The organism is Limisphaera sp. 4302-co, from assembly GCF_049537155.1.
Taxonomy (GTDB): domain Bacteria; phylum Verrucomicrobiota; class Verrucomicrobiia; order Limisphaerales; family Limisphaeraceae; genus Limisphaera.
In genome coordinates this window covers 1-57671 of record NZ_JBMVQZ010000003.1, presented here as the reverse complement: position 1 = coordinate 57671, position 57671 = coordinate 1, and the positions used below count along the sequence as shown (strand labels likewise).

At 66.1% G+C, this 57671-nt stretch carries 43 protein-coding genes and 1 tRNA gene; 30 read left to right on the top strand and 14 right to left on the bottom strand.

The genetic code is table 11. The features are described from left to right. Positions 1–148 precede the first annotated feature (148 nt). Both ACPDIX_RS04090 and ACPDIX_RS04085 read left to right on the top strand, forming a co-directional pair. Positions 149–892, top strand: coding sequence for a YggS family pyridoxal phosphate-dependent enzyme (locus ACPDIX_RS04090; RefSeq protein WP_423430509.1), 744 nt, complete (start codon positions 149–151; stop codon positions 890–892). Positions 893–987: 95 nt separating this feature from the next. Further along, positions 988–1332: a hypothetical protein gene (locus ACPDIX_RS04085; RefSeq protein WP_423430508.1), complete on the top strand. Its 345-nt coding sequence runs from the start codon at positions 988–990 to the stop codon at positions 1330–1332. 86 nt (positions 1333–1418) lie between these two features. Here ACPDIX_RS04085 and ACPDIX_RS04080 read toward each other — a convergent pair whose 3' ends face one another. Beyond that, positions 1419–3563 (bottom strand): TonB-dependent receptor family protein, encoded by a 2145-nt coding sequence (locus tag ACPDIX_RS04080; protein WP_423430507.1) that lies wholly within the window; start codon positions 3561–3563, stop codon positions 1419–1421. Positions 3564–3734: 171 nt separating this feature from the next. On the opposite strand from ACPDIX_RS04080, the gene ACPDIX_RS04075 reads away from it, so the two are divergent. Beyond that, positions 3735–5819, top strand: coding sequence for a right-handed parallel beta-helix repeat-containing protein (locus tag ACPDIX_RS04075; protein ID WP_423430506.1), 2085 nt, complete (start codon positions 3735–3737; stop codon positions 5817–5819). Between the two features lie 67 nt (positions 5820–5886). Here the strand turns inward: ACPDIX_RS04075 and ACPDIX_RS04070 are convergent, their stop codons facing one another. Beyond that, positions 5887–6960 (bottom strand): hypothetical protein, encoded by a 1074-nt coding sequence (locus tag ACPDIX_RS04070; protein WP_423430505.1) that lies wholly within the window; start codon positions 6958–6960, stop codon positions 5887–5889. A gap of 8 nt (positions 6961–6968) precedes the next feature. Beyond that, positions 6969–8057, bottom strand: a complete 1089-nt coding sequence (locus tag ACPDIX_RS04065; RefSeq protein ID WP_423430504.1) for a two-component system sensor histidine kinase NtrB — start codon at positions 8055–8057, stop codon at positions 6969–6971. 373 nt (positions 8058–8430) lie between these two features. Between ACPDIX_RS04065 and fmt the strand changes: the two genes are divergently transcribed. Together fmt and ACPDIX_RS04055 are read left to right on the top strand one after the other, a co-directional pair. After that, positions 8431–9468 (top strand): methionyl-tRNA formyltransferase, encoded by a 1038-nt coding sequence (gene fmt, locus ACPDIX_RS04060; RefSeq protein ID WP_423430503.1) that lies wholly within the window; start codon positions 8431–8433, stop codon positions 9466–9468. A gap of 146 nt (positions 9469–9614) precedes the next feature. Beyond that, positions 9615–11030: a S8 family peptidase gene (locus ACPDIX_RS04055; protein ID WP_423430502.1), complete on the top strand. Its 1416-nt coding sequence runs from the start codon at positions 9615–9617 to the stop codon at positions 11028–11030. 53 nt (positions 11031–11083) lie between these two features. Here ACPDIX_RS04055 and ACPDIX_RS04050 read toward each other — a convergent pair whose 3' ends face one another. Further along, positions 11084–11992, bottom strand: coding sequence for a type II secretion system protein (locus ACPDIX_RS04050; RefSeq protein WP_423430501.1), 909 nt, complete (start codon positions 11990–11992; stop codon positions 11084–11086). A 425-nt stretch (positions 11993–12417) separates the two neighbouring features. On the opposite strand from ACPDIX_RS04050, the gene ACPDIX_RS04045 reads away from it, so the two are divergent. From ACPDIX_RS04045 to ACPDIX_RS03960, 18 genes are all read left to right on the top strand, one after another. Beyond that, positions 12418–13671 (top strand): glycoside hydrolase family 5 protein, encoded by a 1254-nt coding sequence (locus ACPDIX_RS04045; RefSeq protein WP_423430500.1) that lies wholly within the window; start codon positions 12418–12420, stop codon positions 13669–13671. Between the two features lie 87 nt (positions 13672–13758). Further along, a complete protein-coding gene (locus ACPDIX_RS04040) occupies positions 13759–14730 on the top strand; it encodes an ABC transporter permease (protein ID WP_423430499.1) in 972 nt (323 codons plus the stop codon). Positions 14731–14839: 109 nt separating this feature from the next. Next, entirely contained in the window at positions 14840–16729 is a 1890-nt protein-coding gene (locus ACPDIX_RS04035; protein ID WP_423430498.1) for an SPFH domain-containing protein, read from the top strand. 13 nt (positions 16730–16742) lie between these two features. After that, positions 16743–17648 (top strand): protease modulator HflC, encoded by a 906-nt coding sequence (gene hflC / locus ACPDIX_RS04030; protein ID WP_423430497.1) that lies wholly within the window; start codon positions 16743–16745, stop codon positions 17646–17648. A gap of 5 nt (positions 17649–17653) precedes the next feature. Then, on the top strand, positions 17654–18781 hold the full coding sequence (gene hflK, locus ACPDIX_RS04025; protein ID WP_423430496.1) for a protease modulator HflK: 1128 nt from the start codon (positions 17654–17656) through the stop codon (positions 18779–18781). A gap of 34 nt (positions 18782–18815) precedes the next feature. Continuing rightward, entirely contained in the window at positions 18816–20861 is a 2046-nt protein-coding gene (locus ACPDIX_RS04020; protein ID WP_423430495.1) for a heavy metal translocating P-type ATPase, read from the top strand. Positions 20862–20922: 61 nt separating this feature from the next. Beyond that, positions 20923–22488: an IMP dehydrogenase gene (gene guaB, locus ACPDIX_RS04015; protein WP_423430494.1), complete on the top strand. Its 1566-nt coding sequence runs from the start codon at positions 20923–20925 to the stop codon at positions 22486–22488. 135 nt (positions 22489–22623) lie between these two features. Then, complete coding sequence (locus ACPDIX_RS04010; protein ID WP_423430493.1) at positions 22624–23358, top strand: glycine zipper family protein; 735 nt, start codon at positions 22624–22626, stop codon at positions 23356–23358. A 33-nt stretch (positions 23359–23391) separates the two neighbouring features. Further along, on the top strand, positions 23392–24015 hold the full coding sequence (locus ACPDIX_RS04005; RefSeq protein WP_423430492.1) for a penicillin-binding protein activator LpoB: 624 nt from the start codon (positions 23392–23394) through the stop codon (positions 24013–24015). Positions 24016–24071: 56 nt separating this feature from the next. Continuing rightward, positions 24072–25349: a hypothetical protein gene (locus ACPDIX_RS04000; RefSeq protein ID WP_423430491.1), complete on the top strand. Its 1278-nt coding sequence runs from the start codon at positions 24072–24074 to the stop codon at positions 25347–25349. Beyond that, positions 25346–25762, top strand: a complete 417-nt coding sequence (locus ACPDIX_RS03995) for a YcfL family protein (protein ID WP_423430490.1) — start codon at positions 25346–25348, stop codon at positions 25760–25762. The genes ACPDIX_RS04000 and ACPDIX_RS03995 overlap by 4 nt, the downstream gene beginning before the upstream one ends. 204 nt (positions 25763–25966) lie before the next feature. Next, complete coding sequence (locus ACPDIX_RS03990) at positions 25967–26737, top strand: Nif3-like dinuclear metal center hexameric protein (protein ID WP_423430489.1); 771 nt, start codon at positions 25967–25969, stop codon at positions 26735–26737. A gap of 49 nt (positions 26738–26786) precedes the next feature. Further along, positions 26787–27755: a glycosyltransferase family A protein gene (locus ACPDIX_RS03985; RefSeq protein ID WP_423430488.1), complete on the top strand. Its 969-nt coding sequence runs from the start codon at positions 26787–26789 to the stop codon at positions 27753–27755. Positions 27756–27761: 6 nt separating this feature from the next. Then, on the top strand, positions 27762–28853 hold the full coding sequence (locus ACPDIX_RS03980; RefSeq protein ID WP_423430487.1) for a class I SAM-dependent methyltransferase: 1092 nt from the start codon (positions 27762–27764) through the stop codon (positions 28851–28853). 203 nt (positions 28854–29056) lie between these two features. After that, on the top strand, positions 29057–29260 hold the full coding sequence (locus tag ACPDIX_RS03975; RefSeq protein ID WP_423430486.1) for a hypothetical protein: 204 nt from the start codon (positions 29057–29059) through the stop codon (positions 29258–29260). A gap of 309 nt (positions 29261–29569) precedes the next feature. Continuing rightward, positions 29570–29935, top strand: coding sequence for a divalent-cation tolerance protein CutA (cutA, locus tag ACPDIX_RS03970; protein ID WP_423430485.1), 366 nt, complete (start codon positions 29570–29572; stop codon positions 29933–29935). Between the two features lie 380 nt (positions 29936–30315). Next, positions 30316–31995 (top strand): putative transporter, encoded by a 1680-nt coding sequence (locus ACPDIX_RS03965; RefSeq protein ID WP_423430484.1) that lies wholly within the window; start codon positions 30316–30318, stop codon positions 31993–31995. Positions 31996–32056: 61 nt separating this feature from the next. Continuing rightward, entirely contained in the window at positions 32057–33058 is a 1002-nt protein-coding gene (locus ACPDIX_RS03960) for a sodium:calcium symporter (protein ID WP_423430483.1), read from the top strand. A gap of 111 nt (positions 33059–33169) precedes the next feature. Here ACPDIX_RS03960 and ACPDIX_RS03955 read toward each other — a convergent pair whose 3' ends face one another. Further along, entirely contained in the window at positions 33170–33940 is a 771-nt protein-coding gene (locus ACPDIX_RS03955; protein WP_423430482.1) for an enoyl-ACP reductase FabI, read from the bottom strand. Between the two features lie 336 nt (positions 33941–34276). On the opposite strand from ACPDIX_RS03955, the gene ACPDIX_RS03950 reads away from it, so the two are divergent. From ACPDIX_RS03950 to ACPDIX_RS03940, 3 genes are all read left to right on the top strand, one after another. Then, positions 34277–35116 (top strand): type II secretion system protein, encoded by an 840-nt coding sequence (locus tag ACPDIX_RS03950; RefSeq protein WP_423430481.1) that lies wholly within the window; start codon positions 34277–34279, stop codon positions 35114–35116. A gap of 137 nt (positions 35117–35253) precedes the next feature. Further along, positions 35254–37338: an immunoglobulin domain-containing protein gene (locus ACPDIX_RS03945; protein ID WP_423430480.1), complete on the top strand. Its 2085-nt coding sequence runs from the start codon at positions 35254–35256 to the stop codon at positions 37336–37338. 492 nt (positions 37339–37830) lie between these two features. Beyond that, positions 37831–39192, top strand: a complete 1362-nt coding sequence (locus ACPDIX_RS03940; RefSeq protein ID WP_423430479.1) for a sodium-dependent transporter — start codon at positions 37831–37833, stop codon at positions 39190–39192. A gap of 33 nt (positions 39193–39225) precedes the next feature. Here ACPDIX_RS03940 and dnaE read toward each other — a convergent pair whose 3' ends face one another. The 3 genes from dnaE to ACPDIX_RS03925 form a co-directional block, all read right to left on the bottom strand. Continuing rightward, a complete protein-coding gene (gene dnaE / locus ACPDIX_RS03935) occupies positions 39226–43899 on the bottom strand; it encodes a DNA polymerase III subunit alpha (protein ID WP_423430478.1) in 4674 nt (1557 codons plus the stop codon). Positions 43900–44024: 125 nt separating this feature from the next. Further along, positions 44025–44657 (bottom strand): transcriptional repressor LexA, encoded by a 633-nt coding sequence (gene lexA / locus ACPDIX_RS03930; RefSeq protein WP_423430477.1) that lies wholly within the window; start codon positions 44655–44657, stop codon positions 44025–44027. A 109-nt stretch (positions 44658–44766) separates the two neighbouring features. Next, positions 44767–45267: a hypothetical protein gene (locus tag ACPDIX_RS03925; RefSeq protein ID WP_423430476.1), complete on the bottom strand. Its 501-nt coding sequence runs from the start codon at positions 45265–45267 to the stop codon at positions 44767–44769. A 248-nt stretch (positions 45268–45515) separates the two neighbouring features. On the opposite strand from ACPDIX_RS03925, the gene ACPDIX_RS03920 reads away from it, so the two are divergent. Continuing rightward, entirely contained in the window at positions 45516–46478 is a 963-nt protein-coding gene (locus tag ACPDIX_RS03920) for a ketose-bisphosphate aldolase (protein WP_423430475.1), read from the top strand. Positions 46479–46679: 201 nt separating this feature from the next. Here ACPDIX_RS03920 and ACPDIX_RS03915 read toward each other — a convergent pair whose 3' ends face one another. Next, entirely contained in the window at positions 46680–47975 is a 1296-nt protein-coding gene (locus ACPDIX_RS03915) for an alginate export family protein (protein WP_423430474.1), read from the bottom strand. A gap of 229 nt (positions 47976–48204) precedes the next feature. Here ACPDIX_RS03915 and ACPDIX_RS03910 point away from each other — a divergent pair, with 229 nt between their 5' ends. Beyond that, on the top strand, positions 48205–49191 hold the full coding sequence (locus ACPDIX_RS03910; RefSeq protein WP_423430473.1) for a LysR family transcriptional regulator: 987 nt from the start codon (positions 48205–48207) through the stop codon (positions 49189–49191). A 363-nt stretch (positions 49192–49554) separates the two neighbouring features. Here the strand turns inward: ACPDIX_RS03910 and ACPDIX_RS03905 are convergent, their stop codons facing one another. Both ACPDIX_RS03905 and ACPDIX_RS03900 read right to left on the bottom strand, forming a co-directional pair. Beyond that, positions 49555–50028, bottom strand: a complete 474-nt coding sequence (locus ACPDIX_RS03905; protein WP_423430472.1) for a hypothetical protein — start codon at positions 50026–50028, stop codon at positions 49555–49557. 375 nt (positions 50029–50403) lie between these two features. Then, positions 50404–50480: transfer RNA gene (locus tag ACPDIX_RS03900), tRNA-Arg, on the bottom strand. A gap of 258 nt (positions 50481–50738) precedes the next feature. Between ACPDIX_RS03900 and ACPDIX_RS03895 the strand changes: the two genes are divergently transcribed. Then, positions 50739–51734 carry a malate dehydrogenase gene (locus ACPDIX_RS03895; protein WP_423430471.1) on the top strand — a complete coding sequence of 332 codons (996 nt, stop codon included), beginning with the start codon at positions 50739–50741 and terminating at the stop codon, positions 51732–51734. Positions 51735–52184: 450 nt separating this feature from the next. On the opposite strand, the gene ACPDIX_RS03890 is transcribed toward ACPDIX_RS03895, so the two are convergent. Genes ACPDIX_RS03890 through rseP form a run of 3 tightly spaced genes read right to left on the bottom strand, consistent with a single transcriptional unit; the run spans position 52185 to position 55899 of the window. Further along, the gene (locus ACPDIX_RS03890; RefSeq protein ID WP_423430470.1) at positions 52185–52673 is read right to left on the bottom strand and encodes a BON domain-containing protein; all 489 of its coding nucleotides are present in this window, start codon (positions 52671–52673) and stop codon (positions 52185–52187) included. Then, positions 52649–54475 carry a (E)-4-hydroxy-3-methylbut-2-enyl-diphosphate synthase gene (gene ispG, locus ACPDIX_RS03885; RefSeq protein WP_423430469.1) on the bottom strand — a complete coding sequence of 609 codons (1827 nt, stop codon included), beginning with the start codon at positions 54473–54475 and terminating at the stop codon, positions 52649–52651. Before ispG ends, ACPDIX_RS03890 begins: the two co-directional genes overlap by 25 nt. Beyond that, positions 54472–55899, bottom strand: coding sequence for an RIP metalloprotease RseP (rseP, locus tag ACPDIX_RS03880; protein ID WP_423430468.1), 1428 nt, complete (start codon positions 55897–55899; stop codon positions 54472–54474). The genes ispG and rseP overlap by 4 nt, the downstream gene beginning before the upstream one ends. Positions 55900–56432: 533 nt before the next feature. On the opposite strand from rseP, the gene ACPDIX_RS03875 reads away from it, so the two are divergent. Beyond that, positions 56433–57671: 3-keto-disaccharide hydrolase (locus ACPDIX_RS03875; RefSeq protein ID WP_423430467.1), on the top strand; the 1239-nt coding region annotated here is incomplete at its 3' end.

Here is a 57671-nt window from a genome sequence, read left to right as displayed (position 1 = left end):
CGCGGCCCGGACGGTTTCATATGGGCCGGTGGCAACGTAACACCCGGTCCGGCGGGGCGTCAACGATGCCCGGCAGCGCCCGGCCGGGCCGGCGGCGCGCGAGCCTGCGCGCTTTGCGCAGCGGGTGCCGGGCGATAGGATCGGTGCCATGGACTGGGCCGAGCGCATCGGTGCGAATCTGGCAGAGGTGCAATCGCGAATCCGCAGGGCGTGCGAGCGGGCGGGACGGGATCCGGCGGAGGTGCTCATCGTGGCGGTGACCAAGACGCATCCGCCCGCGGCGGTGGAAGCCGCGCTGGCGTGTGGACTGCGGGTGTTCGGTGAGAACCGCGTGCAGGAGGCGCGGGCGAAGATCCCGCTCTGTCCGGGATCAGCCCGCTGGCATCTGATCGGTCACCTGCAGACCAACAAGGTGCGGGAGGCGGTGGGGTTGTTTGAAATGATTCAGAGTGTGGACAGTTTGAAGGTGGCCACGGAGATCCAGCGTCGGGCCGAGCAGGCGGGTCGGCGGGTGCCGGTCCTGCTGGAGGTGAACGTGGCGGGGGAATCGAGCAAGTTCGGTTACGCACCGGAGCGGTTGTTGGAGGAACTGGAGGCGCTGAACGGCCTGTCGCGGTTGGAGCTGCAGGGGCTGATGACGGTGCCGCCGTGGTCGCCGGATCCGGAACGCGTGCGGCCGTATTTCCGGCGGTTGCGGGAGTTGAAGGAGGCGTGTGAACAGCGGCTGGGGGTGTCGTTGCCGCATCTGAGCATGGGCATGAGCGGGGATTTCGAGGTGGCGGTGGAGGAGGGTGCGACGATGGTGCGGCTGGGGACGGTGTTGTTCGGGCCGCGCACGCCGGCGGTGCGTGCCGGGGGCGGGGAGGAGGGTGCGGGAGGGACGGGCGATTGAAACGTCCCGTCGCAGGCGCGGCCGGTGGTGGGGATCGGGGCGGGACCCGCGGGCCGGCCGCTTGAGTTTCGGCCGGTCGCGTTTAATCTGGCATTGTGACGGTGGATGATTTCAAACCGGAGATGGAAGAGGCGGTCCGTGCGTACGACCGATTTGTGGTTTGCTTGGAACGCCCCACGCCGGATTTCGAGCGGGCCCTGCGTTCGTTGGTTTCGCGGGCGATTCAGGCGTATCAGAACCGGGGTCCGGGGATGCGCCACGGCATTGCCTTGGACAAGCACGTGACGGTGATCCTGAGTGTGTCGGACACGGATCGCCCGCTGTGCGGGATTTACTTTAATTTGCACTCGCCCTACCACGGCAAACCGTTACCGAAGACTGTGAAGGAGATCCGCCCGGGTGCGGCCGAGGGCGGCGGTGCGGGCGAGGGAGAACCATGAGGGCCGCGGGGCGCTGGGAGCGCCCGCCGCGGCCCCGGTTCCGGGGTATGGCGAACCTGCCGGAAGGGTGCGGCGTTTCAAGACCTTCAGAACCACCGTACACGCAAGCCGATGTAGAAGTTCCGCCCCGGCATGGGCTCGATCCCGTCGCTGCGAACCCGGGAGAAGTACTCCCGATCGAACACGTTCTGGATCCCGGCCAGCAGACGGACCTGGTCCCGGTAAACCGCGGCTTCGGCGGTTAGATCCCAGACGGCAAAGTCCGGTATGCGATCCAGGCCCACGCTTCCCGGCTGGTTGCTGTCCTGCCAGTACATGGCGTCCACGTACGTCCCGACAAGGGCGATCTTGAGACGATCGTTCCATCGCCCGATCAGGCCGGTTTTCAGGATGAAGTCCGGTGCGTAGGCCGGCGTGCGTCCGTCGTTGCGCCCGCCGGTAAACTCGGCGTGCAGGAGGGCGAAGCTGCCGAACCAGGTCCAGCTCCCCCAGGCAGGATCCACCGGAGCGGCCGTCAGGGATTCGACGAACGAAACCGGCTGGAACTCGAGACTCGTTTCCCACCCGTAGTGGCGCGCCTGTCCGGAGTTGGAGCGTTCGAAGTTGCCCCCGCCCAGATCACGGTTTTCGATCACCCCGTCGTAGTCGGTCCAGAACACGCTGGTGTCGTAGGCCAGCCAGTTGCGAAGGTTGCCCCGGAGACCCGTTTCGAGCGTGAGGGTGCGGCCTTCTTCGAGGTCCGCCGGAGCCTGCTGGGTGTTGCTGGTGGGATTGACCAGGTCGTCATAGCGGGGTGGACGATATCCTTGGGAAACGTTGGCGTACCAGCGATGGGACTCGTGCACGTCCCAGGTGATGCCCAGGCCGAAGAGGGGCACGGCCCGACGGAACGTTTCATCCATCAGGGGCCGGGTGACCTCCTGGTTGAAGTTCTCCTCGACGGACGTTTCGAGCAGCTCGAGGCGGAAGGCCGGGATCAGGCCCCACCGTCCCCACTGGAAACAATTCTCCGCGAAAAGGGCGCCGTATAGCGAGTGACGGTCCAGATCGAACCGGGGTTCCCCGTGCAGGCTGGTGCCCAGCCCTGGTGCACGTTCGCGGCTGCGCGGGCTGCTGGCGGCGTACAACACGAGGCCGCCCGTGAACTGATGTTCGCCTCCGCCGGCGAGCCAGTCGTGGCGCATGCGCGTGTCCAGGCCGGCGAAATCGAAGATCTGCTGATCCAGGTTCATGAAGGTGCCGGAACCGTTCTGGCGGCGGCTGAGGCGGTCCTGATGGCCGGCCCAGGTCTTGACCGTCAGGCGCGTTTGGTTTGCCAGGGACCCTTCAAGGGTCAGGCTCGGGACGTAGCGCTCGACGAAGAGGCGGTCCAGAGGTTTGACCGTCTGCTCGCGGTCGGCCCGGTATTCTGCCAGGCTCAACCGGCCCGGTTCACCTGCTTCGGAGGAATACCCGTAGAAGTCCAGGCGCAGGTTCCACCCGGCGTTCAGCGGGACCACGATCTTCGCCTGGCCCTGGAAGACGGAATAATCCGAGTTGGCGTCGCGGAAGCCATCGCTTTGGCGATGGTGGAAACCGGCCAGATAGCCCACGTCCGAAAGTGTGCCGGACAATCGCGTGTAGGTTGAATAGAGTCCCCGGGAACCGGCCAGGTGTCGCGTGTCGAGTTCGAAGGAAGTTGCGGCGGCGGGGTCGGCCGTGACGTAGTTCAAAACCGGGCCCGGCTGGGGACCGTAAAGCAGGGCGGACCCACCGCGAATCAGTTCCACGCGTTGGACGCTCTCGAGGGGAGGCGTGTAGTAGGCGGTGCTGTAGCCCAGCCAGTCCGAGGAGATCGGCACGCCGTCCTGAAGGGTGAGGAGGTACTCGGATTCGTGCGGATCTCCGATGCCCCGGTAGTTCAGGTTCACATGGCCTGGCGTGGCCATCTCGGAGACCAGCAATCCGGGCAGGAGGGAGAAGGCTTCCCGATAGTTGTTGTTGGCCACCGGCGGGAGGACGTCCAGAACCGCCACGGAGGTTTTCTTGCCCTGGTAAACGTGGGTGTCCCGTACATCAGGCAGGGCACCCTCGGCCGGGACGATGCCGCGGACGATGACCGGTGGCAGCGTGCCGGGAATGGCTTGTTCCTGCGCGGTTGCCGGATACAGGCCGGTCCATCCGGCGAGTACCGCCAAGGCAAGAGCGCCAGACGAGTTGGGTTCGGTCCGCTTCACAATCGCGTGTGTCATGCCAGCCAGTATAGGGATGCGCCGGGCGGGCGCTTGCGGTGGGTTGCGATTTTTTGTCGGTCGGTTGCAGTGTCGGGCGATTGCCCGGTTCGGCTTGCACCGGCGTGGCGGGGCGGGCAGGGTGCGGTGGCGCGGGGGCAACCCCGGTCGAGGCCGGACAGCAGTGGGAGAATGAAATCGATTTGCATGGTGGGACTGGTGGCGGGATGCGTGAGCTGGGCGACGGCTGCCCCGCTGGTCCTGCACGTGTCACCGGCGGGCGACGATCAGCATCCGGGCACGGCGGCGCAGCCCCTGCGGACGTTGGAAGGTGCGCGAGCGGCGGTGCGGGAGTTGAAACGTACCGGCGGGCTGCCGGCGGATGGCGTGGAGGTGCGGATTCACGCGGGGGAATACGCGGTTGGCGAACCGGTGGTTCTGACACGGGAAGACTCGGGCGAGCCGGGCCGGCCGGTGGTCTATCGGGCGGCCGGTCCGGGTGAGGCACGGCTGTTCGGCGGGGTGCGTCTTCGGTCGTTTCGTCCCGTGGAGGAGTCGCCGGTGCGGGAGCGGCTGCCGGAGGTGGCGCGGGCGCATGTCCTTGAATGCGACCTGCGGGCGGTGGGGGTGACCCATTTACCGCCGCTGGAGCTGGGCGGATTCGGCAGCGGCCGTGGCTTTCGGACCCATCCGGTGATGGAACTCTTCTTTGACGGCCGGCCGCTGCCGATGGCGGGTTGGCCGAATCGAGGTTTTGCGCGGACGGGCGCCGTTGCGGAGCCGCGGACGCTGCAGGCGTGGGATGGCCGGCCCGGCTCTCCTGAGGGTCGGTTTCGGTTTGCTGACGATCGGCTGCTGCGCTGGTTGGGGGAACCGGAGCTGTGGTTGTACGGCTACTGGTTTTGGGATTGGGCGGATTCCTACGAGAAGGTGGAGCGCGTGGATCCGGAGCTGCGGGAGATTCATCTGGCGCGGCCGTGGCACCGGTACGGGTTTCGCCAAGGGCAGCGGTTTCGGGTCGTGCACGCCCTGAGCGAGCTGGACGAGCCGGGGGAATGGTGGATGGACCGCCGGCGCGGGTGCGTGGTGTTCTGGCCACCGTCGGATCCGCACACTGCGGTGGTGGAGTTGTCCTGTGCGGCGGGGCCGTTTCTGGAATTGCGGGAGGTGTCGCATGTTCGTTTCGAGGGGCTGCGGTTCGAGTGTGGTGCCGGGGACGGCGTGGTGGTGATCGGGGGCGAAGACGTGCGATTCGAGGGGTGCCGGTGGCGCAATCTGGGTGGCATGGGCCTGGAGATCCGCGGGGGGCGCGGGCACGCGGTGGTATCGTGTGATTTTGAGCAGCTGGGCCGGGCCGGTGTGTGGTTGTCGGGCGGGGACAGGCGACGCCTGGAGCCCGGGGCGCATCGGGTGGAGAACTGCCGGTTTGCTCATCTCTCGCGGGTGGATCACACGTATACCCCGGGGATCTGGGTGGACGGCGTGGGGCACCACATCCGGCACAATCTCTTTCACGACCTGGCCAGCAGCGCGATTCGGGTGGAAGGCAACGATCATGTGGTGGAGTACAACGAGGCCTTCCGGGTGGTACTGGAGTCGGATGATCAGGGGGCGGCGGACATGTGGGGCGACCCCACCTATCGCGGGAACGTGTTCCGGTTCAATTACTGGCATGATCTCGGTCCGGGCGAGGACCCGGCGAATCGCGGCCACCGGATGAGGGCGGCCATCCGGTTGGACGATGCGATCAGCGGTGTCCTGGTCTACGGGAACGTGTTCCAACGTTGCGGCCCGCAGGATACGCACTTCGGCGGCGTGCAGATCCACGGGGGGAAGGACAACCGGATCGAGGGCAATCTTTTCGTGGACACGCCCGTGGCGGTGAGTTTCACGCCCTGGGGCGACCCGCGCTGGCAGCGCTTTGCCAGCAACGCCTGGCACACGGCGCGGATCGATCGGGAACTTTACCTGCGGCGGTATCCCGAACTGGCCGCTTTGGAGGCCGATGCGGATGCCAACCTGGTGCGGAGCAATGTGACGGTGCGTTGTCCGCGGCTGCTGTTGCGCCCGTCGTCGGCTGTTCGGGTGGAGGCCAACGCGGAGCATCCGGAAGAGACGGCCTTCGCGGCGAGTCCGGATGGGCGTTTGCAGTGGGATCCCGCCGCGGCACAGCGGTTGGGCGTGGCACACATTCCTTTTGATCGCATCGGCCTGTACGAGGACCGCTGGCGGGTGCGGGAGGGGACGGGCTGGCGCTGGCGCGCTGCAGACCCTTGAGGGGTGGCGGTTCCCCGAAGGCCCGGCTCCGTTGGCGCAGCGCCACGCTGGAGGGCTTGTGAAGGGCTCATCCGCCGGGGGCGACCGATTGCTCGGCAGAGAGATTCGAGGAGTCGGCAGGCCGGGACCGGCGCAGCCGGTTCAACTGCCAGAGCAGCGGTTTGCGTCCGGTCGGGTCCAGTTCGAGCAGCACCCAACCGCCGCCGCGTTCGATCTGGATGCCGGCCAGCGAGGGACAAAGCCGCACGTGGAACCGCTGCCAGGTACGGGCCCGACGCAGGGCCGAGCTCATGCGTTCGATGCTGGTGCCGAACCATGGCAAGCGGGGCATGCCGGCCAGCAGGCGGCTTTTCCAGAGGATCCACTCGGAATGCAGGTGCCCGATCACGGTGAGTTCGATCCGGTCCAGCCGTTGCCGCACGGCGGGCAGGCTTTCCAAGAAGGGCAATGCGGAGGGATCGTGACAGAACAGGAGGATCCGCCGGGTTGAGGCGGTGGTCTCGAATGCCTGTGTGATCAGGCCCAGGTGCACCGCACGGGTTTCCTCCCAGAGCGGGCGTTCCTCCGGGAGCATGTCCCTGGCGAACAAGGGCAGGGCAACGAGGGTGGAAGTGACGGCGATGAGGCGGTACACACCCAGGTCAGAAGTCCAAAAGGAATGAAGCCCCAGCTGGTTCGTGGCCAGCTGCCAGCTTTCCCAGCGCAGCCCGCCGTAGTGACCGAAGAAGCTGAGCTTGCCGAGCTCGTGATCGCCGAGGACGAGGTGGAGCCGGCGGGGGAACGCGGCGCGAAGTTTTTCCAGGCAAAGCCGTGCGCTCTCGTAGGTGCCGGGATCGCTCAGGCCCAGGCTGGCGGTGTCGGCGGCGTAATCGCCGTTGACCACGGCCCTGTCACAGCCGGCGGCGCGGGCCTGTGCGAGGAAGAGGTCCAGCAGGGCGTTGTTGCCGAGGGGATGACGCATCCAAAACCAGTGCCGCCAGGCGCGCAGGGCGGCGCGCTGGAGCCGGTTGGGGATGCGCCGGAGATCGGTGTCCTCGCCGCGGGCCTGTTCGATCGGGCCGGCGAAGTGGATGTCGCTGGCCAGGGCCAGTCGGACAGGCCCGTTGCAGGGTGGGCAAGGTGCGGATCCGACCGGCGGCATGAGCGGGATCAACCCGGTGGTGCGGCCGGGAACAGGATGTGAAAGGTTGTGCCGCGCTGAAGTTGGCTTTCGACGCTGATGGCGGCCTGGTGTTCTTCGAGGATCCTGCGTGTGATGGCCAGACCCAGGCCGGTGCCTTCGCGTTTGGTCGTGAAGAAGGGTTCGAACACCCGTGGGAGGTCTTCCGGGGCGATGCCCGACCCCGTGTCGGAGATGGTGACGCGCAGTCGGGGCGGCCGGCCGCCTTCGCGCAGCGCACCGGCGGGTTCGTCGGCGGGTTCTCGCGCGATTTCGAGGGACAGCGTGCCTCCGGAGGTCATCGCCTCGATGGCATTGATCAGGAGATTCACGAAGGCCTGTTCGAGCTGGTACTCGTTACCCACGACGCGATCCTCCTCGGTCTGGTACTTTCGTTCCAGCCGGATGGACTTGAGCCGGAGCGGTTCCTGGACCAGCCGCAGGGAATGCTCCAGGATGTCGCGGAGGCGCGCCTGGCCGGCCTGCTGGCGGGGAGTGCCGGTGAACCGCAACATCTGAAGGATGATGGACTCGATTCGTTTGAGCTCCCGCAGGGCCACCGTCCCGAGATCGGCGGCGGATTGCCCGGCTTGAACGAGCTCGACGTAGGTCTTGACCGCCACGAGCGCGTTCTTGATCTCATGAGCCACACTCGCCGCCAGCGTGCCGATGTTGGCCAGACGATCGAGCCGGACCAACTCACGTTCGACCCGTTCCATCGGCCGGAGATCGTGCAGGGAGAACCAGTGCAGACCGCTGTCCTGCGGGGGGAGCTCGCCCAAACGACTGACCCGGCAGATGAATCGGTCCGCGCCGACCTGCCAGACGAGTTCGGCCTCGGCGGCATCCGGCGCGCTTTGGAGGAAATGGCGCAAGGGCTCGGGCAGTCGGGCCAGGGGCTGGCCGGCCAGGTCGGCCGGCGTGCCTCCCAGAAGGCGGGCGGCCGCCTCGTTGAGCCAGGCCAGGCGCCCTTGCCGGTCTGCGGCCAGTAGCCCGCAGGGAAGGCAGTCCCGGAACACCTCGCTCAACCCGAGGCTCGTTGCACTGACGCCGCTGTCGTCGTTGATGCCGTCTGCCATATCGCGATCATGCGATGCATCGGAGTGCGCCACCCGGCGGTGCCGCTTCCGGATGTCCCTGTGCCGCGCCGGAAACCCGGACCGCTGTTTGGCTGGAGGACGCTCCCGTCATGGAAGGGTCATCCGGACAACCGCCGGAGGTGTGAGTCGCACGCCTCGTCCATGCTAGACCGCATTTCTTAAGGTACAAACAAAAATTGTGCGCACCCGGATTTTTGTGCGGTCCAACGACGGCGGTCGCCGTCCCGAGGCGTGTGCACCGCCGAGTGGTGTGTCTCCGGGTCGCCTCAACGTGCCGTGACGGGGTGTGCCCGGGCGGGTGAAGAGGGTTTGGACTTTTCGTGCCGGGGAGTTTGCCGTTGTCTGGGCGGAGGTGAAACCGGTGCGCTGTGTGTACGTGGGCACGGCGGAGATCGCGTGCCCGAGTCTTGCCCGGTTGGTGGACTGGCCGGGTGCGGAAGTCGTGGGTGTGGTGACCCAGCCGGATCGGCCGGCGGGGCGCCATTTGCAGCTCCAGCCCTCCCCCGTCAAGCGGCTTGCCTTGGAACGGGGCCTCCCGGTACTGCAGCCGCAGCGGGTGCGCGAGCCCGGGTTCCTTGATGCGCTGCGGGCCTGGGCGCCCGAGCTCGTCGTGGTGATGGCCTTCGGACAGATCCTGCCGGCGTCGGTGTTGCAGCTGCCACGATATGGGTGCGTGAACCTGCACGCTTCATTGCTGCCAAAGTATCGGGGGGCGGCACCGATCCAGTGGGCACTGGCCAACGGAGAGACGGAGACCGGCGTGACGTTGATGCTGATGGACGAGGGGATGGACACCGGTCCGATCCTGGCCCGGCGTTCCCTGCGCATCCAACCGGGGGAGACGGCAGGGCAACTACACGATCGGTTGGCCGAACTGGCGGCCGAATTGTTGGTGGAGGCACTGCCGGAGTACCTCGCAGGTCGGTTGACCCCGCAACCCCAGCCCGCGGAGGGGGTGTCGTATGCGCCGAGGTTGCGGAGGGAACACGGTCGGATTGACTGGAGCCGTCCGGCTGTGGAGATCGAACGACGGATTCGAGCGTTCGATCCCTGGCCGGGCAGTTTCACTTGGTGGTGGCCGCGGCCCGAGGGAGATGAGGTCCCGGACGCTCGCGAACGGTCCGATGCCGGGGGCGGTCGGCGGCGTCCCTGCCTGGTGAAGATCTGGCGGGCCTCGGTGGAGGAGGGCGAGGGTCCACCGGGCCAGGTCTTGGCGAGCGGTCCGGCGGGGGTGGTGGTGGCATGCGGGGAGGGCGTGTTGCGCGTCCGAGAACTCCAGCGCGAGGGGGGGCGGCGCCTGGCCGCACGGGAATTCCTGGCAGGGCACCCGATTTTACCGGGCGACCGCTTCGGACCTGAACCGCCCGGGGCGAGTCGGGATGGAGAGTGAGCCCGGGGGCCTTGGCTGCCCCGGGGAGCAGGCAACCCGCACGGGGCTTGGAGGCGGCCCGGTTGCGCGGGTACGTGAAACCGGCGCCGGCGAAGCGCCGCGGGATTTCTTGGGTCAGCACGACGGGTGTGCTACGTTCAGGCACCATGTTCGGTCGATACCGGTGGAGGTTGGGCGCCACGCTTCTGTGGGTTGTCCCGTTGGTTCTGTGGCACGCCCGGGTGGTGTGGGGCTCCGGCGCTCCTGATCCGGGCGGGCCGCGACGGCTTGCCTGGGACACCCTTCGCAACCGGGTGAGTGCCGATCTGCGCGACGTGTCTCTGGACGCGGTGCTGGAGGAAATCGCCACACAGACCGGGTGGCGGGTCTGGGTGGAACCGGGCATGACCGGCCGGGTTTCGACGCGGTTCGAGGATCTGCCGCCGGGTGAGGCCCTCCGGCGGTTGTTGGACCGGTTGAACTTCACGCTGATCCCGCAGAGCAACGAGCCGCCGCATCTGTACGTCTTCCGGACCTCCATGCAGGACGCCACCCGACCTGTGCCGGCCCCCGCCCCGGATGCGCATTCCCGGAGTGCCACCAACCGGATCACGAACGAGTGGATCGTGCGGGTGAAACCCGGAGCCGACCCCGATGCCCTGGCACGGGCGGTGGGTGCCGAGATCGTCGGACGGATCGAGGCGTTGCGAGCCTATCGGTTTCGGTTCGCGGATGCGGAGGCGGCCGAGCGGGCGCGGCAAAGCCTGCTGGAGAGCGGCGACGTGGCCGCGCTGGAGGCGAATTTTCCCTTGGGCCAGCCGCCGGCTCTGCAAGGGGTGTGGAGCACTTCGGTGGGGCTGCCGCGGATCACACCCCGGGAAAGGGATCCGAACGCACCGTTGGTGGTGGCCGTTGTGGACACCGCGGTGCAACCGTTGCCCGGTCCCTTGAACGAGTTCCTTCTCCCAACCCTGCAGGTGGCGGAGCCCGGGGGGGCCTTGCCGGATGCCCCGACTCACGGCACCGCCATGGCCCAGACCATCCTGCGTGGCTTGGAAGCGGCCGCCGGGCCCAACTCCTCCGTGCGACTTTTGCCCGTGGACATTTACGGCGGGCGCGACGTGACCTCGACCTTCGACCTGGCGCTGGGGGTGTACCGTGCGGTGCAGGAGGGCGGTGCCCGGATCGTGAATTTGAGCCTGGGCGGCGAGGGTGACAGCCCTCTGTTGCACGAGCTGATCCGGCAGGTGAGCGACGGCGGTGTGCTGGTGGTGGCCGCGGCCGGCAATCAACCCACCACTGCTCCTGTCTATCCCGCTGCTTATCCGGAGGTGGTGGCGGTCACGGCCGGCGACCGATCGGGCACGATTGCGCCGTATGCCAACCGGGGTGATTTCGTGGACGTGGTGGCGCCGGGTGCGAGCGTGGTTTATTACCAGGGCCAACCGTTCCTGGTGGCCGGTACCTCGGCAGCAGCGGCTTTCACCAGCGGCGTGGCGGCAGGTTTGGTCGAGGGCCGCCCCGCCAGGGCAGACGAGATCGTCACCGCGCTGAAAACCATCCTGGGCGCGCCCAAACACTGACCCCGAGCCGGCCCTCGAGGAAGGTCTTCAGGCTTTAGAGATAGCCGCGGAGCTTATTGGACTCGGGCAGTGGTACGTTCGGCGATCCAAGCCCAGTCGGGGCTACCGGGTACGGCGCGGCGCGCCACGTTGTTGCCGATCACCTGGGTCCTGCTGTCCCGCCACTTGTGGATCTCCGAATGCCCGTCCGCAAAGGCGAATCCTGCCCCAAAGTTGTGGTAGGTACCGGGCCAATCGATCCATTCGGGAGTTTGGACGCCCACGGCGAAACCCGCATCGTTCAGGCTTCTGTCATCCTCGTCGAGGATTACCCACGTCATCGCCGGACCCGGGCGGGTGAAATCGGTGGTTTTGCCGTACGTGAGATAAGGGCTCCCGCGGCGATGGGTATGTGCATTGTTCAACCATGGTCCATTCGTGGGACGGTCTGGTGGGCCACCGTGACCGGAACCACCCGCGTCGAAGACCCGACAGATCGTTCCCACAGCCTGGCTCATGGCAATGGTACGGGCGGCGCGGACGGTTTGACCCCGTTTGGTGGGGTCGGGGCCACTGTAGAACCCCGATCGCTTGTCGGCCGGACAACGGAAGATCTCGATGTTGTTCCCGATGTACGGGGCCAGCAAGGTCCGCTCAGGGTCGCGCAACACGTCCGGGTTGAACTCTTGGGCTCCGCCTCGACCTGCCTGGCCGGCGCACCAGTTGTGCCCAATAACGACGTTACCGTCATCCGGATTGGGCGGCAGCAGCTCGCGATGATCCGATGCGTAAAGTGTAATGGCCTTGATGATCTGGTTGCCGTTGTTCATGCAATAGATGCCCTGGGTTTTGGCCTTGGCCTTGCTCAGGGCCGGCAACAGCATGCCCGCCAGGATGGCGATGATCGCAATGACCACCAGAAGTTCGATGAGGGTGAAGCCGCCGTTAACACGGCCCCAACGGGTTTGCTTCTCGGGTCGCATGGTTGAGACTGGTCGTCGTGTTTCAAACCGCTGCTCCGCAGCAACAGTGGCCACCAACTGCAATCCACCCTAGTCCTGCCTTTCGACCGTGTCAACGGTATCGGCACGGGACTGCCGGTCAGGGAAGCGAGGGCTTGCTATCCAGCTCGTGGCTCGGACGCGGCGGGCGCCATGCTCGCGCCTGAAGTGGGCCGGATTCTTGGGCGGGGGTGCAGAGAGAGACCCGCGCCGAGGCGGCGTTGACTTGGACGGGCAGGAACGCTCAGGTTTGCCGCGGCTTCCCTGCGCATCGGCACCCGGCCGCACAGCTGCTGGTTTCCCGCGCTGGACGTGCGGCCTGCCGGCGGTTTAAATGACCCGGCCAGCCTGCCCGTTTGAGGGCAGGGACAGCGAACCAGGGTCCGAAACGTCGTGATTGTCCGCTCATGAAACGCACGTTGTGGTCCGTGTGCCGGTTTGGGTGCTTGGGGGTGCTCCTGATCGGGGTTTCCGTCTACGCCGAGGGGTTTCTGCGTGCCGACGGGGACCGCATCGTGGACGGCCAAGGCCGGGAGGTGATCCTCCGCGGGATGGGTTTGGGCGGTTGGATGTTGCAGGAGGGCTACATGCTGCGGTTGAAGGGAGTGAACCCGCAGCACCGGATCCGGCAGAGGATCGTCGAACTGATCGGCGCAGAGTCGACCGAACGTTTTTACACCCTTTGGCGGGACCGGCACATGACCGAGGCCGATGTGGAAACACTGGCCCGTGCCGGCTTCAACTCCATTCGCCTGCCGATGCATTTCAATCTGTTCACCCTTCCGGTGGACGAGGAGCCGGATCCGCAGGGGCAGACCTGGCTGCCGACCGGGTTCGAGATGATTGACCGGTTGCTTTCGTGGTGCCGGCCGCGGCGGATTTATGTGATTCTGGACCTGCACGCCGCCCCGGGCGGGCAGGGACACGACGTCAACATCTGTGACCGGGACACGAACAAACCCTCGCTGTGGGAGGATCCGCGCAATCGGGCCAAGACAGTGGCGCTGTGGCGGAAGTTGGCGGAGCGGTACGCCAACGAGCCCTGGATCGGCGGATACGACCTGATCAACGAACCCAACTGGTCGTTCGAAGGGCAGGAACCGCATGGACGGGAGGACCAGACCAATGCACCGCTGTGGGAGCTGTACCGCGAGATCACGCGGGCCATCCGCGAGGTGGATCGGAACCACATGATCATTCTGGGGGGCAACGGCTGGGGCAACAACTACCGCGGCTTCCCGGGGCCGTGGGATGGGAACATGGTCCTGAGCTTTCACAAGTACTGGAATCCGAACACGGAGGAGGCCATTGCACCGTATCTGGAGTTGCGACGGAAATTTGGCGTGCCGGTCTGGCTGGGTGAGAGCGGGGAGAACTCGAATGAATGGTTTCGCGAGTGCGTGGCCCTGGTGGAACGACATCGGATCGGTTGGGCCTGGTGGCCGCACAAGAAGGTGGAATCGAGATCGTGTGTTTACACGGTGGAACCGCCGCCGGAGTATCAGGAGTTGTTGGCCTACTGGCATGGGCAGGGGCCGCGTCCGTCACGGGAGGTGGCGGTGCGGGCGTTGTTTGGTTTGGTGGAGAATCTCCGGGCGGAACGGTGCCGGTTCAACGGGGACGTGGTGCGGGCGCTGATCCCCGAGGGTGGGCGGCGGTGACGCGGTGCGGGAGGGTGCGGCCGGTGTTTCGCGGTGGGGAGGGCTTGGTTGGGCCCCGCGCGGTCCGTATATTGCGGGTACGGCGCGATGCAAGCGTTGTGGAACATAGCGGTCAACGCGTTCATGGAACTGGTGCGGCAGCCGGTGTTTCTGTTGCTGATGACCAGTTCGGCGCTGTTCGAGATCTTTTTGGCCGTGCCCTACTACTTTGCGTTCGGGGACGAGCCCAAGCTGGTGAAGAACAGCGCGCTGGCGGTGGCATTGTTGAGCGGGCTGGCGGGGTCGGTCCTGAGCGCCTCGGCCTCCGTGGCCCGGGAGCTGCGCACCGGCACCGCCCTGGCGGTGTTGTCCAAGCCGGTGGGCAAGACGCGGTTTTTGCTGGCGAAATACCTGGGCCTGGCAGCCGCGCTGACGGTGCTGACCTACGTGAATGTGGTGGCGGCCCTGGTGGCGGGGCGGATGGCATTCGACGCCTACGGCGAGACGGACGTGCGCGCGCTGGGTATCTTTGCCGGGGCGGTGGTGGCTGCCTACCTCTACGGCGGGTTTGCCAATTATTTCCTGCGCCGGCCGTTCGTGAGCCACACGATCGGGGCGCTGATCCCGCTGGTGACGCTGGCGGCCGTGTTGATCGGCGAGTTTTCGCCGCATGCCCCGAGCCTGTACGAGCAGGCGGCCTATGACTGGCGGATCCTTCCGGCGGGTCTGTTGATTCTGTTTGCCCTCTGGCTGTTGGCAGCGGTGGCTCTGGCCTGTTCCACCCGGCTGGAGATGATCCCGACACTGGCGGTTTGCACGGGGGTGTTTCTGCTGGGGTTGGTGGCGGATTATCTCTACAGCCGGATGGGCGGGACGCTGGAGGGGGGACCCTGGTGGGCGACCACGCTTTACACGTTGTTGCCGAATTGGCAGCTTTTCTGGCTCGGCGACCTGCTGGAGACGGGCCGCGGATCGTTTCACTGGGGGTACGTCGGCAAGGCGCTGGCCTACACGGTGGGGTTCGTGGGTGCCTTGTTGGCCGTGGCGGCGGCGTTGTTCGAGGATCGCGAGCTGAGTTGAACAACGGACGCTGGCCGGTGTCCAAGCCCCGGGAGATGCATGTGCAGGTGGATCGCGCCATGCCCGGTCCGGGCGTCCCGGGGTGCCCCGGGTTGAAGGACCAAACCGGATGCGACGCAGTTACCAGAAATACGGACTGATCAACCTCCTCACCCTGCTGGGTGTGGCCGTGGCCGCCTTTGCCGCGGCGCGATATGTGCATTCGCTGGCGGGTCATGTGGCGGCGGTGCACCTGGGGTTGGGGATGCTGGTGGCTTTCGTGAGCTGGTTCCAGCTCCGCCTGGAGGAGCAGGAGGCGGAGGAACGGCTCGAGATGGAGGAGATGATCCGGTCGAAAGGGCAGGCAGCCCTGTTCGAAACGGATGAATCCGAGCTGCTGCCGGCGCGGCGGGCGCGCGAACAGTTCGAGCGATATTTCGTACCGATCTTCACGCTGTTGCTGTGCGGGTTGCAAGGGGCGGGGACGTGGTGGCTCTGGCGCTGGCTGGACCGGCAAACGCTGCCTCCGGTTTCGCCTCCGCTGGTGGCCATGTCCTTCTTCGGACTGTTCGCGCTGATCCTCTTCCTGGTCGGTAAATTTGCCTCCACACTGGCGCGCCTGGAAAACCAACGCCTGCTGCGGCCGGGCGGTGACATGGTCTTGTTCGGTGCCTACGTGTGCATGTTGGCGGCGGCGGCCGTGGTGGGGGTGGAAGCCGGCTGGCCGCGCACGGATTTCTGGGTGGCGAAGGTGCTGGTGGTGGTGCTGGGCCTGGTGGCGGTGGAGACCGCACTGAATCTGATCCTGGAGGTTTATCGCCCGCGGTTGAGGGGGGAACGACCGCGGCCGGTGTACGAGAGCCGGTTTGTCGGGCTGTTGAGTCGGCCGGAGGGTCTGGTGACCACGGCGGCCGAGGCTCTGGATTATCAGTTTGGGTTCAAGGTATCGGAGACCTGGTTTTACCGGTTCTTCGAACGCGCGCTGGGCTGGTTGCTGTTGCTGCAATTGGGCGTGTTGTTGCTGTCCACATGCTTCGTGGTGGTGGATCCCGGACAGCAGGCGCTGCTGGAACGCTGGGGCCGGCCTGCGGGTGACCGCGCGTTGCTGGGGCCGGGCCTGCATGTGAAGTGGCCGTGGCCGGTGGAAAAGGTCTACCGGTATCGAACCGACGAGATCCAGACCCTGACGGTGGGCATCGAACCGGAGGAACATGAACCGGGTGTGAAAGATACCCGGACCGTGGTCTGGACGGTGGCGCACGGCAAGGAGGACCTCTTCATGGTGGCTGCCCGGGAGGCGGCCGGGCAGCGGCCCGCCGGTGAGGAGGCCCGAACCGCCCCGCCGGTGAGTTTCCTGGTGGTGAATGTGCCGATCCATTTCCAGATCGAGGATGTGCGGCAGTGGGCCTACGGGCACAAGGACCCTGCGGTGTTGCTGGAGAGCCTGGCCACGCGGGAGATCGTGCGGTACCTGGTGAGCGCGGATTTCAACGAGATCATGAGCACGGGCCGTGCACGGGCGGCCGAGGAATTGCGCGCGCGGATCCAGCGCGAGGCGGAGCGACTGCGGCTGGGGGTGCGGATCGTTTTTGTGGGGTTGCAGGGGATCCATCCACCGGTGAAGGTGGCGCCGGAGTTTGCCAAGGTGGTCTCGGCCTGGCACACGCGGCAGGCCCGGATCCTCGATGCCCAGGCGGAGGCGATCCGGACCAACGCGCTGGCGGCGGCACAGGCGTTTGTCCTGACAAACCGGGCCTGGGCCGAGCGGGTGCAGTTGGAACGGCTGAGCCTGGCGCGGGCGGCGGCTTTTACGAACCAGGAGCCCGCCTTTCGCGCGGCTCCTTCGGTCTATCCGCTGCGGTTGTATTTGCAGCGGTTCGTTCCGGCGGTGGCCGGAGCCCGAAAGTATGTGTTGTGGACGACGAACGTCCAGGACGTGATCCAGCTGGACCTGCAGGATCGGATCCGGCAGGAGCTGCTGGACGTGGCGTTGCCGTCGTCGCGAACATCGAATCCCTGATTCCTTTCGACACATGAAACGGTCCGTAGTGACGGTGTTGGTTGGCGCGGTCCTGGTGATCATCTTCGCGCTGCTGCTGTTTGTGTTTCAGGTGCGGCAGTCGGAGGTGGCGGTGGTCACCACGTTTGGTCGGCCCACGCGAAGCATCACCGAGCCGGGGGCCTATCTGAAATGGCCCTGGCCGATCCAGCGCGTTTACAAGTTCGACCGCCGGATCCAGGTGTTCGAGGACAAGTTCACCGAGGGACTGACGGCCGACAACAACAACCTGCTGACCTCGGTTTACGTGGGGTGGCGCATCGAAAACGCGGAGGAGTTTTTCCCGAAATTCGGTGGCGGCTCGCTGCAGGCGGCCGAACGGATGCTGGAGGGGGTCTTGGGCAACGCCAAGGGTGCAGTGGTGGGGCGGTACCGGTTGTCCGATTTCCTGAACGCGGATCCGAGCCGGGTGAAGTTCGACCAGATCGAACGCGAGATTCGCGAGCTGGTGGAGGCCCAACTCCGGACCAACCGGACCGGCATCGAGATCGAGTTTCTGGGGATCAAACGGGTCGGCCTGCCGGAGAGTGTGACCCAGACGGTGTTCGATCGCATGACCTCCGAACGCAAGGTGCTGGTGAGCCGATTGGAGAACGAGGGCGAAGCCGAGGCACAGCGGATCCGGGCTGCGGCGGATCGGCAGGCGGCGGAGATCCTGGCCGCCGCGGAGGCGGAGGCGACCCGGATCCGGGGCGAGGGCGAGGCCCGGGCGGCGGAGTGGTTGCCGGTGTTCGAGCGGAACCCCGCGCTGGCGAACTTCGAGCTGCGGTTGCGTGCACTCGAGCAGGCCCTGAAGGAGCGCACGACCCTGATTTTCGACGAACGCACACCGCCGTTTGACCTGTTCCAGGGTTTCCTGACCAACCGCAACGCGCGTTGACTGCCATGCCGGAACCGACTTCTCGACCTCCCGCACCTCCGTCGGCCGGTCCGCCCACGCCGGTGGATACCGGGTCGGAAGCACTGGCACAGGCCCTGCACAGCAGCTTTGCCATCGTGCGGTTTCTGATGCTGGTGCTGGTGTTGGTCTTTCTGGGCAGCAGCTTTTTCATCATCGGACCACAGGAGCGGGGGCTGATCCTGCGACTGGGCCGACCGGTGGGCGAGGGCGAGGCGGCGTTGTTGCCGCCGGGCTTGCACTGGTCGTTCCCGTATCCCATTGACGAGCTGGTCCGGGTGCGCATCACCGAGATCCAGACCCTGCGCAGCACCATCGGTTGGTACGCCCTGACGCCGGAGCAGGAACTGGCAGGGACCGAGCCCCCCGTCGCGCCGGGCACGCCGTTGATCCCAGGCGTGGACGGTTATCTCCTCACGGCAGACGGCAACATCATCCATTCCCGGGCCACCCTGCGTTACCGGATCGAGGATCCGCTGCGCTGCGTCTTTGGTTTCGGCGTGGGGACCAACGGGGCGTTCGATCTGGCGGGTGTGTCCAACGCCGTGTTGAACACGCTCAATCAGGCGCTGCTCCACGCAGCCGCGCGATTCACCGTGGACGACATCCTGACGCGGAACGTGCTCGGTTTTCAGGAGGAGGTGCTGCGCCGGTTCACCGAGCTGGCGCGGGAACGGGACCTCGGTATTGCCGTGGAGCAGCTGCAGGTGGAAAGCCGCCCGCCCAGGCAGCTTAAACAGGCCTTCGACGACGTGGTGAACGCCGCCGTGCGGCGGAGCCGGGTCTTGAACGAGGCTTTGAGCTACGCGAATCAGACCACCAACCGGGCCGCCTCCGAGGCGGCAGCCATGATCAGCCGGGCCCAGGCCGAGCGAACACGGTACCTGGAAAGCCTCGCGGCCGAGGCCCGCCGCTTCGAGGGCCTGCTGGCGCAGTTCGAGCGCAATCCGGACCTTTACATGCAACAGCGCGTGGCCGAGGTGATGGCCCGGGTGCTGACCAATGTGCAGGACAAGTTTTACTTGCCGGATCGGCCGGATGGCCAGACACGGGAGTTGCGGCTATTGTTGAACCGGGAACCGCCCAAACCCCAGAGCCCGCAACCGGGCCGGTAAAAACGAGCCGGGTCGGTGCGGACGGGAGGACACCATGCAGGTCACATCGTTGCTGAGTCACCAGGAGCCGCCGGAGAGGCATCCGGGGCACGAGCAGCATGAGCACGGGCCCGGCTGTGGCTGCGGTCACGATCACGAGCACGCCCCGGTGAAGCTGTGGCAGACGTTGATCGGGTTGGTGTTCGTGATCAACGCGTTCGTGGTTGACTGGTTGTTCGACCAAAGCCATGCCGTGGCCAGCGCCAGCGGCATGATCGGCGCGATCATCCTCGGGTACCCGATCCTGGTGACGGCGGTGCGCGATCTGCGGGCCGGCCGGCTCAGCATCAACGAGCTGGTGGCCATTGCCGTGCTGGCCGCGTTTGCCTCCGGCGATTACAAGACCGCCGGTGTGGTGGCCTTTTTCATGTTGCTGGGCGAAATCATCGAGACCCGCACCGCCGAGGGCGCGCGGGCTTCCATCGAATCCCTCATCCGGCTGACCCCCACCAAGGCCCGCCGGATCCGGCCCGACGGCACGGAAGAGGAAGTCCCGGCAAGCGAGCTGGCCGTGGGCGACATCATCCGCATCCGGCCCGGCGACAACGTCCCGGCCGACGGCGTCATCGTGAAGGGACAGGGTTCCTTCAACCAGGCCACCATCACGGGTGAATCGCTGCCGGTGGACAAGAAACCGGGCGACGAGGTCTTCGCCGGTACACAGAACCTGACCGGTGTGCTCGAGGTGCGGGTCACCCGCGCCGGCACCGACACCACCCTGGGTCGCGTCCGGGAACTGATCCTGGCGGCGGAAAAGACCAAGCTGCCGATCATGAAGATCGTGGACCAGTACATGGGCTTTTACACGCCGCTGGTCCTGTTGATCGGAGCGCTCGTCTGGGCGTTTACGCGGGACCTGGACCGGGTGATCGCCGTTTTCATTGTTGCCTGTCCGTGTGCGTTCATCTTGGCGACGCCCACGGCGATGGTGGCGGCCCTGTCGGCGGCGGCGCGGTTGGGGATTCTCATCAAGAACGTGGCGGACATCGAACTGGCCGCGAAGATCAATGCCTTCATCTTCGACAAGACCGGCACCCTGACCACGGGACAACTGGCCGTCAGTCGGCTGGCACCCGCGGCAGGGGTGAAACCGGCCGAACTGCTGCGCCTGGCTGCCTCGGCTGAAAAGTACAGCAACCACCCCACCGCCAAGGCCCTGAACGAACTGGCGGCCGAGGTGAAGGTGCCGTTGGCCGAACCCCAGGACTTCAGCGAGACCCCCGGCCGCGGCGTGCGCGCCCGCGTGGGCGACGACGTGGTGCTGGTGGGCCGGGCGCAGTGGTTGCGGGAACAGGGCGTTGACGGGGAGGCCCTGCAGGCGGTGGACCTGGACGAAGCGGAGGGCTGGAGCCTGGTGTTCGTGGCGCGCAACGGCCGGTGCATCGGATGGATCGGCCTGCAGGACCAGATCCGGCCGGAGGCGCAGCCCGCGCTGGCGGAGCTGAAGGAGGCCGGTGTCCGGCGGATCGCCATGATCTCGGGCGATCGCACGCCGGTGGCCGCGCGTGTGGCACGCGAGATCGGGTGCGAGGAGGTCCGGGGCGATTGCCTGCCGCAGGACAAGGTGGACTTCGTGCGCGAGATCCGGTCGAAAGGCTACCGGGTGGCGGTGGTGGGGGATGGCGTGAACGACGCGCCCGCCCTGGCTGCCGGGGACATGGGCATTGCCATGGGCGCAGCCGGGAGCGAGGTGGCCATCCACAGCGCCACCATCGCCCTGATGAACAACGACCTGCGCCGGCTGCCGTTCCTGGTCAAGCTGTCGCGCAGCACCCGGGCGGTCATCAACCAGAACTTCCTGTTCGGCGTCTTCTTCATCATTGCCGGGCTGACGGCCGCGGCCTTCGGCTATCTGAACCCCATCGTGGCGGCCATCCTGCACAACGTCGGGTCGCTGATCGTGGTGTTCAACAGCGCCCGCCTGGTTCGCAAGGGTGAGGAACTCGAGCCGTTCCAGCCGCAGCCGGCCGAACCACCCCCGCCGGCACCGGTTGCCCGGCCGGCGGCACCCGTGGCCGCCCCCGCGGCCGGCGCGGCCTGAGCCCGGCGACCGGGCCCGTTCCGGACTTGTCAGCTCCGGGTCTTTGCCGGCATGCTCTGGCATGGCAGCGACCCAAAAACGGCAAGACCTGGACGCACGGTTTTACCTTCCGGCGGACGAGTTCTTTCCCGCCAACGCGCACGTGGCGTTGACCTATGACGACGTCACGCTGGCCACGCTGTACTCCGAGGTCCTTCCGCGCGAGACCCGTCTGGAGACCCGGCTGGCCGAGAACCTGGTTTTGAACATCCCCATCATCTCGGCCGACATGGACACCGTGACCGAGTCACGCATGGCCATCGCCATGGCCTTGAACGGCGGCCTCGGTCTGATCCACTACAACATGCCCGAGCGCCAGCAACTCTCCGAGGTCAGCCGCGTGAAGTATCACGTGCCGGGAATGATCCCCGACCCCATCAAGGTGACGCCGGACCAGTACGTGGGGGACGTCGTCAAAATGATGGAGGAACGCCGGTACGGGTTCAGCACGTTCCCGGTGGTGGAGGCCGACGGGCGGCTGGTCGGGCTGTTGCCCGGGCACGTGGTCAAACCGCGCTACGCGCAGCGCAAGGTGGCCGAAGTGATGACACCCCGCGCCCAGGTGCACACCATCAACCGAAAGGAACTCGGCCGCGATCCCATTGCGCGGGCGGACAAGTTTTTCACCGAACATCCCGGCATCCACAAGCTCCTGGTGGTGGACGACGAGGACAAGCTGCGCGGCCTCTTCACGATGAACGACGTGGAACGGATCGCGCAGGAACGGAAATCGCAGTTCAAGCCGGCCCGGGACAGCCAGTACCGGCTGGTGTGCGGCGCGGCGGTCAGTGCCGTGCGCAACGCCTTCGGCGAGCTCGACCGCGAACGGATCCTCAACCACGTGTCGGCACTGGTCGAACGCGGGGTGGACGTCGTGGCCGTGTCCACGGCCCACGGCCACAGCAAGGGCGTGGGCGACACGGTGCGCCTGTTGCGGGATGCGTTTCCCAGACTGCCCATCATTGCCGGTAACGTGACCACCGCGGCGGGCGTGGAATACCTGGCCTCCTGCGGCGCCAACATCATCAAGGTGGGCCAGGGACCGGGGTCCATCTGCACCACCCGGCTGGTAGCCGGTGTGGGCATCCCGCAGTTGACCGCCCTGTACGTCTGCAGTCGCGCCGCCGCAAAATGCAAGGTGACCATCCTGGCCGACGGCGGCATCAACAAATCGGGCGACATTGTCAAGGCGTTGACCCTGGCGGATGCGGTGGTGTGCGGGGCGTTGTTTGCCGGTTGCACAGAAGCACCGGGCGAGATCATCGAGATCAGCGGGAAACTCTACAAGCAGTACCGTGGCATGGGGAGTCTGTCGGCCATGAAAGCGGGCTCGGCCGCCCGTTACGGTCACGAGAACAACCCCAACCAGAAGGTGGCCCCCGAGGGGATCGAAGCGCTCAAGGAGGCCGCCGGTTCGGTGGACCGTGTGTTGGCCCAGCTCATCGGCGGCATCCAGGCCGGCATGGGCTACCTCGGCGCGGCGAATCTGGCGCAGCTGAAGGAGAAGGCACGGTACATCCGGGTCACGCCCGCCGGCATGCGCGAAGCCGCACCGCACGATGTGATTGAACTGAAGACCGGCCAATAGGTCCGGGTCCGGAGCGTTCGATGCTTGGTGCCTCGTCCGTGGACGCGCCCCTGCCGGCTCCGGTTGCGGGTCGTGACGGTGGTGGTAATGTCCCTCGGAGCGAATAGGGTCGCCGGAATGGCGTCCAAGGAAGTGATGAAACGGAGCCTGGCGAGTGTGATCCTGGGTGCTTGGCTGGCCGCGCCCTCTTGGGCGCCGGCACAGCCGTTGCCCGCGGAAGCGTTCGGCGGGGCACTGTGGGGTGCGTTGATCGGGGGCCTGATCGGGGCCGACCGCCACGAGGCGTTCTCCGGCAACGGCGCGGCAATCGGGGCCGGGATCGGTCTGGCGGCCGGGACGCTGGCGGGTTGGGCGCGATCGGCCCGTTCCGAATCGCAGGCCGTGCTGGTGCCGGCCCCGCTGGTGTCGAGTGTACACGTGGGCGTGGGTTATGACCGGAGCTGGGGAAGGTGCCGGGGCGGTTGGGTTGGTTGTTCGGCCACACTGGCGCCTGTGGCACCGGTGGCAGCGGCGCCGGTCCGGCCGGGTTCCTACGTTTGGCCGGCCACGGTCGCGGGTGCGGCTTCGGGCGCACTGATCGGTGCGGGGACCGGATCGGTGGGGAAAGGTCTGGCCGTGGGAACGGCCGCAGGATTGCTGGTGGGCACGGTGGCCGAGCAACACGCGGGGGCCGGGCAAGCGGACAAAGCGCATCGCACTCCGGCGGCATCGCCGGCTTCGCCGCCGGCGTGCCAGACACCTGCGCCGCCCGGCCTGCCTTCGCCGCATGCCGGGATCCATTCCCGGCCCTGCCCGACTTCGACCTACTACTGGACCGATCCGCCCGCGGTGCCGGACGCGCCGCGTGTGCCGGACGCGCCACGGTTTTGAAGTGCGCGAGTCCAACCCTTTTGTGAGGTGAACATGATTCGGACGATCTTCTGCAGCACGGTGCTCGTGGGGGTGCTGGCGTGGACCGGATGCGCCTCCAGCGGCGTGAAGAATCCCTCCGGGGTGCCGGTGACCAGGCTGAATCCGGACGAACAGGGTTTCGTGGCCGGTACCGGAATCGAGTCGCAGGATCTGGTGGCGGTGGCCGACAAGATGGCGCGAAGCATCCTGGCCATTCCGCAAATTGCCCAGGCACCGCGGCCGCCGGTGGTGGTGTTGGATCCTGTGGAAAACAAGACCCGCTTTCCCATCAACAAGGACATTTTCCTGACCCGCATCCGGGCGCAGTTGAATTCGCGGGCTGCGGGCAAGGTGATCTTTCTGGCGCGGGACCGCATGGCCACGCTGGAACGGGAACGAAACCTCAAACGCGAAGGTGCGGTCACATCGGCCAGCGATCCGAACCTCCAGGAGTTTCAAGGTGCCGATTATTTCCTGACCGGTACGCTGGAGGGCCTCTCCACCCGGACGCGCGCCGGCACCAGCGACTACATCCTCTACTCCTTTCAGCTCATTGACGCACGGACCAGCGCCATTGTCTGGGAGGACATGGCGGAGGTGAAAAAGCAGGGATTGGAAGACGCCGCCTACCGTTGAAGACGGGTGTGGAGGTGGCCGGGTGCGGGGCGGCGGCGGAAACGGAGGAAATCTGCATGTCAACCCGCCGTCAGGGTTGGGCCGGTTCGGACGTCACGCCCGGCCGGGGAGGGCAGCTCGGCTGGCGCCGAGTGCCGCGGTGGGGTCGGCCGGGTCTCTGCCTGGGGATGGTCCTTGTGGGGGCGATCATTTCGGTCGGGTGCGCCACCTCCCGACCGCAGGGACCGCCATTGACGGGTGCTATCCTGGTGGACGGTCCGCGCCAGATTGCCGAGGGACCGGCGCGGGATCGGGTGTTGTGGCAATACCGCACGGCAGCGGCGGCCATGCGCCAGGGGCGGTTCGACCTGGCACGGTCCCTTTTGGACGATGCGCTCCTGACGCTGCAGGGCCGGTACGGTCCGGATCCGGAGGCCCGCAAGGCGCGCAGCCTGTTCCGGCCCGAGTCGGTGAAGCCTTTTCTCGGCGAGCCTTACGAGCGGAGCATGGCCTGGATTTATCGCGGCATTCTCTACTGGCGAGAGGGCGAGCTGGATAACGCCCGGGCCTGTTTCCGGAGCGCCGAGTTCGAGGACAGCGACGCGGAGGAGCACACCTACGTGGGGGACTGGGTGCTGCCGGACTATCTGGATGCGCTGGCGACGGCAAAGTTGGGAGGCGACCCCTCCGATGCGCTTCGGCGTGCGCGCGAGCATGTACGCGGGGCCACACTTCCGGAGCCGGACCCCTCGGTCAACACGCTCATCTTCCTCGAATTCGGGCCCGGACCGGTCAAGTACGCCGCCGGCCGCTACGGCGAACAGCTTCGCTTCCGCACGCCGCCCTCGCCGGTGCAGGCGGCCCGGGTCACCGTGGGCCAGGTCACCATCACGGCGGCCCCGGTGGACGACGTGGGTTATCAGGCCACCACGCGCGGCGGCCGCGTGATGGACCACGTGTTGGGAAACAAGGCCGTATTCAAAGAAAGCACGGACGCCGCCAGCGACGCGGCCATTCTGGGCGGCGCCATCCTGGCCACCGCCGGGCAGGGTCGGAAAAGCGCGGCGGACGAGGCGGGCGCGGCCTTGGTATTGGCCGGGATTGCTGGCAAATTGCTGTCGGCCGCCACCGTGCCGGAGGCGGACACGCGAGCCTGGGACAATTTGCCCCGCTATCTGACGTTTGTGCAGCTGAGGCTGCCGCCGGGTGAACACACGGCCGTGATCGAGTTCCTGGACAGTTCGGGCCGGCCGCTGGCGGCACGGATCAAAACGGTGCATTTCCGTGTGCCGGCCGATGGCCGGGACGCGGTCCTGTTCGTGAGCGACACTTCCACCACACCGCAAACCCAATGAAAACGGGCATCTGTTGGCTGATCGGATGGGCAGTCCTGATCGGGACCGGCTGCCGCACGTATGACCGCGGGCCGTACCTGCCCGAGACATCCAAAACACCGCCGTACGAGTCCACCGAACGACTGGTTCTGCTCGATCCCGGGGTGCAGCATTCGGTGACCTGCTCGGGCATCCAGGAGCGCGTCCTGCCGGACGGGCGACTGGAGGTGATCGCCCAGATTCGAAACCGGGAGAACCGGCGGATCGAGGTGCAGGTCAACTGCGTGTTCAAAGATCAGAACGGCTACAGCACCGGCGACGAGACACCTTTCCAAACGCTGATTCTGACCGAGAACGCCACCGAGCACGTGCGGTTCGTGTCCATGAACGCGCAGGCGCGGAAATTCACCATTCGCATCCGCCAGGCCAGGTGAACACGGGCACTCGGTCGGTTCCGGGTCACGCGGGCGGACCCGGCGTTTCCAGCGTCGCGCAGGAAGGATGGACCTGCGGGTCTTGTGCCCCGGCCGGTGGCGCACTCGGGGAGGGGCGCCGGGTCGCACGCAGGCGCGGCCCTGCCGGTTGTCTTGGAAAGCTTTCGGCTTGGCATCGGCGGGTGAGACCGGCTTTCTGGGCGCGTGACAAGGCGCAGGTCGGTTTCCCTCGACGAGATTGTGCATTATTGCAACCGGACGCTGGGCATCCCGGAGTTCCCTGACTACGACGGTGCCTGGAACGGGCTGCAGGTGGAGAACGACGGGCGGGTGACCCGGCTGGCGGCGGCCGTGGATGCCTCATTGGCGACGGTCCGCATGGCCGGAGAAGCGGGCGCAGACTTCCTGCTGGTCCATCACGGGTTGTTTTGGTCGGTCCGCCAGCCTTGGACGGGCATCCATCGCCAGCTCTGGCTGGCGCTGCACCGGTACAATCTGGCGGTCTACAGCGCGCACCTTCCCCTGGACGCCCATCCGCGGTGGGGGAACAACCGTCTGTTGTGCCAGGCGCTGGGTTGGCGGCCGCGGAAGCGGTTTTTCCTCTGGAAAGGCAGGGAAATTGGTTGGTGGGTGGAAACCCGGGTGGGGCGCGAGGAACTGCAGGAACGGTTGGCACGCGTGCTGGGCGGACCGGTCCGGCTCCTGCCGGGCGGCCCGGCGCTGTGCCGGCGGGTGGGAGTGGTGACCGGAGGCGCCGGCGCCGAACTGCGGGAGGCAGCGGCGGCCGGCTTGGATACTTTCATCACCGGGGAAGGCCCGCACTGGACCCATGCACTGGCGGAGGAGTTGGGCCTGAACGTCTTCTACGGCGGTCATTACGCCACGGAGACTTTCGGGGTCAAGGCCCTCGCGGCCCATTTGTCGCGGCGATTCGGGTTGCCCTGGACCTTCCTCGATCATCCCACGGGGCTGTAGGGCGCGTGCTTGTCGAGCGGCCGTCGGCCCTGGGATACTCTGGCGCGCGATGCGAACGCGGCTGCTGACAGTCATCCCCGTGTACAACGGCGAGCGGTTCCTCCGGGCCACACTGGAATCGTTGGCCGCCCAAACCCGCCGGCCGGATCGGGTGGTGGTGCTGGACAACGGCTCGACCGACGGTACCGAGGCGATCGTCCGGGCCTTCCGGGGCTGCCCGTGCGAGTTCGTGCGGAATCCCACCAACCTCGGGTTGTTCGGCAACCTGAATCGCGCCCTGGACTTCGCCGCGGAAACGGAATACCTGCATCTGATGCCGGCCGATGACCTGCTGAAACCACCCTTTTACGAGGTGATGATGCAGGTGCTGGAGCCTCACCCGGCGCCGGCCCTGGCGTGGTGTCTGGACGAACGCATTGATGAGGAAGGCCGCCACCTGAGCGTTTCGGGCCGGCCCACGGGCAGGGTGCGCGTGTGGGACGTGGACGCCTACCTGCGCAAGAAGGCCGAGATCGGCAACCAGGCCCTGGCCGCCACGCTGTTCAAGACCGGTTACCAGCCCGCACCATGCCGGTTCCGCATGGACATGCCCATCCTGGCCGACGTGGTCTTCTACGCCGACTGGGGGCGGCACAGCCGGGCACGCATCGAGGTGACCCGGGATCTGGTCCAGTACCGGTGGCACGGCGGCAACATGAGCTGTGAACTGATGCCCGGGTTGCAGGCGCTGGTGTTGGACGAATGGAAAACCATGCAACTGGTCGAGACCATGCGCGGCCGCACCGGCCTGGTTCGGAACTGCAAGTTGCGCGGTTTGTTCGGCGTGCGGACCGGCATCAAGGCGCGGCGGATCCGCCAATTGGGCCGGCGGGAGTATGCCCGCGAAATCGTCCGCGCAGGGCGGCGCATCTCGGGGTGGCCCTTGTGGCTGGCTGCGCAGGTGCTGGTGCACCTGCGTGATTGGGTGGTGTACGGCCTGCTGAAGCGCCGGCGCCAACCTCGGAACGTCTTCAGTTGAGGAATCATGACCGGGCGGAAAGAGGCCGGGAAGATACTCCTGCGCAGTGTGCCGGTGCCGAACTGCCTGATCTGCGGCCGGCCCGGCCGGCGGCTGTACGACAACCTGGCCGACCGGTCTTTTCAGGCCCCCGGCCGCTGGGGGTTCCTGCTCTGCGAAAACCCGGATTGTGGTCTGGCCTGGCTGGATCCCCAACCCATCCCCGAAGACCTTTCCGCCGCTTACACCGGCTATTACACACACGCCCAACCTGCTCCTGGTCCCTCCTGGCTCCGGCACTTGCTGGAAACCGTCCAACGGGCGTATCTGGCCCGGCGCTTCGGGTACCCCCCGGGGCCGGCCGGCCGCTGGGGTGGACTTGGATGCGCGGTTTTGGGCGCCCTGGCACACCTTCATCCGAGCGGGCCGGATGAGCTCGACGCCGCAGCGATGTATCTCCCGGCACCCCGTGAACCGGCCAGGTTGCTCGACGTGGGCTGCGGCAGCGGCGTGCACCTGGCACGAATGCAGCAACTGGGGTGGTCGGTCGAGGGCGTCGAAGTGGATCCGCAGGCCGTGGCGACTGCCCGGGCACGCGGTGTGCCGGTTCGATTGGGAACGCTGGAGGAACAGCAGTATCCGGACGCCTCGTTCGACGCCGTCTTCTCTGCTCACGTCCTGGAGCACGTGCACGATCCGGCGGGACTGCTGCGCGAGTGCGCCCGGGTCTTGAAACCCTCCGGCCGATTGGTGCTCCTCACGCCAAATCTGGAGAGCCACGGCCACAGACGGTTCGGACCCGCCTGGCTCAACCTGGATCCGCCGCGGCATCTGTATCTGTTTTCACCACGCACCCTGCGTCGCCTGGCCGAGCGGGCGGGACTGAAGATCCGGGTCCTCCGCTCCACGGCGCGGACCGCATGGGTTTACGGCGCGCTGAGCCGGGCGATCCAAAAGCGTGGTCGGGCCGAGATGCGGGAACTGAGCCGCCCGGCGGCGCTGCTGGAGGGGCTGCTCTACCAATTGCAGCTCCGGTGGAGGCTGCGCAGCGATCCGATGTGCGGCGACGAACTGCTGCTGGTGGCCCAGCCCTCGTCGGGGGAGGGCGAGGTTTTGTAGGTCGTTGCGTCAGAACGAAAAGGTTTTCCACCTGCGCCGGGCGCCGCGACACGGCCCGCCCGGCGCCGAGCCCACGACCGGTTTCGCAGTTGCCTCTGTCACGGGGGCGGCCCCTGCAGCTCCGACGGGCCTGCCCCACAATTCTTGCAAAAGAGATCAAAAAATTTGAATGACCTGGCGTTTCAGGCTATCTAAGGAGGCGTATGAAGAAACTCATTGCACTCCTCGCGGTGGTGGCGGTCGCCTTTGCGGTTCAGGCTGGTGATGCTGGCGCGAAGGACAAGGCCGCCTGCGAACAGGCCAAGTCTGCCTGCCCGGCTGCTCAAGCCAAGAAGAGCTGCTGTCCGGCGGCCAAGGACGTGGCGAAGAAGCCCGTCCAGAGTCCGAAGGCCGGCGGCCAGAGCTGATCGCCTCCACCCTTTACTGCAGCTTCCTGTTCCGGCCGATACCGGCCGGCAGGAAGTCTTTTCTTTTTGGGGGCAGACGGGAGCCGGGTTTTGCCGTCCGGGGCGGTGTTGTGTAGCATCCGCATGTCGGAGCGCGGGGACGGGAAGGCCCGCAGCAGTGGCGAGGTTCGGTGGGAAGGGGGCAGGGGTCCTGTGCCGGAGCGGGGCGTGCGGTGGTGCGGGACGGCAGCGCGAGGTGAGTCCGGAGCAGTCGTCCGGCCCTGAATCGGTCCCGGGTTCGCCTGCGGTCCATGAGAGGCAAGAGCGTGCATGAAGCATACGCGGAACGTGGTGATTGTGCTGATGACGGCGCCGGACATGGAGACTGCGCGGCGCTTGGCGCGTGGGGCTCTGGAGGCACGGTTGGTGGCCTGTGTGAATCTGGTTCCCGGCGTGGAATCGCATTACTGGTGGGAGGGCCGCGTGGAGCAGGCGGGTGAGGTGCTGATGATCGCCAAGACGTTGCGTTCGCAACTGGGTCTGTTGGAGGCCTGGATCCGCCGGGAACATCCCTACAAGGTGCCCGAATTGCTGGTGACCCCGGTGCATGCGGGGCTGGATGCCTATCTGAACTGGTTGGCCGCCGAATGCGGTGCATTGGACGGGACGGTCCCGGACAGCCGTTCCGGCGGATGAGCGGCCGTTCGAGGTTGCGGCGGTGGTGTCCCAGGCGCGCCGATTTCTTCTCGTGCCATTCGATCGTCGTCGGCCTTGACTGGTGAGGTGTGCCTTTGCGTTGTTCGGAGTTGCGGCCGCAGGGGGACTAGTGCGCCGGTATCCTCGCGGGCGACGCGAGTTCCTTGGCGCGGCGGCCGTGGGGCGAGCGTGGTGATTCTCCCATTGCCCGGGCTGGTGCCCGTGTCGGGGGCCGCACGTGTGGATGCGAGCGTTGCCGGTGAGCTGCCGAGCGGGATTGACCTGACGGAGGGTGTGACGGAGAATCGGCGGCTCACGATTCGGGTTCGGGGGAGCGGCGGAGGCTGAAGCGGCCGGGGCCGCGGTTGTTGCAGGAGAACATGTTCGATTGGTGGACACACTTCCGGCAGACCCAACCCACGGCGCACGCCCTGTTGGTGCTGGCGATCGTGGGCGCGGGTGGTTTGGCCCTGGGAAGCGTGCGGTTGCGTGGACTGAGTCTGGGTGTGGCCGGCACGTTGTTTGTGGGGCTTGTGCTGGGGCATTTCGGTTGGGGGTTGGACTCCGAGGTCCGGGCCTTTGTGCAGGAGTTCGGACTGATTCTGTTCGTTTACACCATCGGGATGCAGGTGGGGCCGGGGTTGATGGACTCGTTACGGCGGCAGGGGACGGATCTGAACACAGGGGCGGCTCTGGTGGTGGCTTTGGGTGCGGCGGTGGCGGTGGGGTTGGGTCTTTGGTGGGGATTCCACGCGGGGGCGGTGGCCGGGATTTTTGCCGGTGCCACGACGAACACGCCTGCCCTGGGCGCTGCCCAGGAGGCGTTGCGGGCGGTGCACCAGCCGGATCCGGCGGCTTTGGCACTTCCGGCCATGGCCTATGCGGTGACCTATCCTTTCGGGATCGTGGGCATCATTCTGGCCATGCTGGTGCTGCGGAGCTGGCACCGCATTGACCTGGAGGAGGAACGGCGCCGGTTCGAAGAGGATCAACGGGCGGGCCAGGAAAGTCTCACTTACCTCAATGTGGAGCTGAGGAACCCGAACCTGGACGGCCTGACCGTGCGGCAGCTTCCAGGGATTGAGAAGCTGGGGGTGGTGATTTCGCGGCTGCGGAAAGCGGGGCAGCGGGAGGTCCAGATCGCGCGGGCCGACACAGTGTTGAACGTGGGCGATGTGATGGTGGTGGTGGGTCGTCCAAAGGCGGTACAGCAGTTCCGGATGATCGTGGGGCGGCCGAGTGAGGAGGATTTGACCCGGGTGGAAGGGCCGATCACGTATGCGCGCGTGGTGGTGACCAACCGGGAATGCGTGGGCAAATCGCTGCGCCAACTGGCGTTGAACCACCGATTCGGGGTGACGGTGACGCGGTTGACCCGTGCGGACGTGGAAGTGCCCGTGACGGCCGATCTGCGGTTGCAGTACGGTGACATGCTCCGGCTGGTGGGCACCCGCGAGGACCTGGCGCGCGCCGCGCAGTTGCTGGGCAACGCTGTGGAGGAGCTGAACCACACGCGGTTGGTTCCCATTTTCGTCGGTATCGCGCTGGGGATCCTGGCTGGAAGCCTGTCGCTGCGGCTGGGTTCGATGCCTGCGCCGGTCCGTTTGGGGCTGGCCGGTGGACCGCTGTTGGTGGCGATCGTGCTGAGTCGCGTGGGCAGGTTGGGCCCGCTGGTGTGGTACATGCCGGTGAACGCCAATCTGCTGCTGCGCGAACTGGGGATCGTGCTGTTTCTGGCGTGCGTGGGTCTGCGTGCGGGCGAGCATTTCGAGGAATCGCTTCGGGGGATGGAGGGATGGTCATGGATGGCGGCCGGCGCGGTGGTGACCTCGCTGCCGCTGCTGGCGGTGGGAACATGGCTCCGGCGCGTGCGCCGGATGAACTACCTGAGCATCTGCGGTTTGTTGGCCGGCAGCATGACCGACCCGCCGGCGCTGGCTTTTGCCCAATCGTTTTGCAGGTCGGAAGCACCTGCGGTGGCGTATTCGACCGTCTATCCGCTGACCATGATTCTGCGGATCGTACTGGCGCAGTTGATCGTGTTGCTGTGGCCGGGTTGAAACGGCGGGGCGGAAACGGGCAGTGCGGGAGAGGACACGACCGAGTGGGAGGGATCGGCAGATGGAGGGTGTGGCGGCACAGACCGGTACGTGGGGCGTGGTCGCGCCCTGGTTCCATCTGGGGTTGTTCGCCCTGGGCTCGTTCCTGCTGTTGTGGCGGTTGGAAGCGCTGTCGACCCGCGGCTTCGAGGGTACGGTGCTGGGTGCGCTGGTCATGCCCTACTGTTCCGGCTTGGGCAACCTGATTTTCGTGTTCGTGCTGCTGCGGGAGGGCGGGCCCGGCGGGGAAGTGCTGACCAACGCATTCGTCAACAACATGACGAACCTGACCCTGCTGGTGGGCCTGCCTGCCATTTTCTGGAATTTGTCACTGGCAGGGGGCGGGGCTGTTGCGGGTTCGGTGGAGGAACCTTCGGCGGCGCAACGGCAGCGGGGACTCCAGGGCGTGCTGCTGACCCTGCTGGCCGCTCTTGCGTTCACGCTGGTGCTTTGGGTGCAGGGGCGGGACGGATGGATTCGCAGGGGGGAAGGCGCATGGTTGGTGGCGCTGTTTCTGTTGTGGCAGGGCTGGCACGTGGTCGAGGTACTTCAGGAAAACCGGCGTCGGGAGGGGCGGCTGCTGGGTTGGATCCTTTTGTTCGACCTAGCGGCGCTGGCTTTGGGTGCGTGGCTGAGCTACGTGAGCATCCAGTGGCTGGTGGACTGGGTCCTGCAGCGGGCGGAGGGGCTGTTCAGCGCCCGGTATCTGGGCTGGCTGAGCGGTTGGCTGCTGGTCACACCGAACGCCGTGCTGGCCCTGTACTACGGATTTCGCGGGCGGCCGGAGGTGGTGTACTCCTCGCAGGTGGGCGATGGACACATTTGCATACCCTTGTGCGTGGGGTTGTACGCGTGTGTCCGGCCGCTGGAGGTGCCTGCGTTTTTCACTCCCGCCATGGCGGCGATCTGCGGGGCAGCGCTGCTGCACCTGGGGTTCGTGTATGGCGTGGGTCGTTTGCCGCGCTGGATGGGTTGGATCCTGGCGGCTGGGTACGTGCTCTTTGTGCAGCAGGGTCTGCCGTGAGACCCCGGTGACCCGGCAGGCCCATCGCCCGCGCCGCGGCGCCGCGCTGGGCGGCCCGGGCCGGACCAGATCCGCCCTCCGGCCAAGGTACGGGGGCCGTGTGGGGAGGGCTTACATCCCCATGATCTGGTAGCCGCAGTCCACGTAGATGACCTGTCCGGTGATGGCGCCGGCGCCATCGGTGGCCAGGAAGAGACCGGTGGCACCCAGCTCCTCGGGCTGGACATTGCGCCGGAGGGGGCTCCTGGCCTCGTAGTGCTTGAGCATCTCGAGAAAACCGCTGATGCCCCGGGCGGCCAGCGTGTTGACGGGGCCTGCGCTGATGGCATTGACGCGGATCCGCCGTGGCCCCAGGTCGTACGCCAGGTACCGGACCGAGGCTTCCAACGCCGCCTTGGCCACACCCATGACGTTGTAATGGGGCACAACCTTTTCCGCGCCATAGTAGGAGAGGGTGAGGATGCTGCCTCCCTCGGTCATCAAGGGAGCCGCGGCACGCGCCAGGGCCACCAGCGAGTAGGCGCTGACGTCGAGGGCCACCCGAAAGGCCTCGCGGCTGGTGTCCAGGAACGAGCCTTCCAAGGCCTCGCGCGGCGCGTAGGCTACTGAATGCAGAAGAAGGTGCAACCGGCCGTAACGCTGCTGGAGCTCGGAGAAAACGGCCTGGATCTCCTCGTCCCGGGTCACGTCGCAGGGCATGAGCAACGTGTCGGCACCAAACGTGCCGACCAGCTCGGCGACATTCTCTTTCAAGCGTTCGCCCTGGTAGGTAAAGGCCAGTTTGGCGCCCTCGCGGGCCCAGGCCTTGGCGATGGCCCAGGCGATCGACCGCTTGTTGGCCACTCCAAAGACCACTCCGATTTTTCCGTCCAGCAATCCCATGGGTTCTCCTCTGTGGTCGTTCGAACAGAAATGCGGGCGCGATCCGCGGACCGGGCCCGGCATGTGTTCGACCGGCACGAGGATGGGTGACGGTGACCGCGGGATGCAAGCTTCCAAAGGCCGCCTCGCCGCCTTGCCCGGGTCGGGCCATGAACCCCTGGCCATGGCCCGGCTCCGGTGCCGGAGGGTCGAAATCCGTTCGGCAAGGGTGGGGACCCGCCGGAGCCGGGTTGGCAAAATTTTCAAGCAGCTGTGCAGAAAATCGGGGTGGCGGACGTCCGGTTTCCGGATAACGTGATAGCAGACAGACAAACCCTCAGACGAACCAGTGTCATGATGCGAGCGAATCCTGTGCGCAAGGTGAGCGGGGAACTGCCGATCCGGCGGGCTTCCCGTGCAGCCTTCACATTGATCGAACTTCTGGTGGTGATTGCCATCATTGCCATTCTGGCCGGGATGCTGCTGCCGGCCCTGGCCAAGGCCAAGGACCGTGCGCAGCGGATTGCCTGCAACAACAATCAACGGCAGATCGGCATGGGCGTCCACATGTACGCTGGCGACAATGACGACGTGCTGCCGCAGTGCAACTGGCCCCAGGGCCAGAATCCGTGGCAGACCTACGAGGCCTGCCGGGTGGTCCCGGGTACGCCCAATCTGAGTCGCGGCCCCTACGCTCTGGGCAGCTTGTTCTTCTCCAAGGTGGTGCCGGACGCCAAGGTCTTCTATTGCCCGAGCGGCTCGAAGGTCAGCCAGACGTGGACGTACGAGTACTATTCCCGCGATTTTCCATGGCCTTCGACGCCCAGGGATTCGGGCGACGACAATGTCCGGTGCGGTTACAACTACTATCCGCAGTCCCGGACGCTGGAGTTGGCCGCCCGCGGGGTGTACCTGCCCGCACTGGTTTACGACCCGCAAACCAGGAACGTGGCGCGGATGAAAATGCCCCAGATGGATCCCACCAAGAGCATGTCCACTGATCTGCTTCACAACATCAACGCGGCTGCGCACAAGGATCAGGGTGGTGTAGCAGGGATCAACGCCCTGTTTGGTGACGGGCATGTCCGCTTCCAGACCGCCCGGGCCAACCCCGAGGCGTTCGATCCGACCATCTGGCAGAATCTGGGTAGCGATGCTTTTAACTTCCGCCGGCTGATGTCCTTGTGGAAACCTTGAGCGGCGTCCGAAAGGCGTCCGGTTTGGCCGGTGCGATCAACCGGCGGCGGAAGTGGTCCGAAGGGCCGCTCCGAAGCCAAGAATTGAGCCAATGAACCCCGTGGTATCCTATGAACCGCAAACGTGATGTCTCAAGCATGAACCTTTCTCGTATCCACCCCCGGCCTTTCCGCGTGCGCACGTGCGGGTGGGCCTGGGCGTTGGCTGCTGTGCTCGGCCTGGCCATGCCGGCTTCGGCCGTGCTGATGCGCACCAGTCAAATGGTCGGGTTCCAGAGCGGGAACCTCGGTGCGGTGGGCGGCACCGAAGGTTGGGACGGCTCCAGTTCCGAGGTTACGGTCACAGCCGGCAGCGGCAGTTTGGATGGGACACCCCTCGGGCTGGTCCCCTCGGCGGGGGACAAGGCGGATGTCTCCGCCAATCCCGGCACTGTCACGCGGAACCTTTTCGCCCCGGTGGCGTCCACGTTTCCGGCCAACCGGACCACCAATGTGTACTACTCGTTCCTTTACCAGTTTCACAACGCGGCGGATGTGGATCCCGCCGGGGAGCCCATCGTCCAGATCAACCGTCAGAACAGCGGCAGTGCTTACACGGTCCGTGCGTATGCACGTTCGGTGGGAAACCAATGCCAGATCGGCGTGGCCAAGACCAACGGGACCGTTGCCTGGGCCTCGACCCTGATTCCCGTGGAAAGGACCGTGTTCGTGGTGATCCGGCACCAGATCATCGCCAATGGGGACGACATCGTGGATCTGTGGGTGAATCCCGACCCGAACACGCTCGGCGCGCCGGAAGAGAACGTGCCGCCACCCCACGCCACGGCCACGGATGGCAGTGAGGATACCAGCAACACAGGCCCCGGCCGGTTTTATATCGTCTCGGGGGCAAACGCGTCGTTTGACGAGTTGCGGGTGGCCACCACCTGGGCGGAGGTGACGCCCTCCCCGCTGCAATGCTCGCCCCCGGTGATCACGGAGCAACCGACGAATGTGGTCATCACCGCCGGGATCAACACCACGCTGACCCTCACGGCCGAAGGGACCGCTCCCACCTACCAGTGGCAGGTCAGCCGGGACGGCGGTCAGACGTGGGCCAACGCCACGGAAGGATGGGGCATGACCACGCCGGCCTACACCACGCCGAATCTGCACCTGGCCGATGACGGGATTCAGTTCCGGTGCATCGTGACGGTGGGCTGCGCCAACACGTCGGTCACCTCGTCCGTGGCCACGGTGACGGTTCGACCGCCGGTCCCGACGCCGGTCGGGCTGGTGCTGTACGACAACTGGGCCGACGGCGACCGGACGACGGGCCCGGTGGGAATCTCGAACTCGGTCTGGTTCGCCTCCAGTTCGGGCTCCCTTTATTTCCTGGACGGTTTCCTCTACGGCCAGCCGGCCTCGGGCAGTTCACGATTGTGGATCGGTTATTTCACGGACGACACCGAGACGAACCTGCCCGTGCATCTGGATGTGGGTAAGGCCATCAAGGTCACTTGGCGCTGGAACAGTTCCCAGATCGTGCCAACGGGCGGGAACCTGCGCGTGGGCCTGTTCGACTACGCCGATGGCGGCCAGCGGGTCACCGGCGACAACTTCGGATCGGGCAGTGCCGGCAACGGCCAGAACGTTCGTGGCTACATGGCCATCATTGACTACGCGCAGACCTTCGGAACCAGTCCGATCAACCTGCGAGTGCGAACCGCTCTGGGCAGTGGAAACCTGATGGGATCCACCGGCGATTATCCGGTCACGTTGGTTACGGGACCCGAGGAGGCGGCCGGTCAACCGGCGTTTCAGGACCTGGTGAACTACACGCTGGAGTTCATGGTCACGCGGGTCGGGTTGAACGAGGTCGAGGTATCGGTGACCATCACCGATGGCCAGAACACCTGGAGCGTGACGGGGCGCGACTCGGTTTACGCATACCACCGGTTCGATGCGTTTGCCATCCGACCCAACTCGCTGGAGACCACCGCATTTGACTTCCAGTTCCTGGACTTTGCGGTGGAGGTGCTACAGAGCGCAGTGCCGCAGCCAATCCCGCTTCTGTTCGGTCGGGACGGCAACAACCTGGTCCTGAGTTGGGACGATCCGCGGTTTGTCCTGCAGGCGGCACCGGCGGTGACCGGGCCATGGACCAACGTCCCGGCCGCCATGAGCCCGTACACACACGCGATCGGGAGCGGATCGCTCTATTTCCGGCTGGCCACACCCTGAGGCCTGCTGAACACGGCGGGAGTGCGGCCCGGTGCGCCCACGCGCAGCTCCTTGTGCGGGAAGGCGACAACCGGGCCGCGGTGTCTCGACCGACCACGCTGCGTCGGTTCAAATCCGCCCTGCCCGACAGGCCGGCCGACAACCGCGCCGCCGCGCGGGCGGGGTCGCGCAATGGAACCGCAGGACGGATCCGGCTTCTGCAAGGCCCCCTCCCCGCAGGCGGAGAATGGAGGTCGGCCCGGTCACCGGAGGTCATCCGGGTTCATACGGCGGCCGTGGGGGAACGGCTTGCATCCCCGGCGGGATGAGAAGAGCTGAAGGGGATGCCGCCCGCGCCTGACTGATGGCCTGGCGGCCGTGGTTCGGACCTGTGGATCAGGGCGGTGATGCGCGGGTTCGGGGGCGTCTGTCTTGGAACGGGGTCGACCAGTCGGCGCGGCCGGCGCGCAATCGGCTTGGAAGAAGGGGCCGGTTTCCGTAAGGGAAAGGGGCATGCAGACACGGCAGCGCGATGGACATTGGCGGTCGCGTTGGGGATTCGTGCTGGCTGCGGCGGGCTCGGCCATCGGCCTGGGCAACATCTGGCGGTTCCCGTATTTGACCGGTGAGAACGGTGGGGCGGCTTTTGTGCTGGTGTATCTGGCGGCGGTGGTGTGGGTCGGACTGCCGCTGTTGTTGAACGAGTTGGTGCTGGGACGGCACGGCGGACGCGACGTGGTGGGGAGCTTGCGCGTGCTGGCCCCGGGAACGGCCTGGCCGTGGGTGGGTTTTCTCTGCATCACCTGTTGTTTTGTGGTGCTGAGCTATTACTCGGTGGTGGCGGGATGGGCGCTGGCGTACGCCGTGGCTTCGGCTCTCGGGGTGCGGTTGGACTTTGCCGTTTTTGCCGCCTCGCCAGGGCCGGTGCTGGCTTCGTTTGCGGCGTTTCTGGCCTGTACGGTGGCCATCGTTCAGGCCGGTGTGGCTGCCGGGATCGAACGATGGTCCCGGCGGTTGATGCCGTTGCTGGGGGTGTTGATGGTGCTGGTGCTGATCCGGAGTCTCACCCTGCCCGGGGCGGCTGCGGGGGTGAAATACTATCTGCAGCCGGATTTCAGCAAGCTCCATGCTGACGTCCTGTTGAAAGCGACGGGGCAGGTACTGTTCTCGCTGGGGGTGGGCTGGGGTCTGCTGATCACGTACGCCTCGTATCTGGACCGATCCCATCCGCTGCCGCGGGCGAGCCTGTGGGTGGCGGGGTTGGACACGTTGGTGGCGTTGGTGGCCGGGTTGATGATCTTTCCCGCGGTGTTCGCCTTGGGGCGGGACCCGGCCGGTGGGCCGTCGCTGACGTTTCAGACACTGCCGGACGTGTTCGAGCGGATGCCGGGCGGCGGGTTGGTCGGGCCCGTGTTCTTTTTGCTGCTGGTGGTGGCGGCTTTGACCTCCACGATCGCCATGTTGGAGGTGCCGGTGGCCTGGCTGGTGCAGGAGAAAGGGGTGTCGCGGGCGCATGCGGCCTGGGGCGTGGGCGGGGCCGCGTTCGTGCTGGGGATTCCGTCGGCGCTGTCGGTCGGCGGGGCGCGGATCTTTTCGGAGGTGCATCTGGCGGGGCAGACGGGGGTGATGGACATTTTGGACCAGGTGTTCGGGACGGGTTTGTTGTTGCTGATCTCGCTGTTGTTGAGCCTGTTCACAGGATGGCGCTGGTCGGTGGAGTCGGCGGCGGCGGAGGCTGGGGAGGGTTGTCCGACGTTCGTTCGGGGGCGGTGGGGCCGGTGGCGGGTGGCCCTGTGGGGCTTCTTTTTGCGGTGGTTTTGTCCGGGCGTGATTCTGGTGTTGCTGGGGCAATGGTTGCGGCTGGTGTTGGCGTGACGGGGCGTGGTCGGGGTGACGAGCGGAGTGGGCTCACGGGGCGGTCCGTGCGGCGGGTGGGGCGGGGGATGCGGTCGGGTGGGAAGGTTGGGGTGAGCCCCGGCGGCGGGGCGGTCCGGCCCGTTCGACCCGGAGGGTGAACCCGGAACCGTTTTCGAACGGTTCCACCCTGCCGGTGACCTCCAGCACCGGGTATCGTATGGTGGCGGGACCGTAGGTGCGGTAGGTGTGGGCGAACAGTTCGGTTTCCACCATCCCGGTCCAGTCGGCCAGGGTGAGAAATTTCATCGGTTCGCCTGTGAGCTGATGATGGACGCGTTGTTCGACCACCAGTCCGCAGGTGGTGACCTGGCGACCGGTGTGTTCGCCGAGGCAGGCGACCGGGCAGTACGTTTCCCAAGCCACGTCGGGGTACAACGCCAGCGGATGAGCGCTGACGGGGAAACCGAGCAGCTCGAGTTCGTCTGCCAGGCGTTCCTGGAGGGTGGGCTGGTGCCGGGGAAGTTTCACGTGGGCGGGAACGCTGCAATCGGAGGGATTCCCGGGCGCCAGTTCCGGGAACAACCAGCCTTGGAGGGGCTGGACAGGATCCGGCCGATACCGGAGCAGACGTCGGGCTTCCCAGAACTGGGCTGTCCGCGGGAGGGCCCAGCCATCGAAAGCGCCCACCCGGATCATGGCCTCCAGTTCCTCCGGCAGCGGCCGCACCCGTTCGTGGAAGTCCGCCATGGAAAGGAAGGGGGCACGACCGCGCTCGGCCAGGAGTCGCTCGCGGGTTTCGTCGGTCAACCCTTTCAACCGGGTGAGGGGCACCCGGATGGCGGGCCGTGGATGACGTTCCACTTCGAAGCGTGGTCCGGGCTTGTTGACGTCCGGCGGGAGCAACGGGATCCCCAGGCGATGACATTCGAGGACGTAAACCAAGGGGTCGTAGAACCCCTTGCCGTGGGTCAACACGGCGGCCATGAACTCGGCCGGGAAATGGCATTTCAACCAGGCGGACTGGTAGGCTTCCACGGCGTAGGCGGTGCTGTGGGCCTTGCAGAAAGAGTACCCGGCAAAGCCGCGGACCATGGACCAGACGGCAGCGACGAGTTCTTCCGGATGTCCACGGGCACGGGCGGCGGCGCAGAACTCGCGGCCGATGGTGTCCACCACGGTCATCTGGCCGCGGCCCAGTGCGCGCCGCAACTGATCGGCCCGGCCGGGGGACAGTCCGGCGAACCGTTCGCAGATCAACAGGACGTGCTCCTCGTAGATGACCAGGCCCCAGGCGTCGCCCAGGCACTCGGCCAGGATCGGATGCGGATAGGCGATCGGCTCGAAACCTTGGTAACGGCGGGTGAAGCGCAGTTTGTTTTGTTCGTTGGCGGCGCCGGGGCGGATGACGCTGACCAGGGCGATCAATCCCTCGATGTCCCGAACCTGGCTCATGCGACAGAGGGAGGTCATGGCGGGGGATTCGATGTGGTGAACGGCTCGTGCCCCGCCGCTGGCGATCATGGCCCAGACCCGGGGATCGTCGAAGGAGGCTTCAGAGACGGAAACGTGCCGGTCGGCAGCAGCGGCGGTCCGGGCGGAGAAGGGACGCCGGCGGATGGTAAACCGCTCGAGGTCCACTTCCAACCCACGGGCGGCCAGGTCCTGTTTGACGTCGCGCATGACGGAAAGGCCGGCTTGGGCCAGGAGGTCCAGTTTCACCAGTCCCAAGGCTTCCACGCCGTCCATGTCGAGGTGCGTCGTGGGCCAGCCTTTGGCGGAGCGAAACGTGGGGGTGAGTTCTTCCATGGGCTGGCGGGAGAGGACCACGCCGCAGGGGTGCATCTTGGGATGGCGGGGCAGTCCTTCCAGACGCGCACCCCATCGGATCGCGGTGCGCCAGGGTTCCTCTGTCAACGGCAGGTCCCGGCATTCGGGCAGGGAACGAAGCCGTTCTTCCAAGGGTGCAGGAGGGCTCGGCGCGTGGGGATCGGAAGCGGCCTCGGCGGCCGCCTCGCCCGGCGAGAGGGTCCATGGGAGCCGTTCGGTGAACCGGCGGACGGTTTCTTCGGCCACGCCCAGGACTTTGGCCACTTCCGCGACGGCTGCCCGGGCCCGGAACGTGGAAAACCCGCCCACCACGGCGGCGTGGCGCGGTCCGTATCGGCTCAGCAGCTCTGTTACCACCTCGTCCTTGCGATCGTGGGGAAAGTCCACGTCTATGTCGGGCAGCTTGTGCATTTGCATGCGTTCGAGGTTGAGGAACCGGCGGAAGTAAAGGCCGAACCGGATGGGACAGACATTGCTGATGCCGAGGCAGTAGCAGACCAGGGAATCGGCGGCGCTGCCGCGGGTGATCCATTCGATGCCCCGGGCACGGCAATGTTCCAGGAGGTCCCACACCACCAGGAAATATTCCTCATACCCCACGGCGGCGATGACCCGGAGTTCCTCTTCCACACGCGCCCGCAGTTCGCCTTCGCTCACGTGCCGGCCGTCCGGGGTGCGGGCGCCGCGCCGACCGTATCGCCGTTCGAGACCCGCTTCCACCAGTCGCCGCAGGAAGGTGCCGGGCGGGGTGCCGTCGGGAGGAACGTAGGCCGGGAACTGGGGCCGCCCCCGGGGCAGGACGAACCGACAACGTTCGGCGATTTCCCGGCCCAATGCCCGCCAGTGGGCGTGGCCGCGGCCCAGGAGTTCCATTTCGGCCGGGGAACGAAAGTGCCAGCGGCGTCCGGAGTGTTTTTCCGGATGCGGCTGTCGGAGGAGGGTTCGCGTTCGGATGGCTTGGAGGATGAGGTGCAGTTCCTGTTCTTCCGGTGTGGCGTAGTGGACGGGCGGGCACAGAAGGCGGGGTTTCCCGTCCGTGTTGGTGGTTCGGGCGGGACCGGCGGCCGCCAGATAGAATCGGCCGGGGAACAGGTCGGCCCAGCGGGGATCGGCAGCCGCGGCGATCAACCCTTCCGTGAATCCCTCCAGTTCCCTGCCAGTTCGATTCCGTCGTTGACGGGCGGCCACGGTGTGTCCGGAGCTCTCGTCGGCGGGGAGCTCGTTTCCGGTGCCGCCCGTGCAGGGAAGCCCTCCCGGGCGGGAGGGAGGCTCGGATTCGGACCCGTTTTCGGAGAGCAATCGGCAGAGGTTGGCGTATCCCCGGGCCGATTCGACGTACAGGATGAGGGGTGCACCTTCCACCTGGAGTTCGGCGCCCAGGATGGGTTGGATGCCGGCCTGTTGGGCCGCCTCGGTGAAGGCCACGGCGGCATGCAGGTTGCCCAGGTCCACCAGGGCCACGGCCGGGCATTCGTACCGTTGGGCCAGGGCCACCACGGCGGCGGGTGTGAGGGTGGCGTCCAGAAAGGAATAACAGCTCCGAACCCGCAACGGTACGTAGGGGGCGGCCGGTCGGCGGGTGAGAAGAAGGGGGCCCGCCACGCGGGGGGTGGCGGTTCGGGAAGGCCCGGCTGAATGGGCCGGGGCGGAGGCACGGAGGACCCGGGCATCCGCCGGGGAACAGGTGGTGAAGGAGATGTTCGAAGGGGCCCGCGGTTCCCGGGGTTCGGGCTGGGCACGCAAGTTCAGGTCGTGTCCCCGCATCAGCGCGGTCCGGCCGAGGCGTTGGCGGAGTTCGTCCACGGCCCGGGCCAGTCGGGCCCGGGCGGCCTGTTGTTGGGTGTCCGGCATCAGGGGGAGGGGCGCGCTCCAGATTCCGTCGTAGATTTGGGAGAGTTTCAAGGTGACCCGCCGGAGGGCCACCCGCCGGCGCCATGCCCGTTGGAGGAGTGCATCGAGTCGGCTGTAGACATCGGTCTCCAGGGCGGTGGGTTCTTCCAGACTTTCCGAGGCGCGGTCTTCGTCCATGTCGGCGTAGGTGACCTTCAGCGTGAGGGTGCGCACGCTGCGGCCTTCGGAGCGGACGCGTGCGAAGAGGGTGTCGGCCATGTGCCGCAGGATGGCGCGGGCGTGGGTTTCATCGGTGCAATCCGGTTCGAAGGTGTGCTGTTGCTGGTAGCTTTGCTGGGGCAGGGCGCGGGGGATCAGGGGGCGATCGTCCAGGCCGCGGGCGAAGCGGTGCAGATCGAGGGCGGCGGACCCCACCAGCCAGGCGAGCCGGTCCGGCGGGGTGAGGGCCACGTCGCGGATGAGCCGCAAACCGGCCGCGCGCAGTCGGGCGGCTGTTTGCGGTCCCACCCCGGGCAACCAATGGACGGGCAGGGGATGGAGGAAGGCCGTTTCCCGGCCGGGGAGGACCGTGTGGAAGGCGGCCGGTTTGTGCAGTTTGGCGGCGATTTGGCTGACCAGTTTGCTGGTGCCGATGCCTTCACTGACGGTGAGTTTGAGTGTTTCGCGAATGATCCGGCGCAAACGATCCGCGATTTCCACCGCCGGACGTCCCCGATGGGCGGTGACGTCCAGATAACCCTCGTCAATCGAGGTTTGTTCCACCTCCGGTGTGAAGTCGTAGGCGTAGGAGAACATCCACTGCGAGAAACGCTCGTACTTTTCGAAGTCGCCCGGCAGCACGATGAGAGAGGGACACAACCGCCGGGCCAGCGAGGTGGGCATGGGCGTGTAGACGCCGTGGCGCCGGGCCTCGTAGGAGGCGCTGGCAATCACGCCCCGGCGTTGGCCGCCCACGGCCACCGGCCGACCCCGCAGCCGGACGTCAGCCGCTTGTTCGACCGAGGCGAAGAACGCGTCGGCATCCAAATGGACGATCCACCGTTCCATGCCGTCGGTTCCGCTTTTTCCGGCCCGGACACCGGGATCAACTGCGCCGCAGGAAGAAAGCGATCCCGGGGCGGGGGACGCTCTCGATCTGGCCGGGACCGGTGAGCCGGGCCACCCGCGGGTTTCTATTTGACCTTGCGGATCAGGGCGATCATGACCCCTTGAATCACCAGTTCCCGGGCCGGGATGAGGTCCGGATATTTGGGGTTTTCGGCGCGCAAACAGGGTTTGCCGCGGACCATGACGAATGTTTTGAGCGTGCTTTCGTTGTCAATGAGAGCCGCCACCACGTCGCCGGGACGCGGTGTGCGACCGTGTTCCAGAATGACAATGTCTCCCTCCAGGATGTGGCGGCCGATCATGGAATCCCCCCGCACCTCCAGGGCAAACAGGCGCGGGTTGGGGCGCAGGTCCAATCCCAACGTCTCGATGTCCACCGAGATGCATCCCCGGGCTTCCTGGGTGCGGTCCTCGGCGAAACCGGCGGGGATGGACCCGTAGAGGGGGATGTGGACCAGTGGTTTTCGGATCTGACCGGGCCGGACCACCCGAAGGGTGCGGGCCCGGTGAGGATCGGCTTCCACCCAACCTTTGCGACGGAGGGCGCGCACATGGGCGGCGGCGGCGTTCATGCTGCGGAACCCGAATCGGGCGGCGATTTCGCGCAGCGTGGGAGGCACCCCCCGTTCCTGTTGGACGGTGGCCAGGTATTCCAGAATTTCCCGCTGTCGCGGGGTCAGCTCGGTGGAACTGTTCATATGAACAACTGTTCAAAAGAACAGTATGCCGGCCGGTGGATCTGTCAAGGGAGCCCTTCGTCGGTTGGCCGCAAAAATCCGGCGGTGCGAAAGGCGCCAACGCCCCGGATCAGCCGCGGTACACGATCATGACGGCGTAATCGGTCAGCAATTTCTGGGTGCCGATGTCCAGATGGGTGTAGGTAAGCGGGGTGATGCTGATGATGTTATCTTCACCGACCTTCTGGAGGAACTGGGTGACCATCTCGTCGAAACGGTCGTGTCCGACCTCGATGCAGTCGGTGTGACGGATGGTTTTGATGCGGATTTTCTTGTCGCCCTTGGCGGCGGCTTCCAAGGGGGGCTTGGGTTTTTGGATGAGGACCTCGCCGGGGCCCTCACGCACGGGGACTTTGAGGTGGAGTTCCTGTTTGGCGGCGGCCGAGGCGGCGATGGGGTTGATGATGCTGGGCTTGACCTCGGCCGGGCTTTCCTCCTTGGGCAGAGGGCTTTCCGGTTCGGGCACGGTGATGAGGGCCTGGCAGGCGGGGCAATTCAATTGGGCACCGGCTGCCGAGCTGTCCACCTCGAGTTCCTGATCACAGTTGGGGCAATTGAATACGATATCCATACGCCAGCTCCGCGTCCCTGCTACCGGGTCTCAGATTAGCCGGGTCGGCCGGGGCGTTCCAGCAAAAAGTCTTTATCATGCGACGTTCGGGGGTGATCGGGCCTCATGAGCAGCGGAGGGCGGGGACCGGGTTTTTTGTTCCCCAGCCGGGTGGGGTGGGGTATGATTTGCGGGAAACGGTGCCGGAGTCGGACGCGGTTCCGGCTCCGGGCCGGGAAGGGAATGCTGAAGATCGAGAAGGGATTCGTATGCCACTGACGACAACACGCGAACTGTTCGCCAAGGCTTTGAAGGGGAAATACGCCATTGGCGCTTTCAACGTTAACAACATGGAACTGGTGCAGGCGATTGTGGAAGCCTGCGAGGAGGAGAAGGCGCCGCTGATTCTGCAGATCTCCAAGGGTGCCCGGCAGTATGCCAATCCGGTGTACCTGAAAAAGCTGATCGAGGCGGCGGTGAGCCTTTCGAACATCCCCATTGCCGTGCATCTGGATCACGGCGATTCGTTCGAACTGTGCAAGCAGTGCATTGACGAGGGGTTCACCAGTGTGATGATTGACGCCTCGTACGAGCCCTTCGACAAGAACGTGGAGATCACCCGCAAGGTGGTCGAGTACGCCCACAAACACAACTGCGTGGTCGAGGCGGAGCTGGGCCACCTGGTTGGTGTCCAGTTCGACGAGGGCGAGGAAGGCGGCGGCTACTCCAAGAGCGGCCATTACACGGACCCGGACGAGGCGGTGAAATTCGTCAAGCTGACCGGGTGCGATTCACTGGCGGTGGCCATCGGCAACAGCCATGGGGCCTACAAATTCAAGGGCGACCAGCGGCTGGACCTGGAGCGGCTGAAGGCCATCAAGAAGGCGTTGATGGATGCGGGGCTGGGCGATTATCCGCTGGTGTTGCACGGGGCCTCCAGCGTGCCGCAGTATCTGGTGGACGAAATCAACAAGTACGGCGGCAAACTGCAGGATGCCCGGGGCGTGCCGGAGGCGGACATCGAGGTCGCCCGCCGGCTGGGGTGCACGAAGGTGAACATCGACACCGACCTGCGCCTGGCCCTGACCGCCGGGATCCGCAAGGTGCTGTGGGAGAAGCCGTCCGAGATCGATCCCCGCAAATACCTCGGCCCGGCCCGTGCCATGGTCAAGGAGCTGGTCCGGCACAAGGTTCGCAACGTCCTGTGCTGTGCCGGGCACGCCTTCGACTGATTTCCTGGCAGACTCCTTCCCTGAGGATGCACGCGCCCGGGCGGCTTGGCGGTCGCCCGGGCGCTTCCTTTTTCGTGGATCGGTTGTTCGTCCGGCCTCAGGCGGCGCGGCAGGGGAACTGGCGCCGCGTGGGCTCGGCGTGCGGGACCGGGCGTTTGCCCCGGCCGGGCTCGAAGGGTGCGTGGCCCCTGCCGCGGCCCTTCAGAAATTGAATTCCACCTGGGCCCAGACCTTGTGGATGGTGAAGTCGTAGGGCCGGTCGGATCCGTCGTACCAGGCGTACTTGGCCAACAGGATCCAGTGCCGGCCGAAGCGCTTGGAGGCCAGCAGGTCCAACTCCTGGCCGTAATCGGCGCCACCGTCCTCGGCGTCGAACTTGTGGTAGACGAGACGAACCGGGACCTCACCCGGCAGCGCGACCTGGACGAATCCCTGTAGATCGCGCAGCCCGGCTGCGGGCGTGTTGAGGAACACGTCGGCCCAGCCGTTCCACCCGTGCAGCGTGGCCAGGGGCGTGCGGACCGGCACGCCATTGTCGCTGCCCAGCGTCTCCCAAGCCGCCCCCAGGGTCCATCGCCGGTACCGGCCCGTCAGCTCGATGGAGAAGTAGGGCGCGCTGTAATTCAGCGGGCTGTCGGCGTAGTCGGTCTGCCAGGCGCCTTCCAAGCGATAGTCGAGGTGGAGGTCGCCGCTGATGGGTTGCGTGCCGGACCACGCCAGACCGTAGGTGGCGCAGGAGGCCTGGGCACCGGCCGCGTTTTCGAGGTCGAGCAGGTACGTGTAGGCGGTCAGGCGCACGGCGCGGTGCGGCGTCCAGGAGAGATGAACCAGGTGCGAATCGGAGTCAAAGTTTCGGTTGGCTGGTGGCAACCCGCTGACGTTGCCGAAGACGCGGCGCACTTCCCACAGGTAGGCGTAGTCCAGCACCACATCCCGGCACGGTTTCCAGGTCAAACCCACGGCATCGTAGGTCTGCATGTTTTGCCGCCATCCGACGTCCCCGATGAAACGATGGTTGTCGAAAACGATCCGTTGCCGGCCGGCTTTGAGCGTCAGCCGGTTCGTCCACGTCCAGGCCAGCCACGCTTGGTTGATTTCCGTGGTCTCGGGGTCGGCCACCACCGGGCGCTGCGGCTGTCCGTTGGCACCTGCGGCGTTGTAGGAGTCGTCGTCCACCGCCAGGATGTTTTCCGCCTCCAGCATGCCTTGGAAACCGTGAAACGGCGCGGTCGTGAAGCCGAATCGTGTCCGGATGGTTCCCGCATGGGAATCGAGCGGCAGGTTGTCCTGATCCACGAATTCGTAACGGGCCCGGACGTTGAGGGAGAATGTCCCTTCTCGAAAAGCCGAAGGAAGGGCCTCGTCGAAGAACGCCCGGCCGCTGTCGGACGCTCCGGCGGACGCGGCAATGGCCAGCGGAAGGATGCAGGCGGATACCCAACCCCGGCGGCCTGGCTGCGGGTTCCTTTGTTGCATGGTCCGATCCGTTCTTTTCATGATCGCACTCATTGATGGAACGCGTCAGGATGGGACCCGCTCCTCGGCGGAGCGAAGTCTCCACCAGCCGTAGCCGAATGGTCCGGCGGCCGCATTGACCTGTGTCAATCCTGCTGGCGGCCGGGGCCGGCGCTGCAGCAAGCAATCTTCGTGCACAGAGGATTTACCTGGTGCGGTTCCTGCTTCCTACCTGCTGTCCACGTGTCCAGAACGACACGCCGGACGCACGATGGAGATCCTCGACAGTTGGCAGTTGCGAGTGTTTGTGACGCTGGCGCGCTGCCGTAGCTTTACGCAGGCGGCGCGGGAGCTGCACGTGACGCAGTCGGCGGTGAGCCACTCGGTGAAGGCTCTGGAGGAACATCTGGGGTGTCGGCTTTTGGACAGAGTGGGCAGAAAAATGGCGCTGACGGTCGCGGGCGAGCAGCTCCTCACTCATGCGCACCGGATCCTGGCCGAAATGTCGGCCGCCACCGAGGCCGTCCGGCAGCTCAACCAGTGGGGACGGGGCCGGCTGCGGCTCATGGCGAGCCTCACCGCCTGCCAGTATCTGCTGCCCCGTGCACTGCGAGAGTTCCGGCGAAAGTTTCCCGAGTACACCCTCACGGTCGAGTTGGGCGACACGCCCTCCGCCGTGGCCGCGCTGTTGGACCAGCGGATCGACCTGGCTCTGGCCCTGCGCCCGCACGCGTCCGCGGGCGTGACATTCATGCCATTGTTCCGCGACACCCTGGTTTTCTTGGTCAGCCCCCGCCATCCCTGGGCGCAGCGGGGGCAGGTGAACCGCTCGGAGATCTCGACCCAGCCTTTCATCCTTTACAGCAAGAGCAGCGTGACGTTCCGCCTGGTGGAGGAGTATTTCCAGCGGGAGGGCATCGTGCTCGCCTCGGTGGTGGAGCTGGGCAGCATGGAGGCGGCCAAGGAATTGGTGAAACTGGACCTCGGCATCACTGTTGTGGCCCCGTGGGTGGCACAGAAAGAACTGGCCGAGGGTTCCCTGGTCGCCCTGCCGCTGGGTCGCCGCGAACTGACACGGGAATGGGGGATTCTTCATCTCCAGGGTAACAATCTTTCGTGGGCCGAGGAGACCCTGGTGAGACTGTGCCGGGCCGCCGCCGAAGATTTGCAACTTTCCTTGAAGCCGCCGGGCAGGGCGCCCGGCGATTCTGCGACAGCCTCCCCGCCCGCTTTCGAAGGGCCTGCCCGACTCAAGTAAAGTCCCGACGGGTTCGTGTCCGGGTCGCCGGCAGGGGAACGGTTCGTCAGCGTGCGGCACCGCCCTTGGGGCTGAAAGCGCTTGCCGGGCTGGCCCCCAACTTCCGGGGGACACAACCCGGATGCACTTCGAGAAGCGATGCGGGAGTCTCGTCGGGAGAAAGGCCCCCATCGGCAGGGGCGCCCACAAGTCCTGCGCGCGGATCCGGAGTGTCTCCGGTCTCCTGTGAGGCTGGTCTGCCGCAACCCTCCTCTGGTTCCGACTCGCTTTCGATGCACGGCCCGGGCGAGGAACGAGCGGCAAGGTCACCATCGCCGGTCCCAATCGGGCACCGCCCGGCGGCGGTGAATCTGCATGCCCGCGTCAGCAACCGGGGGATGGATACGCACCAACCGGTTCCTGGGGCGAAGGGGACGCCAATCGCGTGCCTTTTCCACCTGTGGACCGATCAGGCTGACGGGATGGTAAGGGACGACGGAGCGGCCGGTGCCACCCAAGCGCGGCCAGAAGGGCGCCGCACGCGTAGGCCGCCACGTCCCACCAATCGCCCGCGGTGCCGGGAACGATCGCGGGGCCGATCCATTCGCACAGCACCGACCAGAGAACCAGGTGACCAAGGATCTCGCCGGCGGTGGGCGGGCGATCGTGAGCGCGCAGACCCCAGCGCCGGTGCAGCGCCAGCACCGGAGGCAGAGCGCAGGGAATCAGCAGCAGATCGTCGAACCAGGAATGGAAAAACGCCAGGTCTGTGCACGGCTGCAGTCCCCAACGATTGAGTGCATAGAGCGTGCACGCCCCGAGAAACAAGGGATCCGCGTAGTACCGAAACCGCCTCACAGCAGAGCCAGCATGATGAACCCGGCCGCGGTCGCCACCGCGATCTTCAGCAGAATCGTCGTCATGGCTCATCGTTAGCAACCGGGCGGACCGGGTGCAAGGGAGGCTTCGGAGACTCTTGGCCATCCAGCCTTGTGCGTTCCAAAGAGGGGGCCGCGCGACGATGAGAGAGACCCGGTGGTTGCCGGGCGGGACACAAAGGTTCGTACCGTCGTTTGTGTTTGCGTGTCTGCGGCCTCCGGGCGGGCGGCAGCGATTGGGCTTGCCCCCCGCGCAAGGGGGGTGGTGCACGATTGGCGCGGTGGTGACGCTTCTTCAACTCAGCCCGCGGCCGTTGCGCGTGTCTTGCCGCGACGGCTCGCTCAGAAAGACGGATGGCGCACCCGCCAGGAGTCGAACCTGGAACCTTCTGATCCGTAGTCAGATGCTCTATCCAATTGAGCTACGGGTGCGCCCTGAATGCACGGCACCATACGCAGGAACCTCCCGTCCCGCAAGTCCCAACCGGGGGCGGGATGCACCCCCGGGTTCACCACGCGGAACGGCGCTTCGACTGTTCGGTCCCAACCCGGGCTCGAGCACTTCGGGCCCTTTGACGGGATGCAGCTCCGCCGGAACAGACGGGTTCCGGCGGGCTCGCGGGGGAATCGCTTGCTGATCGGGGTGCCGTTTCTATACTGCCCTTGGGAAACGGAACATCACGGGCATTTATGAAGAAATCACCCTTGCGCGTGGCGGTCACCGGCGCGGCCGGTCAAATCGGGTATTCGTTGGTCTTCCGGATCGCGGCCGGAGAGATGTTCGGTCCGGATCAGCCGGTCATTCTGCATTTGATCGAGATCGAACCCGCCCTTCCGGCGCTACAGGGCGTGGTGATGGAGCTGGAGGATTGCGCATTCCCGCTGCTGCAGGGGGTGGTGCCGACGGCAGACCTCGAAGAGGGCTTCCGTGACGTAAACTGGGCCTTGTTGGTGGGGAGTGTTCCGCGCAAGGCCGGCATGGAGCGCAAGGACCTGCTGGGCGTCAACGGCAAGATCTTCGTGGGACAGGGGCAGGCGCTGGCACGCCGGGCGGCATCGGATGTGCGCGTCCTGGTGGTGGGCAACCCCTGCAACACCAACTGCCTGATTTGCATGCATCACGCTCCTGCGATCCCGCGCGACCGGTTTTTTGCGATGACGCGGCTGGACGAAAACCGCGCCAAGGCCCAGTTGGCCAAAAAGGCCGGCGAACATGTCAGCGCGGTCACCCACATGGCCGTTTGGGGCAATCACAGTCCCACCATGTTCCCGGACTTTTTCCATGCGCGCATTCATGGACGCCCCGTGCCCGAGGTCATCAGCCACCGCGAATGGCTGGAAAAGGACTTTCTCACCACGGTCCAGCAACGGGGTGCAGCGGTCATCAAGGCCCGCGGCGCCTCCAGCGCCGCCAGCGCCGCCAACGCGGTGATCGACACGGTGCGGTCGCTCATCCAACCGACGCCCGGAGACGACTGGCACAGCGTGGCGGTCTGCAGCGACGGCAGCTACGGTATCGAACCCGGCCTGATCTGTTCCTTCCCGATCCGCTCCGATGGCCGGTCCTGGCACATCGTCCAGGGGCTGCCCTTGAACGACTTCAGCCGGGCCAAGATCCAGGCGAGCGTGGACGAGCTGAAGGAAGAGCGGGCCATGGTGAGCGAATTGTTGACCCGCCCATCCTGAAGGTTCTCCAGACCCTTTTGGGAGGCGCGCGCCCCTGCTCGGCAAACGCAGGGGAACGAACTTGTCCGCGGTCCCTCGCGGGCTGGCCTTCGGGAGGTCGCGGTTTCGCTCACGGCCCAATCCGTGGCGGGGCACGCCTGATGAGGCGGCCGGTCCGGCGGCCGGATCCATGCCACGGACCGAAGTGACTCTTGTACTCATGGGCTGCGGGGCGGCGGGCGCAGGTCCCCGTACTGGCGTCGCGCATCCGGCCTCCGATCCCTTCTGATCCCAGCCGCCGGAACCGGGCCGTTGCGGCGCCCGGGAGTTACGGTTCCCGTTCCACGGATCCGCTTCAGAGTCGCCCTCTCGCAGCACCGGGGACGCGATCTCCATACGTTCAAGGGCGTCCTGCGTGTGGGCGCGGGCAGGCTTGCGGTCAGTGCCGCCGGGTGACAGCTCCAGAGGCACTCAGCGCCCTGCGGGCGAGACTTTCAGGTCGGCGGTAACCTCGCGTACCGCCGGATCGGCTTCCATGGCCAGGAGCACGGCGCGTCCGATGTCATCGGCCGAATCCACCGTGCCGTGGAGAAACACCCGCCCGGAGGTACATTGGACGGAGATGCGCAGCGCCGAGAGCCGTGGATCGGCAATGTACCTGGCCTTGATGGCTGCGACGATGCGCGCGTCCGTGGCGGCGTCGGCCACGGTGTGCCCTAAATCCACGGCGGCCCGGCGCACGACCTGGCCCCGCCGGGCCAGTTCCTCCTGGATGTTGGTCGCGGTGAGGTGAAGGAGTTCGAGCTTCTCCTGGAAGGCCTGGCGGATGGCCTCGCTGGAGGTCGCCAGTTCCTCCCGCCATTGCGCAAGCTCGGCCGGCCCGGGCCGGGTTGCCATCCACCACCCGGCCGCCACGCCCAGGACCAGTCCGAAGATCAACCCGCAGAGGAAACGGAACATGATGGAGGCGCAGGTTGCCGGGGTTCCGCAGGCGGCGCCGGCTCCGGATCGGTCCATTTGCCATGTTCGCGGATCAGGTCAATGAGCCGGTCCACGGCCTCTTCTTCCTGTATGTTGAATTTAACCGGCTTTTTGCCGACGTAGAGGTTCACCTTTCCGGGTGCACCGCCCACGTACCCGAAATCCGCGTCGGCCATCTCGCCCGGGCCGTTCACGATGCAGCCCATGACTGCGATCTTGACCCCTTTGAGGTGCGAGGTGCGCGCCTTGATGCGGGCCGTCACGGTCTGGAGGTTGAACAAGGTCCGGCCGCAGGATGGACAGGCCACGTATTCGGTTTTGAAGCTGCGGCAGCCGGCGGCCTGGAGGATGTTGAAGGCCAGCTGCAGCGCCTTCTGCGGGTCCGACTCGTTCCGCACCAGGATGGCGTCGCCGATCCCGTCGGCCAGCAATCCGCCCAGGACGATCGAGCTTCGCAACAGCGCGGTCTGGGCGTCCAAGGGCGGTTGCGGCACTTGGAGACAGTCTTTCAGCAGGATCGGGTTGCGGCGGCCCATCTGGCGAAGTCGCCAGGCCAGCAGGCGGAAGGCCGCCAGCGCGGGCAGGTCCGGCAGATCGCGCACGGTGACCAGGCACGAATCGTCGGGCAAATCGAAGCCCTGCCGTGGATCCACTTCCACCGCTCCCAGCTCTTCGTACACTCCTTCGGGCCGCACGTCCGCGCGCGCCGGAATCCGGGGCAGAAGGGTGTCCCAGGCCGATCGCGGGACGATGACACGGATCGGTTGATCCCCGCCGCATTGGAGTCCGGTTTTCAAATCCACCTCCACCGAGGGACGCCGCTCGTACTCGAAGGGCGCGAACGGGAATGCGTCCGTGGGGACCTCGAGATCCGGCCGGGTCAGAGCGGGCACGCAATCCAGAATGGCCCGGCAGACCGGGATTTCGTGGATGGCATCCTCGGTGAGCGACACCCGGATGGTGTCGCCCAACCCGTCGCAGAGGAGCGATCCGATGCCGATGGCACTTTTGATCCGGCCGTCTTCACCGTCGCCCGCCTCGGTCACCCCCAGGTGGAGCGGGTAGTTCCAGTCCTCCCCTTCTTCGGCCAGGCGCGCTGCCAGCAACCGGTAGCATTGGATGGCGACCTTGGGGTTGGACGCCTTCATGGAGAACTTGAAGTTGTGAAAGTCGTGTTTCCGGCAGATCCGCGCAAATTCCAGCGCGCTCTCGACCATACCCAGCGGGCTGTCGCCGTATCGGTTGAGGATGCGATCAGACAGCGAGCCGTGGTTGGTGCCGATGCGCAGGGCGCGGCCCAGCCGTTTGCACTCCAGCACCAGCGGCGTGAACTTCGCCTCCACGCGCGCCAGTTCGGCAGCGTACTGTTCGTCCGTGTACTCCTTGACGACGAACTTTTTGGAGTCGGCGAAGTTGCCAGGGTTGACCCGTACGCACTCCACCCATTTGACGGCTTCCATGGCCGCCTCGGGCTTGAAGTGGATGTCGGCCACGACGGGCACGCGACAGCCCCGTGCGCGGAGCTCGGCCACGATATTGCGCAGATTGGCGGCGTCCTTGACCGTGGGTGCGGTGATCCGCACCACCTGGCACCCGGCCTCCACCAGTGCCAGTGTCTCCCGCACGCACGCCTCGGTGTCCATGGTGTCGGCGGTGATCATGGACTGAACGACCACCGGATGCTCACCGCCGATGACCACACCGCCCTGTTGTGGATCGCCGAGATGGATCTCGCGCGTCCGGCGTCGCTGATATCGGTAGGGAGAAGGACAATACCTCATGGCTGCGAATGGCCGCCGGGCACGGGTGACGAGCCTGGTGCGGGCTCGACCCATTCCGGCCCTGGCTGCTCGATTTGATGACGTGCCTTGAACCAGGCACTGAAGATCGGGAACCGTTTCAGGTCGAAAAACGTCACGTACAGCATGAACGACAGCAGCAACACGGCAAACACGGTGGTCACGGACTCGACCAGGCGTGCGCTCAGCGGCCGGCGCCAGATCCACTCCACCAGCGACATCAGGATGTGGCCCCCGTCCAGGACGGGAATGGGCAGCAGGTTCAGGATGGCCAGATTCACGTTCAGCAGCACCAGAAAGCTGAGGGCCAGCCGGTAGTCGGTGTTCACCCATCCGGCCAGCATGGCCAGGATGCCCACCGGACCGCTGAGGTCCTTGGCGCCCACGCCGGTCTGCTTCGAATAGACCAGGGCCACCAGCGTTCGCCAGGTCTTGCGCACGACTTCGCTCACCTGCGCCCAGGGCGTCGGCCCCGGACGCTGCACAATGTACCGTTGCGTGGCCGGCCCGCCCAGTTTGACACCGATGATCCCGTGACCACTGGCGGGATCCAACCGGGGCCGGATGGAGAGTGTCAGCCTCTGACCGCCCCTTTCGATCCGGATTTCACTGAGCTGCTCCGGCCGTTTCCGGATCAAGTCCACCAGTTGCTCCTGGCTCACGACCGGCACGCCCGCAAACTGCAGAACACGGTCGCCGGCTTGTAGTCCCGCTTCCTCGGCCGGTGTCCCGGGCAACACCTCGCTGATCTCCGGATGATCCTGCGGATCCAGGCGCAGCAGCTTGAGACCGAACGCATCGTTGACCACCGTCCTGAGATGATTCGTGAAGAACCGGCCGTCGCGCTCTGTCACCACCTCGACCACGTTCGTCCGTGCCAGCGCGGTGGCCTCGTTGATGTCCTGCCACGATCGGATCTTCTGGCCGTCCACCAGCACCACGCGGTCGCCGGGCCGGATCCCCAACCTGTACTCTTCGGACTCCGGCTCCACATAGCCCACGATGGGCGGGTTCACCGGCCGGGGCAGACCCACGATCCAAATGATCGTCGCGATGAAAAACGCGAACACCACATTCATGAACGGACCCGCGGCTGCGACCAGGATTTTGGACCAGGGCGACGCCGGCGGCAGCGGCTTGTCGTCGGCCGTCTGACCCTCCAGCAGTGCCGCGGTGGTCATCTGGGGCAGCTTCACAAAACCGCCGGCGGGTATCAGCCGCCACGAATACTCCACCCCGTTGCGCGTCCACGTAAACAGCCTGGGACCGAATCCGATGGCAAAGGCCTCCACCTTCAGTCCCCGGCGCCGCGCCATCCAAAAGTGGCCGAACTCGTGGACGAACACGGCCGCGCCGAACAGCAGGATCACCGCGACCGCCACATATAGAATGTTCCAGACGCTCATGCTGCGCTGCGGTGGTCAAATCCACGCACTGCCAGCCAATCTATCGGCAATTCCGCCCCGTGACAACCGACCAAACTGCCGGGAGAATCCACCCTCCACGGCCGCCGGCCGGAAAGCGCGCCGCGACACAACGTGGACCGGAGGTGCGGACAAGGCGGGTCCCGGCGTTCCCTGGGGAGCGGGCGGGAAACGCCTTTCCCGCCGGGCCCGGAGGTGCATCGGTCCTCGGAAGGCCACAGGGCCGCCCGCCGTGCGGTCGTCGACCGTGTTCCGTGATGGTTGGGTTCGGGGGCATGGCCGCGAAGGTGGGGCCGGATCGGTTGAGTTTGTGCGGGTGTCGGTGCGGCATTGTGTCCCCCGGGCGAAGTGCGAGGTGGGGAAGGCGTCGCAGCCGGGCTGTGGCGGAAGGCCCGAAACGGGGTGAACGCAAGGCATCCTTGGGCTGCTGCGGTGGGGTTGCTGGAGGGATCGCACAAACGTTCGAGTGGTTGCGCACTTGTCAGGGGGCGGTCGGGGGTGTTTCCTGCTGGCTCATGAAGGGCGAAAGGTGGTTTGTCGGGACGGGTGGGAAAGGGCTTGGCATTCTGTTGCTGGCGGGTTGGTGGTGGGCCGGGGCGGCCGGGGTGTGGGGGGCGGACGGGTTTCGACCCTTGTTCGATGGCCGGAGTCTGACGGGTTGGGTGAAGCGGGGCGGACAGGCCACGTACACGGTGGAGGAGGGTTGCATCGTGGGTCGGTCGGTGCGGGAGACGGCCAACACGTTCCTTTGCACGACGCAGGATTTCGGTGATTTCGAACTTGAGCTGGAGGTGCGGGCGGATCCGCGGCTGAATTCCGGGATCCAGATTCGGAGTGAGTGTTACGATCGGCCGACGGAGGTGGTTTACGGGACGCAGACGCTGCGGATTCCGGCGGGGCGCGTGCACGGTTACCAGGTGGAGGTGGATCACAACCGCAACCGGCGTTGGAGCGGCGGGATTTATGACGAGGCGCGGCGGACGTGGATTTATCCGCTGACGAACCGGCCTGCGGCAGGTGCGGCGTTTCGGTTCGGGGACTGGAACCATTACCGCATCCTGTGTGTGGGGGATCGGATCCAGACCTGGGTGAACGGTGTGGCGGCGGCCGACCTTGTGGATTCGATGACGCTGGCGGGGTTCATCGGGCTGCAGGTGCACGGGGCGTCGGAGGAGGGTTTGGAAGTGCGCTGGCGGGATTTGCGGATTCGCGAGTTGGGCCGGCATGTGTGGAAGCCGTTGTGGGACGGCCGGACTCTGGCTGGTTGGCGGCCGGTGGGCGAGGGGGAATGGTCGGTTCAGGACGGCGTGATCCGCGGCGTGCATCGTCGGGATCAGGAGGGTTACGGCCATCTGCTGAGTGACCGGCGGTTCACGGATTTCACGGTGCGGTTGAAGTTCAGGGCGGTGCGGGGAAACAGTGCTTTTTATTTCCGGGTCGAACCGACCGGGTTCAGCGGCGTGACGGGCATGCAGGCGGAGATCGATGCGGAGAAGGACGTGGGCGGTCTGTACGAGACGAACGGCCGTGGCTGGGTGGTGCAGCCGGGGCCGGATGATGTACGGAAGTCGTTCCGGCGCGGGGAGTGGAACACGATGACGGTGAGCGCGCATGGGGGGCGGATCGTGGTGCATGTCAACGGGTACAAGACGGCGGAGGTGTTTGATGATCCCGGCCGGCGGGAGGGGCATTTTGCGTTGCAATTGCATGGTGGGCAGGACTGCGAGGTGTGGTTCAAGGATCTGGAGCTGTTG

Bases quoted from the DNA above. Each gene is read 5' to 3' on its own strand.
- ACPDIX_RS03955 (WP_423430482.1), bottom strand. From the start codon at position 33,940: ATGGGATTGCTGGACGGAAAAATCGGAGTGGTCTTTGGAGTGGCCAAC.
- ACPDIX_RS04000 (WP_423430491.1), top strand. From the start codon at position 24,072: ATGTCAACCCGCCGTCAGGGTTGGGCCGGTTCGGACGTCACGCCCGGC.
- ACPDIX_RS03945 (WP_423430480.1), top strand. From the start codon at position 35,254: ATGAACCTTTCTCGTATCCACCCCCGGCCTTTCCGCGTGCGCACGTGC.
- ACPDIX_RS03925 (WP_423430476.1), bottom strand. From the start codon at position 45,267: ATGGATATCGTATTCAATTGCCCCAACTGTGATCAGGAACTCGAGGTG.
- hflK (WP_423430496.1), top strand. From the start codon at position 17,654: ATGCCGGAACCGACTTCTCGACCTCCCGCACCTCCGTCGGCCGGTCCG.
- ACPDIX_RS03890 (WP_423430470.1), bottom strand. From the start codon at position 52,673: ATGTTCCGTTTCCTCTGCGGGTTGATCTTCGGACTGGTCCTGGGCGTG.
- cutA (WP_423430485.1), top strand. From the start codon at position 29,570: ATGAAGCATACGCGGAACGTGGTGATTGTGCTGATGACGGCGCCGGAC.
- ACPDIX_RS04010 (WP_423430493.1), top strand. From the start codon at position 22,624: ATGAAACGGAGCCTGGCGAGTGTGATCCTGGGTGCTTGGCTGGCCGCG.
- ACPDIX_RS03985 (WP_423430488.1), top strand. From the start codon at position 26,787: ATGCGAACGCGGCTGCTGACAGTCATCCCCGTGTACAACGGCGAGCGG.
- guaB (WP_423430494.1), top strand. From the start codon at position 20,923: ATGGCAGCGACCCAAAAACGGCAAGACCTGGACGCACGGTTTTACCTT.
- ACPDIX_RS03980 (WP_423430487.1), top strand. From the start codon at position 27,762: ATGACCGGGCGGAAAGAGGCCGGGAAGATACTCCTGCGCAGTGTGCCG.
- ACPDIX_RS03895 (WP_423430471.1), top strand. From the start codon at position 50,739: ATGAAGAAATCACCCTTGCGCGTGGCGGTCACCGGCGCGGCCGGTCAA.
- ACPDIX_RS04020 (WP_423430495.1), top strand. From the start codon at position 18,816: ATGCAGGTCACATCGTTGCTGAGTCACCAGGAGCCGCCGGAGAGGCAT.
- ACPDIX_RS04050 (WP_423430501.1), bottom strand. From the start codon at position 11,992: ATGCGACCCGAGAAGCAAACCCGTTGGGGCCGTGTTAACGGCGGCTTC.
- ACPDIX_RS04070 (WP_423430505.1), bottom strand. From the start codon at position 6,960: ATGCCGCCGGTCGGATCCGCACCTTGCCCACCCTGCAACGGGCCTGTC.
- rseP (WP_423430468.1), bottom strand. From the start codon at position 55,899: ATGAGCGTCTGGAACATTCTATATGTGGCGGTCGCGGTGATCCTGCTG.
- ACPDIX_RS04090 (WP_423430509.1), top strand. From the start codon at position 149: ATGGACTGGGCCGAGCGCATCGGTGCGAATCTGGCAGAGGTGCAATCG.
- ACPDIX_RS04055 (WP_423430502.1), top strand. From the start codon at position 9,615: ATGTTCGGTCGATACCGGTGGAGGTTGGGCGCCACGCTTCTGTGGGTT.
- ACPDIX_RS03960 (WP_423430483.1), top strand. From the start codon at position 32,057: ATGGAGGGTGTGGCGGCACAGACCGGTACGTGGGGCGTGGTCGCGCCC.
- ACPDIX_RS03975 (WP_423430486.1), top strand. From the start codon at position 29,057: ATGAAGAAACTCATTGCACTCCTCGCGGTGGTGGCGGTCGCCTTTGCG.
- ACPDIX_RS03920 (WP_423430475.1), top strand. From the start codon at position 45,516: ATGCCACTGACGACAACACGCGAACTGTTCGCCAAGGCTTTGAAGGGG.
- ACPDIX_RS04045 (WP_423430500.1), top strand. From the start codon at position 12,418: ATGAAACGCACGTTGTGGTCCGTGTGCCGGTTTGGGTGCTTGGGGGTG.
- ACPDIX_RS04005 (WP_423430492.1), top strand. From the start codon at position 23,392: ATGATTCGGACGATCTTCTGCAGCACGGTGCTCGTGGGGGTGCTGGCG.
- dnaE (WP_423430478.1), bottom strand. From the start codon at position 43,899: ATGGAACGGTGGATCGTCCATTTGGATGCCGACGCGTTCTTCGCCTCG.
- lexA (WP_423430477.1), bottom strand. From the start codon at position 44,657: ATGAACAGTTCCACCGAGCTGACCCCGCGACAGCGGGAAATTCTGGAA.
- ACPDIX_RS03940 (WP_423430479.1), top strand. From the start codon at position 37,831: ATGCAGACACGGCAGCGCGATGGACATTGGCGGTCGCGTTGGGGATTC.
- ACPDIX_RS03995 (WP_423430490.1), top strand. From the start codon at position 25,346: ATGAAAACGGGCATCTGTTGGCTGATCGGATGGGCAGTCCTGATCGGG.
- ACPDIX_RS03915 (WP_423430474.1), bottom strand. From the start codon at position 47,975: ATGAAAAGAACGGATCGGACCATGCAACAAAGGAACCCGCAGCCAGGC.
- ACPDIX_RS04040 (WP_423430499.1), top strand. From the start codon at position 13,759: ATGCAAGCGTTGTGGAACATAGCGGTCAACGCGTTCATGGAACTGGTG.
- ACPDIX_RS04065 (WP_423430504.1), bottom strand. From the start codon at position 8,057: ATGGCAGACGGCATCAACGACGACAGCGGCGTCAGTGCAACGAGCCTC.
- ACPDIX_RS03965 (WP_423430484.1), top strand. From the start codon at position 30,316: ATGTTCGATTGGTGGACACACTTCCGGCAGACCCAACCCACGGCGCAC.
- ACPDIX_RS03950 (WP_423430481.1), top strand. From the start codon at position 34,277: ATGCGAGCGAATCCTGTGCGCAAGGTGAGCGGGGAACTGCCGATCCGG.
- ACPDIX_RS04080 (WP_423430507.1), bottom strand. From the start codon at position 3,563: ATGACACACGCGATTGTGAAGCGGACCGAACCCAACTCGTCTGGCGCT.
- ispG (WP_423430469.1), bottom strand. From the start codon at position 54,475: ATGAGGTATTGTCCTTCTCCCTACCGATATCAGCGACGCCGGACGCGC.
- ACPDIX_RS04075 (WP_423430506.1), top strand. From the start codon at position 3,735: ATGAAATCGATTTGCATGGTGGGACTGGTGGCGGGATGCGTGAGCTGG.
- ACPDIX_RS04035 (WP_423430498.1), top strand. From the start codon at position 14,840: ATGCGACGCAGTTACCAGAAATACGGACTGATCAACCTCCTCACCCTG.
- hflC (WP_423430497.1), top strand. From the start codon at position 16,743: ATGAAACGGTCCGTAGTGACGGTGTTGGTTGGCGCGGTCCTGGTGATC.
- ACPDIX_RS03910 (WP_423430473.1), top strand. From the start codon at position 48,205: ATGGAGATCCTCGACAGTTGGCAGTTGCGAGTGTTTGTGACGCTGGCG.